The sequence below is a fragment of the Enterobacter cloacae complex sp. P42RS genome (assembly GCF_014930595.1).
Classification (GTDB): domain Bacteria; phylum Pseudomonadota; class Gammaproteobacteria; order Enterobacterales; family Enterobacteriaceae; genus Enterobacter; species Enterobacter bugandensis.
Map to the genome: position 1 here is coordinate 57,672 of NZ_JADBRK010000014.1, position 56,450 is coordinate 114,121.

Sequence of the window (56,450 nt, forward strand, 5' to 3'; positions counted from 1 at the left end):
GTGGTCGCATCGCATCACTTCCCCGCGCCACCACTGCGAGAAAACCTATCTGGTCACGCTGGAGTCACCGGTTGCGGATGACACGGCAGAGCAATTCGCGAAAGGCGTTCAGCTGCATAATGAAAAGGATCTGACCAAACCCGCCGTGCTTGAGGTTATCACCCCGACGGAGGTCCGTTTGACCATCAGCGAAGGGCGCTACCATCAGGTGAAACGCATGTTTGCCGCCGTGGGTAACCACGTTGTGGGCCTGCACCGTGAACGCATCGGTGCGATTGCGCTCGATCCCGACCTGGCGCCCGGTGAATATCGTCCGCTGACGGAAGAAGAGATTGCCAGCGTCGGTCTGCCTTCGCACTAATTTCAGGAGAACCCTGTGACCACCAGGCCACACTCGTCGTTCAAAATTGTCTTCATTCTTGGCCTGCTGGCGATGCTGATGCCGCTGTCTATCGACATGTATCTGCCTGCGCTGCCGGTGATTTCCGCCCAGTTTGGCGTACCGGCAGGCAGCGCGCAGATGACGCTCAGCACCTATATTCTCGGTTTCGCGCTCGGACAGCTGCTGTATGGCCCAATGGCCGACAGCCTGGGGCGTAAGCCGGTTATTCTTGGCGGGACGCTGGTCTTTGCGGCCGCAGCGGTCGCCTGTGCGCTGGCGCAGAGTATCGATCAGCTGATTATCATGCGCTTCCTGCACGGGTTGGCCGCCGCTGCCGCGAGCGTGGTGATCAACGCCCTGATGCGTGATATCTACCCGAAAGAAGAGTTCTCCCGCATGATGTCGTTCGTCATGCTGGTGACGACGATTGCGCCGCTGGTGGCACCGATGGCCGGTGGTGCGGTGCTGGTGTGGTTTAGCTGGCACGCGATTTTCTGGATCCTGGCGCTGGCCGCGCTGCTGGCCTCGGCGATGATTTTCTTCTTTATTGATGAAACGCTGCCCGTCGAGCGCCGCCAGAAATTTCATATTCGAACCACGATAGGCAACTTTGCCTCGCTGTTTCGCCACAAGCGGGTGCTGAGCTACATGCTGGCGAGCGGGTTCAGCTTCGCCGGAATGTTCTCCTTCCTGAGTGCCGGGCCGTTTGTCTATATCGAGCTGAACCACGTTTCGCCGCAGCACTTTGGCTATTATTTTGCGCTCAATATCGTCTTCCTGTTTGTCCTGACCATCATTAACAGCCGCTTTGTCCGGCGGGTGGGCGCGCTGAACATGTTCCGCGCCGGGCTGTGGATCCAGTTTGTGATGGCGGTCTGGCTGGTGGTGAGCGCGTTTCTGGACGTGGGCTTCTGGGCGCTGGTGATCGGCGTGGCGGCCTTTGTCGGCTGCGTGTCGATGATCTCGTCCAATGCGATGGCGGTGATCCTCGACGAATTCCCGCACATGGCGGGAACCGCATCGTCACTGGCGGGAACCTTCCGCTTCGGGATTGGTGCCATCGTCGGGGCGTTACTCTCTATGGCGACCTTTACTACGGCCTGGCCTATGCTGTGGGCGATGGCTTTTTGCGCAACCAGCTCTGTGCTTTTCTGTCTTTACGCCAGCCGGCCGCGAAAAGCGGCGCACTAACGCGCAGATAAGGCCCGAAAGGGCCTTTTTTGTTGACGCATATCAACCAAACTCGCGTTCGTTTATTCCGTGTTTGTTTATTTTATGTAAAATCTATTTATGTAAAAAGTCACATCATTGTATTCAAAAAGGTTGAGTTAGATCGCAGAAACGGGTACATATAGCGCCGACGCGAGCCTCGATACCGATAAAAAAGCGCTGAATAGTGCAGGTTGGCGATGATGTGTTACTATAAATGTAAATAAATTGTGAAGTAAATTTTGCTTCCGGGGAACGAACGTGAATACATTACAACTCTCCATTGTCCATCGCTTGCCCCAGAGCTATCGCTGGTCGGCGGGTTTTGCAGGTTCGAAAGTTGAACCGATTCCGCAAAGCGTCGCGGGCTGTGAGAATTGCCTGGTGGCGCTCAAGCTGCTGAGCCCGAGCGACGAAAATGCGTGGCGGGTGATGGAGCGTCTCAGCCAGGCCCTGACGGATATCGAAGTGGACAGCTCCGTACTGGAGTGCGAAGGGGAGCCGTGCCTGTTTGTCAAAAGCCAGGACGAATTCGCCGCGACCTGCCGCCTGAAAAATTTTGGCGTTGCGATTGCTGAACCTTTCTCCGGCCAGTATCCGTTTTAAGCGCTAGTCTGCCGCGAGCAGCTGGCGCGTGTAGCTCTGCGTTGGCGCAGTAAATACGCGCTGGCAATCACCCTGTTCGACCACCTCACCCTGTCGTAGCACAATCACCTGATGGCATAGCGCCCGAACCACCTGTAGATCATGGCTGATAAAGATATAGGCCAGCCGGTGCTTTTCCTGTAGCCCTTTGAGCAGCGCCAGGATCTGCGCCTGTACGGTTCTGTCCAGAGACGAGGTCGGTTCATCCAGAATAATCAGCTCCGGTTTCAGGATCAGCGCGCGGGCGATGGCGATACGCTGGCGCTGTCCGCCGGAAAATTCCGCAGGGTAGCGGTGGCGAGTGTCGGGATCTAAGCCCACTTCCGCCATCACCCGCATGACCTCCTGTTCCCGCTGTTGCGCACTCAGGCCAGGCTGGTGAACGCGCAGGCCCTCTTCGATAATCTGCAACACGCTGAGGCGCGGATTAAGCGAGGAGTTGGGATCCTGAAATACCACCTGCATGCGGGGCCGCACGGGCAGCATCTGGCGGCGGTTCCAGCGGTGCAACGGCATATCGTCAAACAGGATCTCGCCCTGAGAGGCAATTAAGCGCAGCAGCGCCAGACCGGTAGTGCTTTTCCCCGAACCGGATTCGCCCACCAGCCCCAGGGATTCACCCGGTCGCAGCGAGAAGCGGATATTTTTCAGCACCGGGTTCTGGTCAACGATGCGCCGCAGAACGCCTTTGCGGATCGGGAACGAGACGGATAAATCATCGACGCGCAGCAGCGGTGTGCTGTCTGCCGTGAGAGGCACCGGGTCGCCGGAAGGTTCGCTGTCGAGCAGGCGCTGCGTATAGGGATGCTGCGGCGCGTTCAGCAGCGTGGACGCGGTATTCTGTTCAACGCAGCGCCCGTTTTGCATGACCGCGACGCTGTCGGCCAGCTTTTTCACGATGCTCAGGTTGTGCGTGATAAACAGCAGGCTCATGTCCAGCTCGTCACGCAGCTCCCTCAAGAGCGTCAGAATTTGCGCCTGCACCGTGACGTCCAGCGCCGTCGTCGGCTCGTCGGCAATCAACAGTTCGGGGCGCGTGAGCAGGGCCATGGCAATCATTACCCGCTGGCGTTCGCCGCCGGAGAGCTGATGCGGAAAATCATTCAGCCGTTTGGCCGCGTTGCGTATGCCTGTTCGTTCCAGACAATCCAGAATTTCGCCCCGCGCGGCCTCTTTGCGCATCCCCCGATGAAGTGACAGCACTTCATAGAGCTGTTTTTCCAGCGTATGCAGTGGGTTGAGCGACACCATCGGCTCCTGGAAGATCATGGCAATCTTATTGCCGCGAATACCGCGCAGGGTATGTTCATCAGCGTGCAGCAGCGAACTGCCGTGGAACAGAATATCCCCTTGCGGATAGCTCACGGGCGGGGAGGGCAGCAGACGCAGGATGGAGAGCGCCGAGACGCTCTTGCCCGAACCGGATTCACCCACCAGCGCCAGCGTTTCACCGCGCTGGATCTGCAGCGACAGGTCGGTGACCACGGTACGTGTCTCGCCCTGCTTCGAGAAGGCAATCGACAGGCGATCAATACTGAGAAGAGGCTGCGTCATCTTATACCGCCTTGTTGGGATCGAAGGCATCGCGCACGGCTTCGCCAATAAAAATCAGCAGCGAAAGCAGCACGGCCACGGAAAGAAAGGCGGTGATGCCCAGCCACGGCGCCTGCAGGTTGTTCTTGCCCTGCAGCAGCAGTTCGCCGAGCGACGGCGACCCCAGCGGCAGGCCGAAGCCCAGAAAGTCCAGCGAGGTGAGGGTGGTGATGGAGCTGCACAGAATAAAGGGCAGGAAGGTGAGGGTTGCCACCACGGCGTTAGGCAGCATATGGCGGAAGATAATTCCCCGGTCGCTCACCCCAAGCGCCTGCGCGGCGCGAATATAGTCGAAATTACGGGTGCGCAGAAACTCTGCCCGCACCACGCCCACCAGCGCCATCCAGCCGAACAGAACGGTGATGCCCAGCAGCCACCAGAAGCCCGGCTGTACCACGCTGGAAAGCAGAATGATCAGAAACAGCGTTGGCATACCGGACCAGACTTCGATGATACGCTGCCCCCACAGGTCAATTTTTCCGCCGTAGTAGCCCTGAACGGCGCCGGCCACTACGCCCATTACGCTGGAGAAGACGGTCAGCATCAGTCCAAAGAGAATAGAAATCCGCGTACCGTAGAGGATGCGCGCCAGCACGTCGCCGCCGTTGGCGTCTGTTCCCAGCCAGTTTTGCGCAGAGGGCGGAGAAGGGAAGGGGGTTGTGGTCGCGAAGTTAATGCTGTTGGCGCCAAAGCGCACCGGAGCCCAGAGGGCCCAGCCGTGCTGTTCGATCTGCTGGCGCAGCCACGGATCCTGGTACTCCGCCGGGGTGGCAAACGGGCCGCCGAAGTCGCTTTCACTGTAGTTAGCCAGTACCGGCACGTACCAGCGGTCGTTAAAGTGCACCAGCAACGGTTTGTCGTTGGCGATCAGCTCCGAACACATGCTCAGGACAAACAGGACAGCAAAAATCCACAGCGACCAGTAGCCGCGGCGGTTATGGCGAAAACGGGCCCAGCGGGCCTGGTTAACGGGGCTTAAACGCGGCATCAGCGGCCCTCAAAATCAATTCGGGGATCGACCAGCGTATAGCTGATATCGCTGATGATATTCAGCAGCAGGCCAATCAGGGTGAAAATATAGAGCGTGCCAAACATTACCGGATAATCGCGCGATACGGTGGCTTCGTAGCCCAGCAGGCCGAGACCGTTGAGCGAGAACATCACCTCAATCAGCAGCGAGCCGGTAAAAAACATGCTGATGAACGTGGCTGGAAATCCGGCAATCACCAGCAGCATGGCGTTGCGGAAGACATGTTTCCACATGATCTGTTTTTCGCTGACCCCTTTGGCGCGGGCGGTGACGACATACTGCTTGCGGATCTCATCGAGAAAGGCGTTTTTCGTTAACATGGTCAGGGCGGCAAACCCGCCGATCACCGTCGCCAGCACCGGCAGCGTGATATGCCAGAGATAGTCGGTGATTTTCTGGTACCACGGCAGCGTGCTGAAATCGGCGGAGACCAGCCCCCGCAGCGGGAAGATGTCGAAATAGCTGCCTCCGGCAAAGAAGACAATCAGCAGAACGGCAAACAGAAACGCCGGAATAGCATAGCCGATGATGATGAAGGTGCTGCTCCAGATATCGAAGCGGCTGCCATTATGCACTGCTTTGCGGATCCCGAGCGGAATAGAGACCAGATAGATGATCAGCGTTCCCCACAGCCCCAGCGTGACCGAAACCGGCAGGCTTTGCTTGATCAGCGTCAGCACTGACGCACTGCGGAACAGGCTATCGCCAAAATCAAAGCGGATATAATCCCAGAGCATCTTGAAATAGCGCTCGTGTATCGGCTTATCAAAGCCGTAGCGATGGGTGATCTCGGCGATCACTTCCGGATCCAGCCCGCGCCCGCCGCGGTAGTGGCTTTCACTGATATTCCCCACGCCGGTTCGCGCATGGCTGGCGCCCATGCCTTCTCCGCCGCCGCCGGGCATGCCGCCGCTGTTGCCAAACTCAATGGCGGCAATGGCCTGGTCGACCGGCCCGCCCGGGGCAATTTGCACGATAAAAAAGTTAATGGTGATAATGGCCCACAGCGTAGGAATGACCAGCAGAAGTCGGCGTATTAAATAGGCACCCATGATAATTCCTTATCGCCGCTCGGCGGGCAGTCTGGCGGCTTTATTCACATCATACCACCAGGTGTCAAAGCCCAGAGAATAGACAGGGCGCACGGCAGGCACGGAGAACTTGTCCCAGCGCGCAAGGCGGTCTTCGCCCATATACCACATGGGCAGCATGTAGTAGTTCCAGGTTAACACCCTGTCGAGGGCGCGACCAAGCGGCAAGAGCTTATCTTTATCGCCTTGCGCCGCCACAATTTTCGCAATCAGGGCATCAATCGCCGGGCTTTTTACGCCTGGCGCATTGTACGAGGAGTCGATGTAGCTGGAGGCCCAGGAGATTTGCAGATCCGAGCTGGGCCACGGCTGTGCGGGCCACAGGCGTTGCATCATGTCGTAATCGCGGCTGCGCATGCGGTTGGTGATCTGCGCGTTATCGACCTGGCGAATGTTCATGGTGATCCCCAGCCGTGCAAGGTTGTGCTTAAACGGCAGCACCCACTGATCGTTGCCACCGGAGGAGAGCAGCAGTTCAAAGCTTAAAGGCTTGCCGGTTTTCGCATTGACGCGTTTCTGGTTCTTCAGCTGCCAGCCTGCCTCATCCAGCAGCTTGCTGGCCTTCAGCAGGTTGTCGCGGTCGTAGCCGTCACCCTTTGAAGCGGGCGGCTGAAATACCGTGGTAAACACCTCCGGCGGCACTTCCGCTTTCAGCGGCGCCAGCAGGAGCAGTTCGTCGGCTTTAGGGTAGTCGCGCGCGGCATATTCGGTGTTCTGGAAATAGCTGTTCGCGCGGCTGTACGCCCCGTAAAACAGGGCTTTGTTCATCCATTCAAAATCGAAGGCCAGGGAAATGGCTTCCCGAACGCGGCGGTCGGTAAATACCGGGCGCTGAATATTAAACGCCAGCCAGCGCGTGTCCTGGGCGGATTCGTTTTTGTGCTCGTCTTTGACGATGTAGCCTTTCGTGAAGTTTTTGCCGATATAGCGGGTCGCCCAGTTTTTGGCGCTGTTCTCCACGCGTAAATCGAAGGCGCCGGCCTTGAACGCTTCAAACGCCACGTTATCGTCGAGATAGTAGTCATAGCGAAGGGTGTCGAAATTCCAGCGCCCGCGGTTTACCGGCAGGTTAGCCGCCCAGTAATCTTTCACGCGGGAATAGACCACGTACTGCCCCATGCGCCAGTCGGTAATGCGGTAAGGGCCACCGGCCAGCGGCGGCGTGGAGAGCGGGTCGCTTAACTTATGGTTTTTCCAGAACGATTCAGGCATCACCGGCAGCGAGAACAGGCTAAGCATATTCTCTTTGTTCGGTTCGCTCAGCTCAATGCGTACGGTGAGGGGCGCAATGGCGCGCACCGTTGCCCCTTTATACACAATGCGGAACTGAGGCACGCCTTCGGTCATAAATTTATGAAACGTAAAAGCGACGTCGCTGGCCTTGACCGGCGTGCCGTCGTGAAAGCGGGCCCGGGGGTTTAGGGTAATTTCGGCCCAGGCGAAGTTATCGGCATAGCGCACGTTATCGGCAATCAGCGGGTAATAGCTGCCGGGTTCATCATCCGACGTGACAAAAAGCGTGTCATAAAGCGATTCCGTTCGCGCCGCGGCTACGCCGCGCAGGGCGAAGCGGTTAAAGTTGTCGAACGTTCCCGTAGCCGAGAGCGTGACCTTTCCACCCTTAGGGGCGGCAGGATTGACGTAATCGAAGTGCGTAAAATTGACCGCGTATTTTGGCTCGCCAATCACGGCGAACGCGATGTTCTCTTTGATGGTTTGCGCCTGGCTGGACAGGCTCACGACTGCCAACCAAAGCAACATAAAGCGCATAAACATCTCGCGGCGGCTCCCTCTTTTACAGACCGGCTCAGTTAAGCTGAATAATAAGTGACGCCACGGGCAATGTGAAATTATTCCCCGTCAGGCGACACCGTATTTTGCCACGTGCGGAACTGCTCCAGCGGCATCGGGCGGCTAATCCAGTAACCCTGCAGGTAATTAACCCCATGCTCGCGCAGCCAGGCCGCCTGTTCCGGTGTTTCCACCCCTTCCGCAACGGTCGACATATTCAGTCGTCTTGCCAGCGTCAGTACGGCATCCAGCACTGGTGAGGTGACGGTTTCTGTGCCAATGGCGTTGACAAAACCACGGTCGATTTTCAGGTAGTCCATGGTGAAATGTTCAAGATAAATCAGCGCGCTGTGGCCGGTGCCGAAATCGTCGATGGCAATTTCAAACCCTTCGTTATGCAGCCATTCGAAGAGGCTGTTAGCTTCCCGATGGTTAAGCATATCGCGCTCGGTAATTTCCAGTACGATCTGGAAGTAATCAGGCGGCAGCAGGGCTTTGAAGGTGCGCATATCGTCTTTGAAACTTTCCGCATGCAGATGCCCCGGCGCAATGTTGATGCCCACCTTTGCGCCCGGAGGTAACAGCGTTTGTAATACAGGAGCGTCGTGAATGATAAGATCAAAGAGATGCAGCGTCAGCGGAACAATCAGCTTCTGCGCTTCGGCAAAATTGATAAAGGCGTCCGGCGGGATCTCACCCATGGTCGGGTGCTTCCAGCGCATCAGCACTTCAAGCCCGGTCATCCTGAGCGATTTGGCATCGACGACGGGCTGATAGACCACATAAAACTGACCACGCTTGATGGCGCTTAAAATTTCTTTACCCGGGTTGAGACGCAGGGTGAGGATATAGAAGTTAAGCGACCCAGCCGCAATGCCGCATAAAAGCCCGAAGAACAGGGCAAAAAGGATCTCCGCGCTTGTCCACCCCCTGGCGTACAGTTTGATGGTCAGAGGGACTTCTTTGAGCGTCGCGGTTCGCGCTGGCGTTTGATGTAAATCACTCGCCCTGACAATGTTGCTCGACGAGGTGGATAATGCCTTGTCGCCGATGATAATCGCGATGCCGGCAAACTCGTCCTGGCGTGCGGTATAAAGCAGGTACGGCGTCAGGTTGAGATTCACAGAGGTGAACACGCCGCCGTCTTTTACTAAAGGATTACGATACCAGATGGCAATGGCAGGTCTATGGGGCAACATGGGCGTGCCGGGCAGAAGTGCGATATCAAGCGGCTTGTTGATGTGCAGTTCGGGTATCAGCTCCTCCATCGGGGTATTCATTGGCCCTGTGGCTGACGAGCAGAAGGCCAGTTTGTTTCTGACCAGCAGGAAGGCGCGCACGTTGATGCTGAAGGCTGCACGCGAGGTCAACTCCGCGTTAACGTCCTGGCAATTATTTAGCGTGAGCGGCTGGAGCACATCGATAGAGGTTTTCAGCTCCTCGAAATAGTTCTCCATGTAGATGCGCACGTCCTTAATCAGCGTATCGAACCGGACTTCCCGCTTGTGGTAGCTCCAGAAAAACTGCAATGAACCCAGGAGCAGGGCGGCGATCAGGCCGGTAATGATACTGAGGAACAGTATCTTTCGATGACTGGAGAAGTAGCGGGTGAGCATAAACGTCGTGGTTCCTGAATTGCCGCTGATTGTATTCATTGTAACGGGCAAAAAAAAACACCGCCGAAGCAGTGCTTTTATTTATTGTATCGCCAGCCAAGGGATAACCAACGATACAATTATCATATTAACTGCGGGTCAGTACGCGGCGCGCTTCGTTGTAGCGCTTCTTCCAGTACGGTTCATTCATGCTGGAAATGGTCACACCGCTGCTGGTGGAGGCATGTACAAACTGGTCATTACCAATGTAGATGCCCACATGTCGACCGGTAGAACCTGCACGGAACAGCACTAAATCGCCGGTGCGCAGTTTGGTACGTGAAATCGACTTGCCCATCTCCTGCTGTTCGTAGGTCGAACGCGGAAGATCTAACCCAAATTGCTCGCGGAAGGTACGCTGTACAAAGCCGGAACAATCAATGCCTTTTTTAGTGCTGCCGCCAAGACGGTAACGTACGCCTTTCCAGTCAGCATACTGGTCCATAATGCGGGACTTCACGTCCAGATTACGTACCATATTTTCAAATTCATCCTGAGAGGCTTGCAGTGAAGAGGAATCTTCCATTCCCACAACACGCGTCTCAGGATGCATATTCTTTGCGGTGTTCGATGTACTACATGCAGATAACAGTACCGCGACTGCTATCGCCGGGATCCCCCGTAAGATATATCTCAGAAACGGTTGAGATTTGACCATTTTGTTTATTTTCCCTTGAAGTCCTTAACGACAAATATCGTTATAAAAATGCCAAACGTGACGAGACTAATTATCTGTTCACATTGAGACAATTGTTTCTGGTGACATTTGTGGTGCAGCGCACAAAATTATTCACCATCGAAATAATTATCTCCATGGGGCAAAACGAGTTCGAGATTAACCGATTGCCAGGGCTATTGCGAGTAAAAAGAGCCTTTTTTTTATAAGAAATTGTGATACAGAAAGTAAAAATTTGTCATTGCACAAAATAGCGGCAGATCCGCCGCGTAATCGTGCAATTGCTTCATTTTTATCACGAATGTGATGACAAGAATATGACAGCGCAGAAAGATCGCGGGAAGGGCGTTATCAGGGATCGTGATGATCCCCGATAGTTTACGTTAAAAAACGGTAATTATTTGTTCAATTTTTGTTGCTTTCTACGCGGAAGATAGCGATCGAAAAGGGTAATTAGGCGATCGCTCAAAGGCGTCATCAGAACCCACGGCAGACCAATCAGCACCGCGGAAAGGGAACCCACGACAATATCCGTCAGCCAGTGCGCGCCAATCATCACGCGCGGGAAGGCAAATATCACCACAATAAGCAGGGCGATTGCGAACGCCTTCTTACCGAAATAGCGCAGCATGAACCCAGAAAAAATAAGCAGCATCATGCCGTGATCGCCCGGGAAACTGTCCTTCGAGGCATCTTTTGTTGGAATATGCAGCAGTTCACTCACGCGATAAATATTCGGGAAAGAGAGCGAAGGACTTGCACGTTTTACCGGCATCAGATGTTGCGCCAGCTGATTAATGATCACCGCAGCCAGAAGCATCACCAGTCCGATAATCAGGATGCGGCGACGCCCCGTGTCATCCTCTTTGAGCCAGAAAGAGAGCATCAGGCAGCCCATGGCCAGCAGGGAAAAGCCGTCGAAGGCGCGGTTATTGGTAATTGCCACCAGCCACAGAAAGGCGTCACTCTTCACCAGCCCCTGGTTGAAGAAATGAAACAGGGATGAATCCAGCGGGAACCAGAAACCGTGATTCACCGGGATATACCAGGAGAAAAAGAGCGCCAGACCGGCGACATTAAGCAGTAGTATCTGGGGAATTCGAGTCGTCATAACGTTCTGCATTGAGTGAAAACTGGGGCAACGTTAGCCGCCCGAACTTAAACGAAGCTTCAACAGGCTGGACTGCAGGGCATTCCAGTCGGCGTTAACCGCACTAATTAACTCTATTCGGCTGTCAGGTGGCGCGACGTTTTGCGTTTCGATAAAGAAATCGTCGCCCTGGCGGTTGATCCGCACCAGCCCGTCTGGCGTGCGCATGATCCCTTTCACGCGGTCGACCGGCGCAAGCCTGGCCCACTCAAGGATGCCAATGGTGTCGAAAACGGTGTCGGCATCGAAAATCCATCCGCAGGCCTGATACCCCTGACCGCTGTTAAGGTTACGACGCCAGCGCTGGTGTTCCGGCAGGCTAAGCGCGGCCAGACCCTGCTTCGCAGAATGGTGATGCACATGCTCTGCGCTGACCGGGAGTTGCGCCAGGTTCAGGCGGGGAAGATCCAGCAGGGCGCTACCAATATTCCCCTGAGTGGCCTGCACCCGCGTCCGATTGCCGCCGAAATGCTGCCACCACGCGTCCAGCGCGGCCCGGCTTTCCGCCGTGGCGCGATCTTCTTTATTGGCGACAATAACGTCTGCTGCGGCGAGCTGATCGCGAAAGTTCTCATTGGCCACCGCTTTTTCATCCAGAAGCTGACGCGGATCGAGCAGGCACAGCGTGGCGCGAAGATCGATCCACGGCTCGTAAACCGGGGCGGTCAGTAAATCGAGGATCTGCTTCGGGTGGCCCAGACCGGTAGGTTCAATCAGCAGGCGGTCCGGTTTGCCCTGACGCAGCAGCGTATTGAGGCCTACCTGCACCGGTAAGCCGTTTACGCAGCACATGCATCCGCCGGGGATCTCTTTAATCATTGCGCCGCTGGATGATAGCAACGCGCCATCAATGCCCACTTCGCCGAATTCATTGACCAGCACGGCCCATTTCTCGGCGGGATCTTTATTCGCCAGCAGATGAAGAATAGAGGTGGTTTTACCGCTGCCGAGAAAACCGGTGATGAGGTTGGTTTTGGTCACGTGCGCTCCGCAAGAGAATTGTGATGCTATAACACTATGCTCTTATCCTGGCGAAAAACGGGCGCAATGAGAAGGGGGAGGGCGAACGGAGGCAATGTCCGTTCGCATTAAGCGCAATAATCGCTAAAGATTTAACGTTTCAATAACAGCCTGGCGTGCGCCACGGCGGGTGATGCGCTGGTAGGCCTGGCTAACAGCCTCAGCGAAAACGCTATTTTGCGCGAGATCGTGACCGAAGACCTCGCTCAGCCCCAGCAGCGCATTGACGCGGTCGGCGTCGCTGCTGGCCTCGACAATCGTGCGGATTTTATCGCTGAGGGGATCGCGAACGTCAATCGCGTTGCCGCGTTCGTCGAACCCGCTGACGTAGCGTATCCAGCCAGCGACGCCCAGCGCCAGCAGCGGCCATTCTGTTTTACGCTCAAGGTGGACGCGGATGCCATCCAGCATTCGCTGCGGCAGCTTCTGGCTACCGTCCATCGCGATTTGCCAGGTACGGTGCTGCAGCGCCGGGTTAGCAAAGCGATCAATCAGGCTGTCGGCATAGGCAGTCAGGTCGACATCCTTTATACGCAGCGTAGGCGCCTGTTCATCCAGCATTAGCCGCCGAGCGGCTTCGCGGAAGGTGGCGTCCTCCATGCATTCATTAATATGCGCGTACCCGGCGAGATACCCCAGATACGCCAGGAAAGAGTGGCTGCCGTTAAGCATGCGTAATTTCATCTGCTCCCAGGGCAGAACGTCCTGCACCATCTGAACGCCCGCCACTTCCCACTCCGGACGCCCGGCGACAAAATTATCTTCCACTACCCACTGAATAAACGGCTCGCAGCTTATGGCGCACGGATCGTCAACGCCGAGCGCGTCGGCGATCTCCGCAAGCGAGGCCTCCGTCGCGGCGGGAACAATTCTGTCGACCATCGTTCCCGGAAAACTCACGTGGCCCTCGATCCACTCCGCCAATGCCGGGGAGCGCTTATGCGCCATGCCAAGCACCGCATTTTTCACCACGTGGCCGTTGTCCGGAATGTTGTCGCAGGAAAGCACGGTAAACGCAGGCAAGCCGCGCTCGCGGCGGCGATTAAGGGCTTCGACCAGGATCCCCGGCGCGGAATGCGGCTCAGCGGGATTTTCCAGATCGTGGACGATCCGGGCGTTTTGTAAATCCAGCTTACCGGTCGCGGGATCGATGCAGTAGCCTTTTTCCGTAATGGTGAGCGACACAATCGCCACCTGCGGCTCGCAAAACTTCTCTATTATCGCGGGCAGAGAGTCCAGCTTTGCATTCAGGCATTCATGTACGGCCCCGACAATAATCGGCTGATTTCCTTCAGCACCTTTCTCCAGCACGGTAAACAGGTGATCCTGCGCGCGCAGCTGGCTCATCAGCACGTCGCCGCTGAACAGGCTAATCTCACAAATTCCCCAGTCGCCGCCTTTTTCATTCAGCACCCGGTTTGTTAACAATGCCTGATGCGCGCGGTGAAACGCACCGAAGCCGAAATGGACGATGCGGGAGCGCAGTTGATGACGATCGTAGCGCGGTTGTTGAACCTGGGCTGGAAGGGCGGTTGAGGCAATTGTCTTCATGAAATACACACCTGATTAACCATTAATTAACAATGCCAGTCTAAAGTTATATGACAGCAAATAAAATTGGTAAGCCGTAAATATCCCCGTTCTGTGAGTTTGATCAATCAATGTGTGGCGGTGTGTTGACCCTTCACAGTAAACATGTATGGTAGTCGTCATTGCAGTAACCCATATTGGTATAACAACTTGAGAGGATGAGGCAATGGAACAAACCTGGCGTTGGTACGGGCCGAACGATCCGGTTTCTCTTGATGATGTGCGTCAGGCTGGCGCAACGGGTGTCGTCACGGCGCTGCATCACATTCCTAACGGCCAGGTATGGCCAGTTGAGGAGATTCAACAGCGTCAGGCGCTGCTGGCGGAGAAGGGGTTAACCTGGTCTGTGGTAGAAAGCATTCCGGTTCACGAAGATATCAAAACCCATTCCGGGGAATACCGGACCTGGATTGCAAACTATCAGCAGAGCATTCGCAACCTGGCGGCCTGCGGCATTGATACGGTCTGCTATAACTTCATGCCGATTCTGGACTGGACGCGTACCGACCTGGAATATCAGATGCCGGACGGCTCGAAAGCGCTGCGTTTTGACCAGATTGCCTTTGCGGCGTTTGAGCTGCACATTCTGAAACGCCCGGGCGCCGAAGCGGATTACACCGCTGAAGAGCAGCAGCAGGCCCTTGAATGGTTCAATGCCGCCAGTGAAGCGGACGTCGAGAAGCTGACCCGCAATATCATTGCTGGCCTGCCGGGTGCGGAAGAGGGGTACACGCTGGATCAGTTCCGCGCGCGTCTGGCGGAATACGGCAATATTGATAAGCAGCAGCTGCGTGAAAACATGGCGTATTTCCTGCGCGCTATCGTTCCGGTTGCGGAAGAAGCCGGCGTGCGTCTGGCGGTACACCCGGACGATCCGCCGCGTCCTATCCTCGGCCTGCCGCGTATCGTGTCTACGATTGAAGATATGCAATGGCTGAAAGAGACGGTCGACAGCATCTATAACGGCTTTACCATGTGTACCGGCTCCTACGGCGTGCGCGCTGATAATGACCTCGTGCGGATGATAGAAACCTTTGGCGATCGCATTCACTTTACGCATCTGCGTGCGACCTGCCGTGAAGAGAACCCAAAAACCTTCCATGAGGCGGCGCACCTTGGCGGTGATGTGAATATGGTGGCGGTGGTGGACGCTATTCTGGCTGAAGAGGCGCGTCGCAAGCAGGCGGGCGATGTGCGTCCTATTCCGTTCCGTCCGGATCACGGACACCAGATGCTGGACGATCTGCGTAAGAAAACCAACCCGGGCTATTCGGCGATTGGCCGCCTGAAGGGGATGGCGGAAGTGCGAGGGGTCGAGCTGGCGCTGAAGATGACGAAGTATCCGGAGCTTCTGTAACCGGAATTGTCGGGTGGCGAAGCCGCCACCCGACAAATGCCATAATCAGTCAGCACGACCCATATAGCGTTTTTCTTCAATATGGATGCGGATCTTCTCGCCAGCGGAGAGATATTCCGGCACCTGCACAACCAGCCCGGTAGTCAGGGTCGCTGGTTTGTTGCGCGCACTTGCTGACGCGCCTTTGATGCCCGGCGCGGTTTCAACGATTTCCAGATCCACGGTCTGCGGCAGTTCAAGCGCCAGCAGCACGCCGTCCCAGGTCAGCACCTGCATGTCTGGCATACCGCCTTCAGGAATGAACAGCAGCTCTTCTTCGATCTGATCTTTGGTGAAGATGTACGGGGTGTAATCTTCTTTATCCATGAACACGTATTCGTTGCCGTCGATGTATGAGAAATCAACGTAGCGGCGGGTCAGAGTCACGGTATCAACGATATCGTCACCTTTAAAACGTTCTTCCACCTTCAGGCCGGTACGCACATCGGCGAAACGCATTTTGTACAGCGTCGCTGCACCACGGGCGCTTGGTGCCTGAATGTCGATGTCTTTCACAATCAGCAATTTGCCGTTGTAATTCAGTACCATACCTTTCTTAATTTCGTTCGCTCTTGGCATTGCAGTAATCCTGTCTACGGGAGGTAAAAAATATCGCGCCAAATTACTCGCGCGCGGCCTTTCAGGCAAGTGGAAATCGTGGCTTTTGCTATCAATACGCAAAAGGTGTTACTGTGCGCCCGATGCCCGACTGTACGGGTGTTCGCCACCGAGAGAGCATGTATGGATTGTCGTCCAGATTGCGGCGCGTGCTGTACCGCTCCGTCCATTTCAAGCCCCATTCCAGGCATGCCTGAAGGCAAGCCCGCCAATACCCGCTGCGTTCAGCTCTCTGAATCCAACCTGTGTATGATATTTGAGTCTCCCCTGCGCCCGAAGGTCTGTTCCGGGCTTCAGCCATCAGCTGAAATGTGCGGCAGCACGCGCGCGCAGGCAATGACATGGCTGCTGGAGCTGGAAGCGCTCACTGCGCCTTAAACGTCTTTGATCCTCGCCAGACAGCCAATCGTCAGCGTACACATCACCAGCGCAATCCAGAACACCGTGTGGTAGTTCCAGATCTCGGCAACGATACCGGCCATCGAGCCCGCAATAATCCAGCCCACGCGGGTGGTATTAGTATAAAGGGTGGTGGCGGCACCTGCCTGCCCCGGCATCAGATCCTGGAAGTAGAGCATGCCAATCCCCGCCAGGATGCCGATATACACGGCGTTCAGCAGCTGTAAAGCAAGAAGCAGGGCTGGCGTATGGACCGTCAGCATGCCAACGTAGAATAGCAGCCCGGCGACGGCCGCGATGCGCATTAAAAAACGCTTTCCAAAACGCTTCGCATAATAGCCTGCAATCAGCATGGTCGGGATCTCAAGACCCGCGGCGGTGCCCATCATAATGCCGGCCAGCTTCTCCGGCAGGTGTAGCTCATCAATAATAAACAGCGGCATGTTAATGATATACAGGCTGTTGGTGCCCCACATCAGCGTGCAGATAACAAACAGGAGCAGGGCATCGCGGCGGTTACGACGCGGCGCTTCCAGCACGCCCGTTGCCACTTTGGGCTCTTTGCGCATTGACGGCAGAAAAAACCATACCATTGCGCCGCACGCCACAAACGCGACCGCCGCGCTCAGGTACATCACCGTAAAGCCAAACCCCATCGCCAGCGCGTAGGCCAGCGGTGGGCCAATTACCCATGCCAGCGACACCTGAGCGCGCAATATCGAGCTGAACATCACCGCTTCCCGCCCGGTATGGTCGGCATGTTCGCGGGCAAGGGCAAACAGCTGCGGGTTGGCGGTTGAGCCAAAGCTGCTCAGAAAAACGCCGATGAACAGCAGAATGAAATAGTTACGGTTCCAGGCAAACAGGACGCAGGCCAGCACCCCCAGCAAACAGCAGAAAACGATCAGGCTTTTACGATCGCCTTTGCGGTCGGAACGACCGGCGAGAAACTGGCTGACGAGAATGCCGATGATGGCGCTTCCGGTAAAAAAGAAGCCAACCATCGCCGGACGGGCGTGAACTTCGTTGGTCAGGAACAGGCTCAGCGTCGGGGTTTGCAACGCACCGGCGATGCCCGTAAAGAAGGCAACAATCAGGAACGCCGTTGACGTCAAATCAAAGGGCTTCGGCGCGGTGGCCGCAGGGGTGTTATGCATGTTTTATAATTAGCGAGTAACAGAGAGGGGCGGAGTTTACGCCGTCAGTTAAAAAATAAACAGTGGGTGAAGTCAATTACCCCACGAAAAATCAAAATGGCATTTCAACTTACTCCCCACCTGGCTGAACTTAGCTGAAACTGGTTTGCTGAAGTTCAGCAAAATTTAGCTGAACGCAGAAGAAATGTGCAGTATCTCTAAATTCTGATATCGGAAATACGACATTTCTTGCAAGCCATTGCAGAAAGCGCAAGACTTTTTGAAACGTTTCAGCGCTATCTTGTTTTAACAAACAGAGCAGGCTAGCGCATTTTTTCTCATGTAAGCTGAAACGATTCACTTTCAGCAGGAGAGGAGAACCATGTTCCAGTTATCTGTTCAGGATATTCACCCGGGCGCTCAGGCCGGGGATAAAGAAGAGGCTATTCGTCAGGTTGCCGCTGCCCTTGTGCAGGCGGGTAACGTCGCGGACGGCTACGTAAACGGTATGCTGGCGCGCGAGCAGCAGACCTCCACCTTCCTCGGCAATGGCATTGCCATTCCGCACGGCACAACCGACACCCGCGACCAGGTGCTGAAAACCGGCGTTAAGGTCTATCAGTTCCCGCAGGGCGTGCTCTGGGGCGACGGCCAGGTGGCTTATGTTGCTATCGGTATCGCGGCGAGCAGCGACGAACACTTAGGCCTGCTGCGTCAGCTGACGCATGTCCTGAGCGATGACTCCGTGGCTGAACAGCTGAAGTCTGCAACAACCGCTGAAGAGCTGCGGGCGTTGCTGATGGGCGAAAAACAGAGTGAAGCGCTGAAACTGGATAACGACACGCTGACGCTGGATGTTGTGGCCTCCGATCTGGTCACGCTGCAGGCGCTGAACGCGGGTCGCCTGAAAGAAGCGGGTGCCGCTGATGCCACCTTTGTGACGCGCGTGATTAACGATAAACCGCTGAATCTCGGCCAGGGCATCTGGCTGAACGACAGCGCTGAAGGCAACCTGCGCAGCGCAATTGCAGTGAGCCGCGCCGCCACCGCGTTCGACGTTGAGGGCGAGACAGCAGCCATGCTGGTGACTGTGGCGATGAACGATGAGCAGCCGGTTTCGGTGCTGAAGCGTCTGGGCGATCTGCTGCTGAACAATAAAGCTGAAAAACTGCTGAACGCTGATGCGGCGACCGTGCTGGCGCTGCTGACCAGCGACGACGCGCTAACGGACGACGTGCTGAACGCCGAGTTCGTGGTGCGTAACGAACACGGCCTGCATGCCCGTCCGGGCACCATGCTGGTCAACACCATTAAACAATTTGAAAGCGAGATTACCGTGACCAACCTGGATGGTTCGGGCAAACCGGCCAACGGCCGTAGCCTGATGAAAGTCGTCGCGCTGGGCGTGAAGAAAGGCCATCGCCTGCGCTTCACCGCGCAGGGCGCAGATGCTGAACAGGCGCTGAAAGCAATTGGCGACGCCATCGCGGCAGGTCTGGGGGAGGGCGCATAATGAGCAGACGTGTTGCGACTATTACGCTGAACCCGGCTTATGATCTGGTGGGGTTTTGCCCGGAAATTGAGCGCGGCGAAGTTAACCTCGTGCGTACCACTGGCCTGCATGCTGCGGGCAAAGGGATTAACGTCGCGAAGGTGCTCAAGGATCTCGGAATCGACGTCACCGTGGGCGGATTCCTCGGTAAAGATAACCAGGATGGCTTCCAGCAGCTGTTCAGCGAGCTGGGCATTGCCAACCGTTTCCAGGTTGTGCAGGGCCGTACCCGCATCAACGTTAAGCTGACGGAAAAAGACGGCGAAGTGACCGATCTTAACTTCTCCGGTTTCGAAGTGACGCCAGCTGACTGGGAGCGCTTTGTGACCGACTCCCTGACCTGGCTGGGCCAGTTCGACATGGTTTGCGTCAGCGGCAGCCTGCCGTCCGGCGTCAGCCCGGAAGCGTTTACCGACTGGATGACGCGCCTGCGCAGCCAGTGCCCGTGCATTATCTTCGACAGCAGCCGCGATGCGCTGGTGGCGGGGCTGAAAGCGTCTCCATGGCTGGTGAAGCCAAACCGCCGCGAGCTGGAGATCTGGGCAGGCCGCAAGCTGCCGGAATCAAAAGATGTGATTGAGGCCGCCCATGCGCTGCGCGAGCAGGGTATTGCTCACGTGGTGATCTCGCTGGGTGCAGAAGGGGCGTTGTGGGTTAACGCTTCAGGTGAATGGATTGCCAAACCGCCGTCAATGGAAGTAGTGAGCACCGTTGGCGCAGGGGATTCTATGGTTGGCGGCCTGATTTACGGCCTGCTGATGCGTGAATCCAGTGAACATACGTTACGTCTTGCCACCGCCGTTGCAGCCCTGGCCGTGAGCCAAAGCAATGTCGGTATTACCGATCGTACCCAGTTAGCCGCGATGATGGCGCGCGTTGACTTAAAACCTTTTAACTAACAGCAGGAGAGGAATAATGAAAACGCTGCTGATCATTGACTCCGGTCTCGGACAGGCTCGCGCCTACATGGCGAAGACCCTGCTGGGCGCGGCGGCACAAAAAGCACACCTGGACATCATTGATAACCCAGGCGATGCCGAACTGGCGATTGTCCTGGGCGATAAAATTCCCGCTGACAGCGCGCTGAACGGCAAAAAAGTGTGGCTGGGCGATATTAATCGCGCGGTGGCACACCCGGAACTGTTCCTGAGCGAAGCGAAAGGTCACGCGACCGTCTACAGCGCGCCTGTCGCGGCGGCTCCTGCTGCGGCCTCGGGTCCGAAACGCGTTGTCGCGGTCACGGCCTGCCCGACGGGCGTGGCGCACACCTTTATGGCGGCTGAAGCCATTGAAACCGAAGCGAAAAAACGCGGCTGGTGGGTGAAGGTTGAAACCCGTGGCTCCGTGGGGGCGGGCAATGCCATTACGCCGGAAGAGGTCGCTGAGGCCGATCTGGTGATTGTGGCGGCAGATATCGAAGTGGATCTGGCGAAATTTGCCGGCAAACCGATGTACCGCACCTCTACCGGCCTGGCGCTGAAAAAGACCGCGCAGGAGTTTGATAAGGCCCTGGCAGAAGCCAAACCGTATCAGGCCACCGGCGCAGCAAAAACGCCGACCGAAGGCAAAAAAGAGTCTGCGGGCGCATACCGTCACCTGCTGACCGGCGTGTCCTACATGCTGCCGATGGTGGTTGCGGGCGGCCTGTGTATCGCACTGTCGTTCGCGTTTGGTATTACGGCATTTAAAGAAGAAGGGACGCTTGCGGCTGCGCTGATGCAGATCGGCGGCGGTTCAGCGTTCGCGCTGATGGTGCCGGTGCTGGCGGGCTTTATCGCCTTCTCCATTGCTGACCGTCCGGGTCTGACCCCGGGTCTTATCGGCGGTATGCTGGCGGTGAGCACCGGCTCCGGCTTTATTGGCGGTATCATCGCCGGTTTCCTCGCGGGTTACGTCGCGAAGCTGATTAGCTCGAAGCTGAAGCTGCCGCAGAGTATGGAGGCGCTGAAGCCAATCCTGATCATTCCGCTCATCTCCAGCCTGGTGGTCGGTCTGGCGATGATCTACCTGATTGGTAAGCCGGTTGCGGGTATCCTGGCGGGCCTGACCCACTGGCTGCAAACCATGGGCACGGCGAACGCGGTGCTGCTGGGCGCAATCCTCGGCGGCATGATGTGTACCGACATGGGTGGCCCGGTGAACAAAGCGGCATACGCCTTTGGCGTTGGCCTGCTGAGTACCCAGACTTACGCGCCGATGGCGGCGATCATGGCGGCCGGTATGGTGCCACCGCTGGCGCTTGGCCTGGCGACGATTATTGCCCGTCGTAAGTTCGACAAAGCGCAGCAGGAAGGCGGTAAAGCGGCGCTGGTGCTGGGCCTGTGCTTCATCACCGAAGGTGCGATTCCGTTCGCGGCGCGTGACCCAATGCGTGTTCTGCCGTGCTGTATCGTCGGCGGCGCGGTAACGGGCGCCATCTCCATGGCGATTGGCGCGAAGCTGATGGCGCCGCACGGCGGTCTGTTCGTCCTGCTGATCCCTGGCGCCATCACCCCGGTACTGGGTTATCTGCTGGCGATTGTTGCCGGTACGCTGGTGGCAGGCCTGTCTTACGCGGTGCTGAAACGTCCGGAAGCGGAAGTTGTGGCAAAAGCAGCGTAAGCAGTAAGCAATAAAAAAGCCGGGTGCTAATGCAACCCGGCTTTTTTTATGCCGCCTGTTCTGCGGTTTGCTGTGCCTTCAGCCAGGCAATCTCTTCCGCCCAGATATCCGGATTGATGGTTTCCAGCACCATCGGAATACCGTCGAAGCGGGCGTCCTGCATAATAAAGCGGAAGGCATCGTGACCGATATTGCCTTCTCCCAGGCTGTGGTGGCGGTCAACGCGGCTGCCGAACGCGCTTTTCGCATCGTTCAGGTGCATACCGCGAAGATATTTAAAGCCAACAACGCGCTCGAACTCCTCGAAAGTATTTTTCGTGGCCTCGGTTGTGCGCAGGTCATACCCGGCGGCAAACGCGTGGCAGGTATCAATGCACACGCCCACGCGAGACTTATCTTCCACGCCGTCAATGATTGCCGCCAGATGTTCAAACCTAAAGCCGAGGTTGCTGCCCTGACCAGCCGTGTTTTCAATCACTGCGGTGACGCCTTTGGTTTTATCCAGCGTCATGTTGATGGATTCGGCAATGCGCGCCAGACAAGCATCTTCATCAATCTGCATCAGATGACTACCCGGATGGAAGTTCAGCAGCGTCAGTCCGAGCTGTTCGCAGCGCTGCACTTCATCAAGGAACGCCTCGCGGGACTTATCCAGCGCTTCCTGCACCGGATGCCCGAGGTTAATCAGATAGCTGTCGTGGGGAAGGATCTGGCCCGGCCCGTAATGGTATTTTTCACAGGCGGCTTTGAAATCGTCAATGACCTCAGCGGTGAGCGGCGCGGCGCGCCACTGGCGCTGGTTTTTGGTGAACAGGGCGAAAGCGGTCGCCTCAATTTCGGCGGCGCGAATGGCGGCATTCGCCAGGCCACCTGCAGCGCTGACGTGCGCTCCAACGTATTTCATAAAAAAACTCCTGTTAACCCGAAACGCTTATGATAGCGGGTTAACAGGAGAAGGACGAGATGGTTTATGCCATCAGGCTGTGCACGGCGAGGTTAATCGCACCGCCGCCGACAATCAGCCAGATGAAGAGCACCAGCGCCATCAGCAGCGGCTTTGCACCGGCTTTTTTCAGCGCGCTGACGTGCGTGGTCACCCCCAGCGCCGCCATCGCCATCGCCAGCAGCACCGTATCCAGCGTCACCAGCATCTCCACTACCGCTTTTGGCAGCAGGTGGAAGGAGTTAAAGATAGCGACCACGATGAACAGGATCGCAAACCACGGAATGGTGATTTTGCTCTTCTCGCTGCCGCCAGCCGGTGCCAGCTGTTTAACACGGGCCGCGAGGAAAATCAGGAACGGGGCCAGCATCATCACGCGCAGCATTTTGGCAATGACCGCCGCGTTTTCCGCTTCCGGGTTAATGGCGTGACCTGCCGCCACCACCTGCGCCACTTCGTGCATGGTTGAGCCAATATAGATGCCGTAGGTTTCCGGGCTAAACCAGTGCGCCACCAGCGGGTACATGGCCGGATACAGGAAGATCGCCAGCGTACCGAAGATAACCACCGTCGCGACCGCCACCGTCACTTTACTGGCTTCGGCTTTAACGACCGGCTCCGTCGCCAGCACTGCCGCCGCGCCGCAGATGCTGCTGCCTGCGCCGATTAACCAGCTGGTTTGCTTATCCAGGCCAAACACTTTCTGACCGATAAAGCACGCCAGTAAAAAGGTGCTGGTCAGCGTCAGGACGTCAATGGCAATCCCGCTGACGCCCACGTCCGCAATCTGCGAAAAGGTGAGACGGAAGCCGTAAAGGATAATCCCGAGACGTAATAAATGCTGCTTGGCGAAAATCACGCCGCCGTCGCAGGATTTCCAGATATGGGGGTAAACGGTGTTCCCGACCACCATGCCGAGCAAAATGGCCAGCGTTAACGCGCTGAACCCTGCACCGGCCACTGCCGGAATACTGCCGCCCCATAAGGCCACGCCGGTGACGACGGCGCTGAGCGCAAGGCCGGGCACGAAGTGCCACACTGTACGATGATGTTGTAAGGTGATTTCTGACATAACCTTCTCCTTTGTCTGGCTAAAGGTTACGGCGCGCTGGCTTAAAAATAAAATTGATTATATATTTATAATCAATCTTTATAAGTGGTAAGCAACCATGCACATTACATTGCGTCAGCTGGAAGTGTTTGCCGAGGTGCTGAAAAGCGGCTCGACGACCCAGGCGTCACAAATGCTGGCGCTCTCGCAGTCTGCCGTCAGCGCGGCGTTGACCGATCTCGAAGGCCAGCTGGGCGTCCAGCTGTTTGACAGGGTAGGGAAGCGACTGGTGGTCAACGAACATGGCCGCCTGCTTTACCCGCGCGCGCTGGCGCTGCTGGAGCAGGCTATTGAAATCGAGCAGCTGTTCCGCGAGGACAACGGCGCGATCCGCGTTTTTGCCAGCAGCACCATCGGCAACTACATCCTGCCGGAAGTGATTGCCCGCTACCGCCGGGATTTCCCGACCCTGCCGCTGGAGATGAGCGTGGGTAACAGCCAGGACGTGATCCACGCGGTGATTGATTTCCGCGTGGATATCGGACTTATCGAAGGTCCTTGCCACAACGTCGATATCATTGCCGAGCCCTGGCTGGAGGATGAGCTGGTGGTGTTTGCGTCTCCGGCCTCGTCGTTATTGCAGGGCGAGGTGACGCTGGAGCGGCTGGCGCAGGCGCAGTGGATCCTCCGCGAGCAGGGTTCCGGCACGCGTGAGATTGTCGACTACCTGCTGCTGTCGCATCTGCCGCATTTCCAGCTGGGAATGGAGCTGGGAAACTCAGAGGCGATTAAGCACGCGGTGCGTCATGGCCTGGGCATCAGCTGTCTTTCCCGGCGGGTGATTGCCGAACAGCTGGAGACCGGATCGCTGGTGGAAATCCCTGTTCCGCTGCCAAAACTGGTGCGCACGCTGTGGTGCATCCACCATCGTCAGAAACACCTGTCCAGTTCGCTGCAGCGTTTTCTGCGCTACTGCGAGATGTAAAAGCGCCCCTCACCCCAAAGGGGAGAGGGAAAAATAATGCGTTACTTATAATCCTGGACGCGTCATGAAGCTCTCTTATAACAGGGTATTTCTGACGGAAGGAACGCAGATCGTCTGCTACAATCGCGCCTCATTTATTAAATGGACAGCATTTTCACATGGTTTCAGAAACTAAAACCACAGAAGCGCCCACGCTACGTCGTGAACTCAAGGCGCGTCACCTGACGATGATCGCCATTGGCGGCTCAATCGGTACAGGTCTTTTCGTTGCCTCTGGCGCAACGATTTCGGCAGCCGGCCCGGGTGGGGCATTATTCTCTTATATCCTGATTGGCCTGATGGTTTATTTCCTGATGACCAGCCTGGGCGAACTGGCGGCATACATGCCGGTGTCAGGTTCGTTTTCGACCTACGGACAAAAATACGTTGAGGAAGGCTTCGGCTTCGCGCTGGGCTGGAACTACTGGTACAACTGGGCTGTCACCATCGCCGTGGACCTCGTCGCCGCGCAGCTGGTGATGACCTGGTGGTTCCCGGACACGCCGGGCTGGATCTGGAGCGCCCTGTTCCTCGCCGTCATCTTCCTGCTGAACTACATCTCCGTGCGCGGCTTTGGCGAAGCGGAATACTGGTTCTCTTTGATCAAAGTGGCAACCGTCATCATCTTTATCGTCGTCGGCGTGGCGATGATCGTGGGTATTTTCAAAGGGGCTGAACCTGCAGGCTGGAGCAACTGGACGATAGGCGATGCGCCGTTTGCCGGGGGCTTCTCGGCGATGATTGGCGTGGCGATGATTGTCGGCTTCTCCTTCCAGGGCACGGAGCTGATTGGTATCGCGGCCGGTGAATCCGAAAACCCGGAGAAGAACATTCCGCGCGCGGTGCGTCAGGTGTTCTGGCGTATTCTGCTGTTCTACGTGTTCGCTATTTTGATTATCAGCCTGATCATTCCGTATACCGATCCAAGCCTGCTGCGTAACGACGTGAAAGACATCAGCGTCAGCCCGTTCACCCTGGTCTTCCAGCACGCGGGCCTGCTCTCAGCGGCGGCGGTAATGAATGCGGTGATCCTGACGGCGGTGCTGTCGGCGGGTAACTCCGGCATGTACGCCTCCACCCGTATGCTTTATACCCTGGCCTGCGACGGCAAAGCGCCGCGCATTTTCTCGAAACTGTCCCGCGGCGGTGTACCGCGCAACGCGCTGTATGCCACCACGGTGATTGCCGGCCTGTGCTTCCTGACCTCCATGTTCGGCAACCAGACGGTGTACCTGTGGCTGCTTAACACCTCCGGGATGACGGGCTTTATCGCCTGGCTGGGCATTGCCATCAGCCACTACCGTTTCCGTCGCGGCTACGTCATGCAGGGTCATGACCTGAATAACCTGCCGTACCGTTCAGGGTTCTTCCCGCTGGGGCCGATTTTCGCCTTCGTTCTGTGCCTGATCATTACTCTGGGTCAGAACTATGAGGCCTTCCTTGCGGACACCATTGACTGGGGTGCCGTCACGGCGACCTACATTGGTATTCCGCTGTTCCTGATCATCTGGTTTGGCTACAAACTGACGAAAGGAACCCGCTTCGTTCGCTACAGTGAGATGGATTTCCCGGAACGATTTAAACAATAACCGCGCTTCCTCTCTTTCAGCCCGCTCAACCGAGCGGGCTTTTTTATGGGCAGATCAGAAGCTGTAGGTCATGCCAACCGTATAGCGACGCCCGTCCAGCACGGTGTCATACGTATCGTAGTCAATCTGCTTATCCAGCACGTTATACACACCGGCGGTAACCAGCAGGTTTTTGTTCGCGTTGTAGCGCAGACCGACATCAACCTGAGTGTAGGACGGTGTGCCCTGAGACATTGACGTGCGGCTCAGGTACTCAGACGTTTTACCGCGAAGGTTCAGACGGCTCCAGAAACCTACGTCGGGTGTCGCCTGCCAGTCCAGGGTGGTGTTGAACATGTGCTTCGGCATCTTGTTCAGCGGCTTGCCTGAGAACTGACCGCTCTTCTGCTCAGATTCGGTATAGGTATAGTTTGCGGTCCAGTTTACATCGCGCGAGATTTTCCAGCCGAAGGAGGACTCCACGCCGCGCATGTTGGCTTTGTCCACGTTAACGCGGTCGCTCACAAAATCATAGCTGTGATCGCCAATCGTACAGGCGGGATCGGCGCTGCTGTTACAGCGGCGAACTTCCGTAATTTTGTCCTTGAAGTCGGTATTAAACAGCGTCACGCCGGCATTCAGGTTATCGTTGTTATCCCAGAGCAGGGCGAGCTCTTCGCTCAGGCTCTTCTCTGGTTTCAAATCCGGGTTGCCAACGATGATACCGTCAAGACGGCCGCCACCCGTTACCTGGCCCCAGCTGGCAGACGACTGCCGCAGATCCGGCGCACGATAGCCAGCCGAAACCCCGCCTTTCAACGTCCAGTGATCGGCCAGGTGCCATACGCCGTAACCGCGCGGCGTCCAGTTCGTCCCGTAGTTTTGATCTTTGTCCATGCGCAGGCCGCCGGTTAACGTAAAGCTTTCCGTCATTGACCATTCGTCTTCGGCAAACAGGGCCCAGCTCCAGCGCGTCAGTTTGTTCAGGCCGTCCGCAGCTTCCAGCTGATTGCCCTCGTCGCGCAGTTTCTCATACCGATACTGCCCGCCGAGGGTCAACGTATGATCGCCGAGGAAAATCTGGTTCTGGTTGTTGAAGGTGGTGTTATACGAGCGCATTTCGCGACCTGGATTATTGGTCTCTTCCTGCTGGATATAGCTGGTGGTATTGAAGTCGTCGTAATACCCGCTGTGCGTTAAGGAGTAGGTCGTGTGCTCATAGCGCGAGTCGCTTTTGGTATTTGGTGTGCAGGTTGTTCCCCGGCAGGTTTCAGCCGCTTTCGACATCCCTGGCGTGCTGTTTCTGTCCTGAAGCTCGCGTGCAAAGTCGAGGTCGAAATCGTTCTTCTCATCCGGGGTGAAGTTCAGGGTAATGCCACCGTTACGCATTTTCTGCTCATTATACCCGTTCACGATTTTATCTTCGGCGCGGCGTGACAGCAGCCCCGTCACTTTTGCGCCAAGCAGACCGTCAATCAGGGGACCAGAAGCGTAGGCGTTGGTCTGGAAGATATCGCCGGAATCATGGTTTTCCTGGAAGGTTACATCGCCGTGCAACGAACCGGTCCAGGCTTTAGTGTTTGAGACTTTTTTGGTAATGACGTTGATGACGCCACCCATCGCATCAGAGCCGTAAAGTGAGGACATCGGGCCGCGGATAACCTCAATGCGCTCAATGGACTCCAGCGGCGGCAGCCAGCCTTGTTCAATACCCGAGTTGTCGCTGTTTGGGCGGGTGCTTCGCGTACTGACGCGTTTGCCGTTCACGAGGAACAAGGTGTACTGAGATGCCATGCCGCGAATGCTGATATCACTGCTACTCCCGCCGCCGGTGACGACCACGCCCGGGACGTCTCTCAGGGCATCGGTAACATCACGGTAGGCTTTATCTTCAATCTGCTGTTTCGAAATAACTGAGATGGAGGCGGGGGCATTCTGGATCTTTTGTTCAAAACCCGTCGCGGTGACGACAACGGTGTCCTGATCGGCTGCGTGAACGAGAGGGGTGAATGTGGCAGCGCCAACGGCGACGGCCAAGAGCTTAATGCGGGGTATTGTCATTTGTACATTCCGTATAAAAATGAATAAAACTCCATCGGGATAACCCTGAGAACTGTATGTTTTTGTCTTTAAAGAACTCTTTAAGATGGAGAAGAGCTTGGAATTGTACAAAAGAATGTAGAATTGTAAACACAAATGATAATTGAAATCATTTGTGTTTGAAGGAGGTGAAAGGAAACCAGCCTGGATTCAAGCGGATAGAACTATGTAAATGAGGGGGAGGGGAAAGGCCCGGTATGCAGGAGGCTACCGGGCAAAAAGGCTGAACTTACCTGAACAGATGCTCCGCATGGAAGCGAAGATGATCCTCGATAAAGGACGCCATAAAGTAATAGCTGTGGTCATACCCGGGCTGAATGCGCAGCGTCAGCGGCCAGTCCTTCTGGCGCGCCGCTTCAGCCAGAACCGCAGGCTGTAACTGTCCGGCGAGGAACTGATCCGCATCACCCTGGTCGATAAGCATCGGAATCGCATCTTCCGGCCGGCTTGCCAGCATAAGCGCGCAGCTATCCCATTCCTGCCATTTTTGACTGTCGTCACCCAGATAGTTCGTGAAAGCTTTTTTCCCCCACGGCACCTGCGTTGGGTTCACAATCGGTGCGAATGCCGACACGCTGGCGTACTTGCCTGGATTTTTCAGCGCCATGATCAGCGCGCCGTGGCCGCCCATCGAATGCCCGCTTATCGCGCAGCGCTCGCTGACCGCAAACTGAGACTGTACCAGCGCAGGCAGCTCGTCGCGAATGTAGTCATACATGCGGTAATGGCTCGCCCACGGCTGCTCGGTGGCGTTGAGATAAAATCCGGCACCTTTGCCCAGGTCGTACCCGGCATCGTCCGCCACATCATCGCCGCGCGGGCTGGTGTCGGGCATCACCAGCGCAATGCCCAGCTCGGCCGCAATACGCTGCGCGCCCGCTTTGGTAGTGAAGTTTTCGTCATTACACGTCAGGCCTGAAAGCCAGAACAGAACCGGCGGGTTTTCCGTCGGCGGCAGGAAAATGCTAAACGTCATGGCGCAGTTCAGCGTGGTGGAGTCGTGCCGCCAGCGCTGCTGTCGACCTTCAAAACAACGGTGCTCTTCGAGCAGTTCCATGCAGGGCTCCTTAATGAGAATAGCTATTCATTAGAGCCATAATACAGCGTTTTCATTTACCTGTGAGCAACTTTCACTTTCGCGGAGCGGCGAGATGCTGCATCATAAATTTACTTTTCTTTAACAATTGGAGCAGTCATGGCGCTGCGTATTGCGCTTAGTGGGTTTGTCGTTCTGGTGGTGGCGATGGGGATAGGGCGCTTCGCCTTTACGCCTCAGGTGCCGCTGATGATTGCCGCCGGGCAACTCACGCTCACCAGCGCAGGTCTGGTGGCGGCGATGAATTATCTGGGCTATCTGGTGGGCGCATGGGATGCCATGCGGGCGCACCGCTTTGTTGAAACGCGACTCTGGCTTGGCATCACCGGTGCGGTTGCGTTGACCCTGCTCTCCGCTGCCGCGGATAACGCCGTTGTGCACGGCCTGCTGCGCTTTGTGATTGGCTGCATGAGCGGCTGGTCAATGGTGCTGATTGCCGCCTGGAGCAACGAGCGGCTGGGGCAGTTGGGTAAACCGGGGCTCAGCGCCGCCGTGTTTGCCGGTCCTGGCGCGGGCATCGCCCTGAGCGGCCTGCTCGCGGTCTATATTCAGGCGAAATCCCTTTCGGCCGGTGCGGCGTGGCAAATCTACGGCGTGCTGGCGCTGGTATTGGTCGCGCTGGTGGCGCGCTATCTGCCGCGTTCCGGACAGCTTCATCGACCCGGCAGCGCGCCAGAGCCGCTGGTACTGACGACGGATCTCAAGCGCCTGGTCTGGAGCTACAGCCTGGCGGGATTTGGCTATATCCTTCCGGCGACCTTTCTTTCGCAAATGGCGGCGGTGCGTTTTCCCGGCAGCCTGTTTGCCCAGTTTGTCTGGCCGATTTTTGGTGCCGCGGCCGTGGTGGGGATTGCGCTCAGCATTCTTTTGCGCCACACCTCAACGGCTAACCGCAGGCTGGCTATCGTGCTGTGGTTACAGGGCGCGGGCGTGCTGGCGGCCTGGCTGCTGCCGGGCATTGGCGGCTTGCTGACGGGCGGGCTGCTGGTGGGAGGCGGGTTCCTCTGCGCGGTGCAGCTCTCTCTTTTATACGGCCGCGAGCTGGCGCCACACCACACGCGCTATATGGCGGGGCTGCTCACCACCGGGTATGCCATCGGGCAATTGGTGGGGCCGGTGACCTCGGCGTTATCAACCTGGCTAACCCACCGGCTGGAGCCTGCGCTGGGGCTGGCTGGCGTTGCGCTGTTTGTCGCAGGTGCCCTGGTCTGGAATCGCCACGCTGAAAGGCAACAGCAATTGCAATAATTATCGTCGTGAATACTGGATTATGTGCGTCGCCTCACGCACAATGAGCGCATACTTTTGCCACAACGAGGGCGAAAGACGCCACACCTGCAGGAGAACAAAATGTCATCACTCAGTAAAGAAGCTGCCCTGGTCCACGAAGCCCTGCTCGCGCGCGGTCTTGAAACGCCACTGCGTCCGCCCGTTCAGGATATGGACAATGAAACCCGTAAAAGTCTGATTTCCGGGCATATGACCGAGATCATGCAACTGCTGAATCTCGATCTGAGCGATGACAGCCTGATGGAGACGCCCAAGCGTATCGCGAAAATGTACGTTGACGAAATTTTCTCCGGACTGGATTACGCCAACTTCCCGAAAATTACCGTCATCGAAAACAAGATGAAGGTGGATGAGATGGTGACGGTACGAGATATCACCCTGACCAGCACCTGCGAGCACCATTTCGTGACCATCGACGGTAAAGCGACCGTGGCGTATATCCCGAAAGACACGGTGATTGGCCTGTCGAAGATCAACCGTATTGTGCAATTCTTCGCGCAGCGCCCTCAGGTGCAGGAGCGTCTGACGCAGCAGATCCTGATCGCGCTGCAAACGCTGCTGGGTACCAATAACGTGGCGGTCTCTATTGATGCGGTGCACTACTGCGTGAAAGCGCGCGGCGTGCGTGATGCGACCAGTGCGACCACCACCACCTCGCTGGGCGGCCTGTTTAAATCGAGCCAGAACACCCGCCAGGAGTTCCTGCGCGCCGTGCGTCACCACAACTAATCAGACAGGGCAGGGACCATGGAGCGAAACGTCACGCTCGATTTTGTTCGCGGCGTCGCCATTCTGGGTATCCTGCTGCTGAATATCAGCGCCTTCGGTCTGCCGAAGGCCGCTTACCTCAATCCCGCCTGGTACGGCGACATCACCCGAAGCGATGCCTGGACGTGGGCGATCCTCGACCTGTTTGCTCAGGTTAAATTCCTCACGCTGTTTGCGCTGCTGTTTGGCGCGGGCCTGCAGCTTCTGCTCAAACGCGGCACGCGCTGGATCCAGTCGCGCTTAACGCTGCTGGCAATTCTCGGCTTTATCCACGGCCTGTTCTTCTGGGATGGTGATATTCTTCTCGCTTATGGGTTAGTCGGGCTGATCTGCTGGCGGCTGATTCGCGACGCGCACAGCGTGAAAAGCCTGTTTAACACCGGCGTGATGCTCTATCTCATGGGACTCGGCGTCCTGCTTTTGCTGGGGCTGATCTCCGGTGACGCGACAAACCGTTCCTGGATCCCGGACGCCGCTAACCTCCAGTACGAGCAGTACTGGAAGCTGAAGGGCGGTACGGAAGCGATAAGCAACCGTGCGGATATGCTGGGCGACAATCTGCTTGCCCTGGGGGCGCAATACGGCTGGCAGCTGGCGGGCATGATGCTGATGGGCGCGTCACTGATGCGCACCGGCTGGCTGAAAGGGGAATTCAGCCTGCGGCACTACCGCCGCACCGGCGCGGGACTGGTCCTGCTGGGCGTGCTGATTAACCTTCCGGCGGTAATGGCGCAGTGGCACCTTCACTGGGATTACCGCTGGTGCGCGTTCCTGCTGCAGGCGCCGCGTGAATTGAGCGCGCCGTTCCAGACCATCGGCTATGCGGCGCTGATCTATGGTTTCTGGCCGCAGCTTTCTCGCCTGTGGATCGTCAGCGCCGTAGCCTGCGTTGGGCGGATGGCGTTAAGTAATTACCTCCTGCAGACGCTGATCTGCACCACGATTTTCTATCGCTTTGGCCTGTTTATGAAATTCGACCGCCTCGGACTGCTGGCGTTTGTTATTCCGGTCTGGATAGTAAACCTGGCGTTTTCTGTCATCTGGCTGCGTTATTTCCGCCAGGGACCGCTGGAGTGGGTGTGGCGTCAGTTAACCGCACATGCTTCAGGGGTATCATTGAGTAATACATCCAGATAACGATCTGGATCACAATCATTAACAAAACGGATGTAAGCGTTTTCATGAGTGTGACCTTCTTCACGTAGTCCCCTTTCTCTCGCTGCCAAAATAGCCACCTTGCTAAACACAGGGGGTGTCTGTGAGTTGCTGCAATTCTTTGAAGGATGGTGAATATGATCACCATTCGTGACGTCGCCCGTCTGGCGGGCGTTTCTGTGGCTACCGTCTCCCGCGTGCTGAACAACAGCGCGCTGGTCAGCCCTGAAACCCGTGAAACCGTAATGAAAGCCGTGACCCAGCTCGGGTACCGGCCAAATGCCAACGCGCAGGCGCTGGCAACACAGGTCAGCGATACCATCGGTGTGGTGGTAATGGATGTCTCGGACGCCTTTTTCGGTGCGCTGGTCAAAGCGGTCGATGTGGTCGCCCAGCAGCATCAGAAATACGTGCTGATTGGCAACAGCTATCACGAGGCGGAAAAGGAGCGTTATGCCATTGAAGTGCTGATCCGCCAGCGCTGCAACGCCCTGATTGTTCACTCAAAGGCCTTAAGCGATGAAGAGCTGGCCGGGTTTATGGAGCAGATCCCGGGCATGGTGTTAATCAACCGCATCGTCCCGGGCTATGCCCACCGCTGTGTCGGGCTGGATAACGTCAGCGGCGCCATGATGGCCACTAAAATGCTCATCAATAATGGCCATCAGCGGATCGGCTATCTGGCCTCCAGCCATCACATTGAAGATGACGAGCTGCGGCGTGAGGGGTGGCAAAACGCCCTGAAAGAGCACGGTATTACGCCATCAGAAAGCTGGATTGGCACCGGCACGCCGGATATGCAGGGCGGTGAGGCGGCAATGGTGGAACTGCTGGGCCGCAATCTGCAGCTTTCTGCGGTGTTTGCCTATAACGATAGCATGGCGGCAGGCGCGCTGACTGCGCTGAAGGATAACGGCATTGCGGTGCCACAGCATTTGTCATTGATTGGTTTCGATGATATTCCGATTGCCCGTTACACCGACCCGCAGCTGACTACGGTGCGCTATCCCATTGCTTCTATGGCAAAACTGGCGACCGAGCTGGCGCTGCAGGGAGCGGCTGGGCTGCTGGATCCGGGGGCAACTCACTGCTTCATGCCGACGCTGGTGCGTCGTCATTCCGTCGCCGCCCGGCAAATTGTGGTTCCGATCACTAACTGATTACACCAGGTGATGTAACCGTTTTCAATCTGTGAGTAAATTCACAGTATCTTAACAAGGCGCTGACTATGATGTCAGCGTTTTAGGGGCTGAAACGCTATGTAACGGTGATTATTCGCTTTCACCATAGCCTATGTGCCGCAAACAACGAATAAAACGCATTTCTGGAGCGTTACCGACCACGGAAGATAGAAATTTTATAAGTGAACGTCGGCTGTCAGTAACGTTTTATTAACACCTGCCTGCCGATCGTTATTCACAAGAACTACCCTGCATAAAAAAACCGGAGATACCATGAATAAGAAGGTGTTGACCCTGTCTGCTGTAATGGCAAGCATGCTTTTTGGTGCAGCAGCGCACGCTGCGGATACCCGTATTGGTGTGACCATCTATAAATACGACGACAACTTCATGTCTGTTGTGCGTAAAGCAATTGAGAAAGATGCGAAAGCAGCGCCAGACGTACAGCTGCTGATGAATGACTCCCAGAACGACCAGTCCAAACAGAACGATCAGATCGACGTTCTGCTGGCTAAAGGCGTTAAGGCCCTGGCGATCAACCTGGTTGACCCGGCTGCAGCAGGCACGGTTATTGAGAAAGCGCGCGGCCAGAACGTGCCAATCGTCTTCTTCAACAAAGAACCTTCCCGTAAAGCGCTGGACAGCTATGACAAAGCGTATTACGTCGGTACTGACTCTAAAGAGTCCGGCATTATTCAGGGCGATCTGATCGCGAAGCACTGGGCGGCGAACCCGAACTGGGACCTGAACAAAGACGGTCAGATCCAGTTCGTGCTGCTGAAAGGCGAACCTGGCCACCCGGATGCTGAAGCGCGTACCACCTATGTTATCAAAGAGCTGAACGACAAGGGCCTGAAAACCCAGCAGCTGGCGTTAGATACCGCGATGTGGGACACCGCTCAGGCGAAAGATAAGATGGACGCGTGGCTGTCTGGCCCGAACGCGAACAAAATCGAAGTGGTCATTGCCAACAACGATGCGATGGCAATGGGTGCGGTTGAAGCGCTGAAAGCCCACAATAAATCGTCCATCCCGGTATTTGGCGTGGATGCCCTGCCGGAAGCGCTGGCGCTGGTTAAATCTGGCGCGATGGCCGGTACCGTTCTGAACGATGCCAATAACCAGGCGAAAGCGACCTTCGATCTGGCGAAAAACCTCGCCGACGGTAAAGGCGCGGCGGATGGCACCAACTGGAAAATTGACAACAAAATCGTTCGCGTGCCTTACGTGGGCGTAGACCAGTCCAACCTGGCTGAGTTTATCGGTAAATAAGATCTTCGTTTTGTCTTCACTGGGCGCAATTCGTTGCGCCCTTTTATAACGCGATATGCGAGGCCAACAAGGTATAATTATGGTCAGCACAACTACTCAGTCGTCCGGTGAATACTTGTTGGAAATGACAGGCGTCAACAAGTCCTTCCCCGGTGTTAAGGCACTCGATAATGTTAATTTAAAAGTCCGTCCTCACTCTATTCATGCATTAATGGGGGAGAACGGTGCGGGTAAATCAACGTTATTAAAATGTCTTTTTGGGATCTATCAAAAAGATTCTGGCAGCATTCTTTTTCAGGGGAAAGAGATCGATTTCCATTCAGCGAAAGAAGCGCTGGAAAACGGTATCTCGATGGTTCACCAGGAATTAAACCTGGTACTGCAACGCTCGGTAATGGATAACATGTGGTTGGGACGTTACCCAACCAAAGGTGTGTTTGTCGATCAGGACAAAATGTATCGCGACACCAAAGCGATTTTCGATGAGCTGGATATTGATATCGATCCGCGCGCCCGCGTGGGGACATTATCCGTTTCCCAGATGCAGATGATCGAAATTGCCAAAGCGTTCTCCTATGATGCGAAAATCGTCATTATGGATGAACCCACCTCGTCATTAACGGAAAAAGAGGTTAATCACCTTTTTACCATTATTCGTAAGCTGAAAGAACGCGGCTGCGGCATTGTGTACATCTCGCACAAAATGGAAGAGATCTTCCAACTGTGCGATGAAATTACCATCCTGCGCGACGGCCAGTGGATTGCCACGCAGCCGCTTGAAGGGCTGGACATGGACAAGATCATCGCCATGATGGTCGGCCGTTCCCTGAACCAGCGCTTCCCGGACAAAGAGAACAAGCCAGGTGAAGTAATCCTGGAAGTGCGCAATCTGACCTCGCTGCGCCAGCCGTCCATCCGCGATGTTTCTTTCGACCTTCACAAAGGCGAAATTCTTGGCATTGCTGGCCTGGTAGGGGCAAAGCGTACCGACATCGTGGAAACCCTGTTTGGCATCCGCGAGAAGGCCGACGGCACCATCACGCTGCACGGGAAGAAAATTAACAACCATAATGCCAACGAAGCCATTAATAACGGTTTTGCGCTGGTGACGGAAGAACGTCGTTCGACCGGTATTTATGCTTATCTGGATATTAACTTTAACTCGTTAATCTCTAATATTCGCAATTACAAAAATAAAGTCGGGCTGCTGGATAACTCCCGCATGAAGAGCGATACCCAGTGGGTAATTGACTCCATGCGCGTGAAAACGCCTGGCCACCGTACCCAAATCGGTTCGCTTTCCGGTGGTAACCAGCAAAAAGTTATTATTGGCCGTTGGTTATTAACCCAGCCAGAAATTCTGATGCTGGATGAACCGACCCGCGGTATTGACGTCGGCGCGAAGTTTGAAATTTATCAGCTGATTGCCGAGCTGGCGAAAAAGAATAAAGGGATCATTATTATTTCTTCCGAAATGCCGGAACTGTTAGGGATCACGGACCGTATTCTGGTTATGAGCAATGGTCTCGTTGCCGGTATTGTTGACACCAAAACGACAACGCAAAACGAAATTTTGCGTCTTGCGTCTTTGCACCTTTAAGATCAGGGGCTCCTCATGAGTGCGTTAAATAAAAAAAGTTTTCTCACTTACCTGAAAGAAGGCGGTATTTACGTTGTTCTTTTAGTCCTGCTGGCCATTATTATTTTCCAGGACCCTACGTTCTTAAGCCTGCTGAACCTGAGTAATATTCTGACCCAATCCTCCGTGCGTATCATCATTGCGCTGGGCGTGGCGGGCCTTATCGTCACCCAGGGGACGGACCTGTCTGCCGGTCGTCAGGTCGGCCTGGCGGCGGTTATTGCGGCAACCCTGCTGCAGTCGATGGAAAACGCCAACAAGGTGTTCCCGGAGATGGCGACCATGCCGATTTTCGTGGTGATCCTGATTGTCTGCGCCATCGGGGCGGTGATTGGTCTGATCAACGGTATTATCATCGCTTACCTGAACGTGACGCCATTTATCACCACGCTGGGTACGATGATCATCGTTTACGGTATCAACTCCCTGTACTACGACTTTGTGGGCGCGTCGCCGATTTCGGGCTTTGACAGCGGCTTCTCCACCTTCACGCAGGGGTTTATCGCGCTGGGCAGCTTCCGCCTGTCGTACATTACCTTCTATGCGCTGATTGCGGTGGCGTTCGTCTGGATCCTGTGGAACAAAACGCGCTTCGGTAAAAACATCTTCGCTATCGGTGGTAACCCGGAAGCGGCGAAAGTGTCCGGGGTAAACGTTGCCCTGAACCTGCTGATGATTTACGCGCTGTCCGGTGTGTTCTACGCCTTCGGCGGGATGCTGGAAGCAGGCCGTATCGGCTCCGCAACGAACAACCTTGGCTTCATGTACGAGCTGGATGCGATTGCGGCCTGCGTGGTCGGCGGCGTCTCCTTCAGCGGCGGGGTGGGTACCGTGCTCGGCGTGGTCACCGGTGTGATCATCTTTACCGTCATCAACTACGGTTTGACCTACATCGGCGTGAACCCGTACTGGCAGTACATCATCAAGGGCGCCATCATCATCTTCGCGGTGGCGCTGGATTCATTGAAGTACGCCCGTAAGAAGTAATCGTCACTCGCCATACCCGGCCCGCTCACCGAGCGGGCTTTTTTATGGCCTATGCCAGATGGGACTCTTCTTGCGTCACAATGCGCTCAAACCACTCGAGTTCAGAAAGCTTGCAGGCGACCCACTGTTCGGAAAAGGCGTCGCCCAGGCTGTCGGTGAGATACTGACAGCGGGCGAAGGCCTCAATTGCCTCCTGCTGGAACAGCGGGAGTTCCGGTTGGTCCTGCTGCGGTTCCGGGAGTTCCCCCTCGTCGATATGTTCCAGCCCGTACAGCATGCCGGTCAGGATTGTGGCCGCCACCAGATAGGGATTCGCATCGGCTCCGGCCAGTCGGTACTCGATACGACGGTTGCTCTCTTCCGAGCAGGGAATGCGCAGGGCAGCGGAGCGGGTGTTATAGCCCCACGAGTTAAAGACGGGTTCCGTCAGGTTTTTTCGCAGGCGACGAAACGCGTTGACCCCCGGCGCTAGAATGGCGACGGAGGCGGGCATCAGCGCCAGCTGGCCCGCGATGCACAAGCGCATCATGCTGCTCAGCGCGTTCACCGGCGAGGCAAAAACGTTCTCGCCACGGCTGTTGTTCAGGCTGAAATGGATGTGCAAACCGCTGCCGGAGAGCTGGCTGAAGGGCTTAGCCATAAAGTTAGCCTGAAGACCGTGCTTTTCAGCGACATAGCGGGTCAGGCGGCGCAGGGCCAGCACGTTATCACAGACCTCTACGACGCGCTGGCTGTGCTTCAGGTTTAATTCGTACTGTCCGGACTCGGCTTCCGCTACCACCCCTGACAGCGGGATGCGCTGAAGGTGCGCCAGCTGTTCCAGCTCGTCAAAAAGCGCCGCGTGCGCCGACGAGGTGTCCATGTGAAAACAGCCCTGATTTTGCGGATCGCGATCGCCCTGTCCCGTCAGGTAAAACTCTATTTCCGGGGCAATGACCGGGAAAAGGCCGTGCTGGTGGAAGCGGGCCACGACGTTCTGCAGTATCGCGCGTGGCTCAAGCGGGCAGGGGTTACCGTCGCTATCCTTCATCGTCAGCAGGATCTGCGCGGTATGCTCCGGATCCTGCGGACAGGGACGCAGAGAACCGGCGACCGGGACGCACAGCCGGTCGGGTTCATCATAAAGCGGGGCGGCGATTTTTCCCTTCTGATCCATGGAGTAGACGGAAAGCGGAAAATAACAGCCTTTTTCCAGACTCAGCATGCTCTCCACCGTGAGGCGCTTGCCGCGCATCGTGCCGTTGATATCGTTCAGGTAAACGTCAACGTGTTTCGTCTGCGGGTAGCGTTCCAGATAGTCGGCCACTTCCACGGCAATATTGTGCTGCAGGGCGTCAATTTTTTCATCCAGCCAGAGACCAGAATTAAGTGCGCCGGGGAGTGATAATCCGGGGAAGTTAAAATACGGGCGAAGACTTTTGAGGAAAAACGCATTCATTATCGAGTTCATAGTCATTCTTCAATGAAGCCGTAGCGGCAGTGAACTCAGGTTAAAAGAGCTGGCGTAAAGGGCGGATAAAAAGCGTCAGTACCGGCGTAAAGAAAGTATAAAGGCAGGCCTATTTTTTCTCTTTTTTCTGCATATCCAGCAGCTGCTCCGGCGTCACCGCCGGGTAACCCTGCGCGTCTTCCGGCACTTCATGCATTGCCGGAATCGGCACCAGAGGGCCTAAAAAGCGCGGTTCGCGTTTGAAGATATACAGATCGGCCAGGGCGCCAAAGCGGGCGCCAAACTCGCGGACGCGCACGCTCAGCATATCTTTTGGCGACGGCACCGCATAGCACTGCGCCTGAATGCCCATATGCAGGGCGATAAACAGCGCGCGCTCGCAGTGGAAGCGCTGGGTGATGATGATAAAGTCGTTGGTATCGAAGACTTTGCGCGTGCGCACGATGGAGTCCAGGGTGCGGAACCCGGCGTAGTCGAGCACGATATCGGCCGGATCGACGCCTGCGGCAATCAAATCCTTCCGCATCGTCACCGGCTCGTTATAGCTTTGCAGCGCGTTATCACCGCTCAGCAGCAGGTAGTTCACCTTGCCGCTGTTGTAGGCGTTCAGCGCGCCCTGAATGCGGTAGCGGTAATACTGGTTGATCACCCCTGTGCGGTAATACTTGGCGGTGCCGAGCACCACGCCCACCTGACGATAGGGCAGGTCCTGCAGGTCATCAAAGATGTAGGGAGCCGTTTTCCAGCTCATCCAGCGGTCGAGACCCAGCACGATAAACAGCAGTATGCCGACCAGGACAAACAGGCTGTAAAAAACGCGCTTTAACATGAAGATGGCTCGTTCGTGGATGAAATTTAACTCAGGCTACTTTACCCGCCTGGTTAGCGCAAGAAACAGCGACTCAACTGAGGGGTTTTTCAGCAACGTGGCGGACATTTCTGTCCGCCGGAAGGTTTACGCCAGCAGGACGCGGTCGATTGTCGTGCAGCCTAACGCCTTGAGCGTTGCGGCGGTGGCATCCCACTGAATCAGCGGCGCATCGGCCTTTTCGGCCAGAACGGCACGCTGAATGTCCGGATAATCGTAGCCGTTCAGGCTCAGCAGGTTGAGTGCGCCCTGCAGCGGCGGCAGCGTTGGGTTAAACGCGGCGTTTTCCGCATAGCTGCCGGTGAAGATACGGCCATCGCGGCACTGCAGTGCCACGCCGCTCGGGGACTTGCTGTACGGGGTGTGGCTCTTGTTCGCCGCGCGTATGGCCGCCTGGTTCAGGTCATCGCCGGACAGGGCGAAACCGTGATCCTGCTCGTCCATCAGCAGCGTTTTAATCTCAAGATCTTTCGGGCCGAAGGCGTCAGGCAGGTAGTCCCCCAGCGTGTGCGGCGCGCGGCCCGGCAGGTTAATGCGCAGCTGCAGCCCGCTGTTCAGCTCGTTCATAAACTGGCGGCAGTGGCCGCACGGAGTGTAGTTTACGGTGATGGCGCTCAGGGCTTTCTCACCGCGCAGCCAGGCGTGGCTGATGGCGCTCTGCTCGGCGTGAACGGTCTGCTGCATGGTTGCGCCGAGGAACTCCATGTTCCCGCCGAAGTACCAGGTTCCGCTGACGCCGCGCGCGATGGCGCCGACGTTGAAGTGGGAAAGATCGGCCCGGGCGCAGGCGGCAGCCAGGGGCAGCAGTGCGAAAGCCAGCGCGTCTTCATCCAGCCCGGTTGCCTGTTTAAGCACCGTGACCTGCTCCGCCGTCAGCAGGGCGGGGAAATGTGCATCTGCCAGAACGGGAGCCAGGGCTGACTGCAAATTCTCTGCAAGCTGAGCGAAGGCAGCTTGAAAACGTGGGTGCATGGCGTTTGCCTCATAAAGGTTAATGGATCGGTAGTTTACGGAGCCGCAAGGCCTTTATATGTGATCCAAATCTCATTATGTATGCAACTTATGAAATCAAACTGAAATTTGCGCGACGCATCGCAAATTTTAGCCCATCGCCGCCAGAATCAGCGGGAAAATGAACGGGGCGAGCAGGGAGGTGATAATCCCGCAGATCACCAGCGCAAGCGAGCTAAACGCCCCTTCCTGATAGTCCAGCTCCGCGCAGCGAGCGGTACCCAGCGCGTGCGAGGCGGTGCCCATCGACAGCCCGCGCGCCGCTTTGGTGTGAATACGCATCCCGTTCAGCAGGGTGTGGCCAAACACCGCGCCGAGAATACCGACGAAAATCACGCACATCGCGCTGATGGCCGGAATACCGCCGAGGCTGCCGCCTACCGCCATCGCGATAGGCGTGGTCACTGATTTAGGCAGGATAGAGGCGGCAATTTGCGGGGAGGCCCCCATCAACAGCGCCACCGACGTGCCAGTGATCATCGCCACCAGGCTTCCCACAAAACAGATAGTAATGATGGACTTCCACCGTGCGCGGATCTGGTGCAGCTGCTCATATAAAGGAAAGGCAAGCGCGACAACGGCGGGCTGCAGAAGGTCGTTTAAGATTTTGCTGCCGGCAAAGTAGCGTTCGTAAGGAATGCCGGTGAGCAGCAGGAACGGAATAATCACCACCATCGCCACCAGCAGGGGGTTCAGCAAGGGCATTTTAAATCGTGCGGCAAGCTTGCGCGCGGCGAAGAATACCAGCAGGGTTAACGGCAGTGACCACCAGATATTAGCCATCATTTTTTTGTTTTCTCCCCAATCACGTTACGTTCGCCATGCACCAGATGTGAACTCCAGCTCACCACCAGGAAAACCACCAGCGTACTCACCGCGCAGGAGACAACAATCGGGCCGAACTGGGCCTTGAGCAAATCAAAATACTGCATGACGCCCACGCCGATAGGCACGAATAGCAGTGCCATATAGCGAATTAGGACGAAGCAGCCGGGATTGACCCACTTTGCAGGCAGAATTTGCAGCGCCAGTAAAACGAAGAGGATCAGCATACCGATAATGCTGCCGGGAATGGTGATAGGCAGCAGCGACGCGATGAAAATGCCGGCATACAGGCAGGCGTAAATCAGGACGAATGCGCGCAGATATTGCCAGATAATGTTCAATGATTTGCTCATGGTGAAAGTCCTTGATGAAACGCATTCATCATACAATTAAACCCGAAAATGTGCCACGGATCACATCATGAATTTTGAGCATACCAGACATTCCGAATCGGAACGTCGGGCTTTCCACACACAAACAGAGCAGATACTATAGCGCGTCTTTTTTCACAGGTACTGTTATGCGTGTTTTACTGGCCCCAATGGAAGGCGTGCTCGACTCTCTGGTGCGCGAGCTGCTTACCGAGGTGAACGACTACGATCTCTGCGTGACGGAGTTCCTGCGCGTGGTCGATATGTTGCTGCCAGAAAAGTCATTCTATCGTCTCTGCCCTGAACTGCATCGCCAGAGCCGGACCCCTTCCGGCACGCTGGTGCGTATTCAGCTGCTCGGTCAGTATCCTGAATGGCTGGCGGAAAATGCCGCCCGCGCGGTAGCGCTTGGTTCTTACGGGGTGGATCTCAACTGCGGCTGCCCGTCGAAGCTGGTGAACGGTAGCGGCGGCGGGGCGACGTTGCTGAAAGATCCTGAGCTGATTTACCGCGGCGCGAAGGCGATGCGTGAGGCCGTGCCCTCGCATTTGCCGGTGACGGTTAAGGTGCGCCTGGGGTGGGACAGCGACGCCCGACAGTTTGAAATTGCCGATGCGGTGCAGCAGGCCGGGGCCACCGAGCTGGTGGTGCACGGACGTACTAAAGAAGATGGCTATAAAGCGGACCGCATTAACTGGCAGGCGATTGGCGAGATCCGCAAACGCCTCAGCATTCCGGTTATCGCCAACGGTGAAATCTGGGACTACGAGAGCGCGCAGGCGTGCATGAAAGAGACGGGCTGCGACGCGGTGATGATAGGCCGCGGCGCGCTGAACGTGCCAAACCTCAGCCGGGTGGTGAAATATAACGAGCCGCGGATGCCGTGGGCAGACGTGGTGACGCTGCTGCAAAAATACAGCCGTCTGGAGAAGCAGGGCGACACCGGTTTGTATCATGTCGCGCGAATTAAACAATGGCTGAGTTATTTACGCAAAGAGTACAGCGAAGCGCTGGGATTATTTCAAGAGATCCGCACGCTGCAAACGTCGGCTGATATTGCGCGGGTTATACAGTCAAAATAATCGGCAGTTATATTTAAAAATAAATAATTCACTCGGTGAATATTTTGCCGAGTATGTAAGTGTATGACAATTTGCGGATTGCCACGCGTTACTAAAAAATAGCGCGTCATCAAGCGTAAGTTGCGCCTTTATTTTTTTGAGTGCATGGCGTAATGAAACGTTTTCTTATTTTATCTCTGAGTGCTCCCCTTGTTTTTATGCTGGCTGCCTGCGCACCGGAACATTCCACGGTGTCGCCAATTCAAACGCAAACGACAGCCGCGTCCGTTAATACCCAACTTCGTCATGCGGACTGGCCGAAAAACGAATGGTGGAAAGACTATAACGATCCGCAGCTTAATTCTCTGATCGCGAAGGCGCTAAATGATGCGCCTGATATGCAAATCGCCCGACAGCGTATTACGCTCGCGGAAGCGCAGGCGAAAGCCACCCTGGCGGCAGACGGCCCTCAGATGGATTTTTCCGCCGATGCGGAGCGGCAGAAGATGTCTGCGGAAGGGCTGATGGGGCCCTTCGCCATTACCGATCCGGCCGCGGGCACCACCGGGCCGTGGTATACCAACGGTACCTTTGGCCTGACAGCGGGCTGGGATCTCGATTTGTGGGGAAAAAACCGCGCGCAGGTTGAAGCCCGTATCGGCAAGGTCAACGCCCAGAAAGCTGAGATGGAGCAGACGCGTCAGCTGTTGGCCAGCAGCGTCGCGCGGCTTTACTGGGAGTAGCAGACCCAGGCCGCGGTGGGGGACGTTCTCGCACAGATTAAACACGAGCAGGAAAATATCATCGGTGCCGACCGCGAGCTGAATCAGCACGGGATCACATCTTCGGTAGAAGGTGTCGAAACCGATATCAATGCCAGTAAAACCGAAGAGCAGCTTGCCGGGGTAAAAGGCAAAATGAAAGCCGTTGAGGCACGTCTGCAGGCCCTGACTAATACCTCCTCAATGAAACTGACTCGCCATGCTTTACCGGCAGCAGAAGCGGCGTTGCCTACCACGCTGGGATACGAGCTGCTGGCTCGCCGCCCGGATCTGCAGGAGGCGCACTGGTACATTGAAGCTTCCCTGAGCGAAGTGGATGCCGCCAAAGCCGCCTTCTATCCCGACGTGAATCTGATGGCATTCTTGCAGCAGGATGCCCTGCATCTGAGCGATCTGTTCCGTTCCTCCGCCCAGCAAATGGGCGTCACCGCCGGGCTGACGCTGCCGATCTTCGACAGCGGCAGGCTGAATGCGAATCTGGATATTGCCCAGGCGCAGAACAATCTGTCGGTGGCGAACTACAACAAAGCGGTGGTCGATGCCGTTAATCAGGTGGCGCGCACGGCCAGCGAAGTTGAAACCCTGACCGCAAAAAATCAGCAACAGCAGCAGGTCGAGAAAGATGCCGCGCGCGTGGTGGCACTGGCACAGGCGCGCTTTAGCGTCGGGATTATTGCCGGTTCCCGCGTCAGCGAGGCCAAAATTCCGGCACTCAAGGAACATATCGCTGCACTGACCCTGAAAGGGCAGTACGTGGATGCCACGCTACAGCTGACGTCCGCGCTGGGCGGTGGCTATCATCACGGCTAAAAAGGGTGATTATCTATACTTACCTCTTTGCACATTTTCAGGAGGTGAGTATGAACAGAGTAGCGATTGTAACCGCATCGGATTCCGGGATCGGTAAAACCACGGCGCTGATGCTGGCAGAGCGCGGGTTTGATATTGGCGTCACCTGGCATTCGGATGAAAAAGGGGCGATGGAAACCTGCCGTGAAGTTGAAGCGCGTGGGCAGCGCGCAGAGGCTATCCATCTTGATTTAAGCACGCTCCCGGACGGCGCTGAAGCCATTGAAACGCTGATTGCGCGTTTCGGCCGGCTGGACGTGCTGGTTAACAATGCCGGAGCGATGACCAAAGCGCCATTTCTTGAGATGGCGTTTGACGACTGGCGGAACATTTTTACCGTCGACGTGGACGGCGCGTTTCTCTGCTCGCAGATTGCGGCACGGCAGATGGTGAAGCAGGGGGAAGGGGGGCGGATTGTGAACATCACCTCGGTGCATGAGCACACGCCGCTGCCTGATGCCAGCGCTTACACGGCTGCGAAACATGCGCTCGGCGGCTTAACCAAATCGATGGCGATGGAGCTGGTGAAGCACAAGATTCTGGTGAACGCCGTCGCGCCGGGGGCCATTGCCACGCCGATGAACGATATGGACGACAGCGAAGTGAAGGAAGGGTCAATGCCGGAAATTCCGCTGGCAAGGCCGGGCCGCACCAAAGAAATCGCCAGCCTGGTGGCGTGGCTGTGTGACAGCGACGCCAGCTATACCACAGGGCAATCGTTTATCGTCGACGGGGGCTTTATGCTGGCGAACCCGCAGTTTAAGCCGGAAGGGTAACAGGTTTCCCCTCTCCCCAAAGGGGTGAGGGGCACCAGGCTGACTCACTCCTCGTCCCGCTTCTTCTCTCTGTGCCGCATCCACAGCCTGACCCCAATCACCGCCACAACCACCAGAATCAACCACGCCCAGTGCTTCAGGTGCTGGTCAAGGTTATGCAGCCACGGGCCAATCACCTCGCCACCCACGTAACCAAGCGTCGTGAAGATCAGCGCCCAGGCTATCGCGCCAACAATATTCAGCGGCAGGAAAATTTTTGGCGGCAGGCGGCTGGCACCAATCAGTATCGGCCCGATGATCCTGAAGCCGTACATAAAGCGGGTGCCTATGACGAACAGATAAGGGTGACGCTGGATCAGGCGCTGCGCGCGGTTGATTTTCTTTTTGTGTTTAACGAAACGCTTGAGCAGCGTCGGCCCAAAGCGCAGCCCCAGGAAGTAGAGCAGCTGATCGCCAATCATGCCGCCCAGCGCGACCGCAGCGACGACCAGCGGAAACTTCAGTAAGCCCTGATGCGCGGCGACGCCGCCCAGCAGCGTGATGGTTTCACCTTCCGCCACGCTGCCGATGACCAGCGCGGCATATCCATATTGTTCAATGAGTGCGTTAATTTCCATTACGTAACGGTTATCTCCCTCTGCGTACCTCGTTTAATCATATACCTCATGAATCAACCGCGCGGCAATCAACGGAAATTTCCCACTGTACATAAAATAATCTAAAGCCTGCATTATACTTAAGGTATCGCTGACGGGCCGACAACAAGGGGGCGCTATGAACCATGTCTGGGGACTTTTCTCCCATCCCGATCGTGAAATGCATGTCATCAAAAGTGAGAACGAAACGGTCTCGCATCATTACACCCACCATGTGCTGCTGATGGCCGCGGTGCCGGTAATATGCGCGTTTATTGGCACAACACAAATCGGCTGGAACTTCGGTGACGGTACCGTGGTTCAGCTCTCCTGGTTTACCGGGCTTTATCTGGCCATTCTCTTTTATGGCCTGATGCTGGCAGGGGTGGCGGTCATGGGGCGCGTCATTCACTGGATGGCGCGTAACTACCCACAGCGTCCATCGCTGGCACACTGTATGGTCTTCGCCGGATACGTCGCGACCCCGCTGTTCTTAAGCGGTATTGTTGCGCTCTATCCACTGGTCTGGCTGTGCGCGCTGATCGGTACTGTTGCGCTCTTTTACACCGGTTATCTGCTGTATCTGGGCGTTCCAACCTTCCTGAATATCAATAAAGAAGAGGGCCTGAGCTTCTCCGGCTCCACGCTTGCCATCGGGGTGCTGGTACTGGAGGTGTTACTGGCACTGACGGTTATTCTTTGGGGTTATGGATACCGTCTCTTCTAAGCTCACTGCATTGCTGGCGTAAATGCCAGCAATGCAGCATCTGTTCACGATTATCCGCTGGCGACAAAGCACGGTGACCGCTATGATGCCGAAGCCAGCCTGTGTTTATTCGTCGACGCAGGCGGTGTACGTCATTACGTGCGTGAATAATTATCAGAAGTCTCACCATGCTGAAATTTCGTGTCTCCTTACTTAGCCTGGCGCTGCTGCTGGGCGCGTCCGCTGCCGTGCCAGCCGTCGCCAAAACGCCCGCGGTGACCACCGCTGCTGCTCAGCCGCAAATTGCGTCCGGCAGCGCGATGATTGTTGATCTCAACACCAATAAGGTGATTTACGCCAGCCACCCGGACCTGGTGCGCCCGATCGCCTCAATAACCAAATTAATGACCGCGATGGTGGTGCTTGATGCTCGCCTGCCGCTGGACGAAAAGCTGAAAGTGGATATCAGCCACACGCCGGAGATGAAAGGGATCTACTCTCGCGTGCGCCTGAACAGTGAAATCAGCCGTAAAAATATGCTGCTGCTGGCGCTGATGTCGTCCGAAAACCGTGCGGCGGCAAGTCTGGCGCACCACTATCCTGGCGGTTACGATGCCTTTATCCGCGCGATGAACGCCAAAGCCAAAGCGCTGGGGATGAGCAATACTCATTTTGTTGAACCGACGGGTCTGTCGATTAACAACGTCTCCACGGCCCGCGATCTGACGAAACTGCTGATTGCCAGCAAGCAGTACCCGCTGCTCGGCCAGCTCAGCACCACGCGTGAGGACATGGCGACATTCTCGAATCCGTCTTACACGCTGCCGTTTCGCAACACGAACCATCTGGTGTACCGCGAGAACTGGAATATTCAGTTAACCAAAACCGGGTTTACCAATGCGGCAGGCCACTGCCTGGTGATGCGCACCGTGTTTAACGGTAAGCCGGTGGCGCTGGTGGTGATGGATGCCTTCGGGAAATATACCCACTTCGCGGATGCGAGCCGCCTGCGGACCTGGATTGAGACCGGGAAAGTGCAGCCCGTTCCGGCTGCGGCATTGACCTATAAAAAGCAGAAAGCGGAGCAGATGGCGACGGCGCAAAACGATTAATTCCCCTCTGCGCGTTGATGCCCTCACCCCGACCCTCTCCCACGGGAGAGGGAGAAAACACTAAAAACGGTAACCCAGGTTACCGTTTTACGTTTATTCCGGCAGCGTCCAGTCCCCATCGTTGAGCGGGCGCTGCATTATCACCGTATCCCGCCAGTCGCCTTTCTTATACCCCACGCTGCGAAGCTGACCGACAATCTCAAAGCCGTGTTTTTTATGCAGCCGTAACGAGCCGGAATTATTATTGCCATCTCCCACAACGGCAATCATCTGCCGCCACGGGCCCTGCTCGCAGCGCGCGATCAGCGCGTTCATTAATGCGGTGCCAAAACCGCGTCCGGTGATGCTGGCATCCACGTAAATCGACTCTTCCAGAGTATAGCGATAGGCCTGACGCGGTCGGTAAGGGGTGGCGTAACAATAGCCCACCACGATGCCGCGATAGAGCGCGATGAGCCACGGTAAACCGTTCTCGGCCACGCTTTTCATGCGCTGACGCATTTCGTCGATGGTGGGGGGGACTTCTTCGAATGATGCGCGTCCGTGAAGCACATGCCAGGCATAGATGGCGGCGATGGCATGCACATCATCGGGAAGGGCGTCGCGCACTTCCAGTTCGGTTTCGGATAAAACATCAACAGCCGACATGATGCGCCTGCTCCTCATTATAGAATGCCGGAGAAACATTTCTCCGGCGACAGACCGCTACTCTATTACGATTAAGGCGCGCGAAACAATCTCTCAAATTTGGCTGTAGGGTTTAATCAGACGCTTGCGTTATGCGCTGCTCCGCGTCTGCACTCTCTTTCCAGTATTTCTTCCGCGTTGTTTTCCCTATGCCGGGATTCATGCTGTTTGTAGGGTCATTCTCGCGATAAAACTGCTTAAGGGCGTCAGGGGCTTTATAAAGATGCCCGACGTTGTGTTCCGCAGGATATTGTGCGCCACGCTCGCGCAGCAGGGCGAGCATCTGCTCCTTCAGTTCATGAGCATCTACCCCTTTTTTGACGATGTAGTCCTGATGGAAGACGTAGCACATAAAGTGGCCGTAATAGAGTTTATGCACCAGCTTGCTGTCGATTTCCGGCGGCAGATGCTCAAACCATTCGGTGTCGTTGCGTCGCAGGGCGATATCCAGCGCCAGAATATCTTCCACTTCTTCGGAATGCACCGCCTGGTAACGGATAGCGGCACCCGCCGCGGCGAAGCGGTGCAGGAAGGCTTTGCTGCCTTCTTCCGGCGTGCAGGCAAAGAAATCACCCTCAGCCGTCCTGAAGAACTCGGTCAGCCAGCTCTGCGCTTCGGCGATCCCGTCCCCGGCCATTTTCAGCAGCAGGTGATGTTCGTACTTATCACGCCAGGTTTTCATTCGCTCCGGCAGATGCGCAGGGAAAACGTTGCCCAGCTTCTGCATAAAGCGGTCGGTAAAGTGGGGCTTGAACAGCGGCACTTTCTCCAGCATCGCGTCGGTGCGGCCCTTCATGGTGAAGAAGAACGGCATTTTGTCGGTGCCAAGCTTATCGATCATCAGGAAGGTGTCTTTCCCGTAGCGCTCCGCGATGTCGTAAATATCCCGATGCATGTACTCGCCCGCCACCGGCAGATGGGTGAATTCGCCCAGAATATGACGGCGTATCTCTGTCAGCACCTCAGGCTGATTAGTGCCGATGTAAAACACCTGCTGCTTTTTCTCTGCCGGGAAAGTGTCGAGGCGCACTGCAAAAACGGCCAGCTTGCCCGCGCAGCCGGAGGATTCAAACAGGCGGTCCGGGTCAGCGTTATAGCGCGCCGGGGTATCGGCCTCGATATCGCGCACGCGGGTGATGTAATCGTGGTCGTGCGCGTGGCGACCGTCGTGCTGCACGTCTTCGTCCCTCACGCGGTCGTCGTCGAGCTTGCTGAGGATCTGTTCCGGCGTCACGCCCAGATCGATGCCCAGGTGGTTCACCAGCGTCAGCTTGCCGTTTTCATCGATGCGGGCAAAAAGTGACATTTCGGTGTAGGCCGGGCCGCGCTGGACCAGCGAACCGCCGGAGTTATTGCAAATCCCACCGACCACCGAGGCGCCAATGCAGGAGGAGCCGATCACCGAGTGCGGCTCGCGGCCCAGCGGCTTAAGCGCTTTTTCCAGCGAGTAGAGCGTGGTCCCCGGGAACGCGAGCACCTGCTCGCCTTTGTCCAGCAGGTGCAGCTTGTCGAGGCGCAGGGTGCTGATAATCACGATATCGCGATCGTAATCGTTGCCGTTCGGCGTGGAACCTTCGGTCAGGCCGGTGTTGGCCGCCTGCATTAAAATAATCTTGTCCGCCGCAACGCAGGCGCTCAGCACGCGCCACAGCTCCAGCAGCGTGCCGGGGAAGACCACCGCCAGCGCGTCGCCCTGGCCGGAGCGGAAACCCTTACGGTAGCGGGCGGTTTTGGCCGGGTCGGTAAGCAGGTGAGAGGAGCCAACCAGGCGCGACAGTTCGTTAATAAATGTTTTGTTATCGTCAGTTCGAACAGAAGTCATCTTCCACTCCTTGTGGTGGGGCAAATTTCTCGCTGTAAAGCATAGCGCGATTAACTGTTCAGCGGTCGAGTATTCACGAGAAAAATCAGAGAATAACCCTGCAACGTTCAGAGGGTTTATGGCACACTGCGCTTTTCGCACGGTCTGGCCGGGTGCTTCCCACGGTTATTGATGAGAGAGAATAACAACATGAAATGGCTATGTTCTGTAGGTGTCGCCGTCAGCCTGGCGCTGCAACCTGCGCTGGCAGAGGATTTGTTTGGTAATCACCCGCTCACGCCTGAAGCCCGCGACGCGTTTGTCACGGAGTTGCTTAAGAAGATGACGGTCGATGAAAAAATCGGCCAGCTGCGTCTGATCAGCGTTGGCCCGGATAACCCGAAAGAGGCCATCCGCGAGATGATCAAAGAGAACCAGGTGGGCGCGATTTTTAACACCGTCACCCGCCAGGATATCCGCGCCATGCAGGATCAGGTGATGCAGCTCAGCCGCCTGAAAATCCCTCTGTTCTTCGCCTATGACGTGGTGCACGGCCAGCGCACCGTCTTCCCAATCAGCCTCGGCTTAGCCTCCTCATTTAACCTCGACGCGGTGAAAACCGTCGGGCGCGTGTCGGCCTATGAAGCGGCGGACGACGGCCTGAACATGACCTGGGCACCGATGGTGGACGTCTCGCGCGATCCGCGCTGGGGCCGCGCCTCGGAAGGCTTCGGTGAAGACACCTATTTAACGGCCACGATGGGCAAAACCATGGTGGAAGCGATGCAGGGCAAGAGCCCGGCGGACCGTTACTCGGTGATGACCAGCGTTAAACACTTTGCGGCCTACGGCGCCGTGGAAGGCGGTAAAGAGTACAACACCGTCGACATGAGCCCACAGCGCCTGTTTAACGACTACATGCCGCCGTACAAGGCAGGGCTGGATGCGGGCAGCGGCGCGGTGATGGTGGCGCTGAACTCGCTGAACGGCACGCCTGCGACCTCCGATTCCTGGCTGCTGAAAGACGTCCTGCGTGACCAGTGGGGCTTTAAGGGCATCACTGTTTCCGACCACGGCGCGATTAAAGAGCTGATCAAGCACGGCACGGCGTCCGATCCGGAAGACGCGGTGCGCGTGGCGCTCAAGTCCGGCATCAACATGAGCATGAGCGACGAGTACTACAGCAAATACCTGCCGGGGCTGGTGAAGAGCGGCAAGGTAACGATGGCGGAGCTGGACGATGCCGCGCGCCACGTGCTGAACGTGAAATATGACATGGGGCTGTTTAACGATCCGTACAGCCACCTGGGGCCGAAAGATTCTGACCCGGCGGATACTAACGCCGAAAGCCGCCTGCATCGCAAAGAAGCGCGTGAAGTGGCGCGCGAAAGCCTGGTGCTGCTGAAGAACCGCCTCGACACGCTGCCGCTGAAAAAATCCGGCACTATTGCTGTGGTCGGCCCGCTGGCTGACAGCAAGCGCGACGTGATGGGGAGCTGGTCTGCTGCGGGCGTGGCCGATCAGTCCGTTACCGTCCTGACCGGCATCAAGAGCGCCGTCGGTGAAAACGCCAAAGTGGTGTACGCCAAAGGGGCGAACGTCACCGACGATAAAGACATCGTCACCTTCCTCAACCAGTACGAGGAAGCGGTGAAGGTCGATCCGCGCACGCCGAAGGAGATGATCGACGAAGCGGTCAACGCGGCGAAGCAGTCTGACGTCGTTGTCGCGGTCGTGGGGGAAGCGCAGGGTATGGCGCACGAAGCTTCCAGCCGTACCGACATTACCATCCCGCAGAGCCAGCGCGATCTGATCGCCGCCCTGAAAGCGACCGGCAAGCCGCTGGTGCTGGTGCTGATGAACGGTCGTCCGCTGGCGCTGGTGAAAGAGGACCAGCAGGCTGACGCCATTCTGGAAACCTGGTTCGCCGGCACCGAAGGCGGTAACGCCATCGCCGACGTATTGTTTGGCGATTACAACCCGTCGGGCAAGCTGCCGATGTCCTTCCCGCGCTCCGTCGGGCAGATCCCGGTTTACTACAGCCACCTGAACACCGGCCGCCCGTACAACGCCGACAAGCCGAACAAATACACGTCTCGTTACTTTGACGAAGCTAACGGCCCGCTCTACCCGTTTGGTTATGGCCTGAGCTACACCACCTTCAAGGTCTCTGAGGTGAAAATGTCGGCGCCGAGCCTGAAGCGTGACGGCAAGGTCACCGCCAGCGTCGAGGTGACCAACACCGGCAAGCGTGAAGGGGCAACGGTGATTCAGATGTACGTGCAGGATGTCACCGCCTCGATGAGCCGTCCTGTGAAGCAGCTGCGCGGCTTTGAGAAGGTCAATCTCAAGCCTGGCGAAACCAAAACCATCAGCTTCCCGATTGACGTGGATGCGCTCAAGTTCTGGAACCAGCAGATGAAATATGATGCGGAACCGGGCAAGTTTAACGTCTTTATCGGGGTGGATTCCGCCCGCGTAAATAAAGGCGAGTTCGAGCTGCTGTAACCTTTCCCTCCTTTGCATCCCCCGTCCATCGGGGGATGCGTCTTACCTTATGCTAAAAAGGCATTTTGCCGGGTAAATCCGCCGTTTTAAGCTACGCTTTTCTCTCAAGCCTCTGAAAAAGGCAGCAAAAAAAATGAGGATAGTGGAATGACGATTAAATCGGGGATGGTAGTTTCTGCGGCGCTACTCGCGGCGCTAAGCCTGCCGTTACAGGCGGCGGAGCCGGTAAAAGTGGGCTCAAAGATCGATACCGAGGGCGCGCTGCTCGGGAATATTATTCTCCAGGTGCTGGAAAGCCACGGCGTGAAAACCGTCAATAAAGTTCAACTGGGCACCACGCCCGTCGTGCGCGGCGCGATTACCTCCGGCGAGCTGGATATCTATCCTGAATATACCGGCAACGGCGCGTTCTTCTTTAAAGAAGAGAACGATCCAGCATGGAAAAACGCCAAAGCTGGCTATGAAAAAGTCAAAAAACTCGACGCGGAACAGAACAAGCTGGTCTGGCTGACCCCGGCCCCGGCCAACAATACCTGGACTATCGCCGTGCGTAAGGACGTGGCGGAGAAAGGGAAGCTCACCTCGCTTGCGGATCTCAGCCGCTACCTGAAAGAGAAGGGCGACTTCAAGCTCGCGGCGTCCGCGGAGTTTATCGAGCGTCCTGACGCGCTGCCGGCGTTTGAAAAAGCCTACGACTTCAAGCTCGACCAGGCACAACTGCTCTCGCTGGCGGGCGGAGATACGGCGGTAACCATTAAGGCGGCGGCGCAGCAAACCTCCGGCGTTAACGCGGCGATGGCCTACGGCACCGACGGCCCGGTCGCGGCGCTGGGCCTGCAAACCCTGACCGATCCAAAAGGCGTTCAGCCGATCTACGCTCCAACCCCGGTTGTGCGTGAGGCGGTACTGAAAGCCTACCCGGATATTGCTGAATGGCTCAAACCGGTCTTCGAAAAGCTGGATGAAAAAACGCTGCAACAGCTGAATGCCAGCATTGCCGTCGAGGGACTGGATGCCAAAAAAGTGGCCGCCGACTTCCTGAAACAACAAGGGCTTGTGAAGTAACGGGAAAGGGCTGTGCCAATAAAATGTCATAACCGCGTACTGCTGCTGTTGGCCTGCGTGGCCATCGCGGCGGTCGCGTTACCGTTTGTGAACGTCGCGCCTAACCGCCTGATGTCGGGGGAAGGGCGTGCTCTCTGGGACGTATGGTCGTTCACGCCGTGGTGGCTGGCGGCTGCGCTGGCCGCGTGGGTTGGACTGTCGCTCTGGCAAGGGCGAACGGCGCAGTGGCTAACGCTGCTGCTCTCGGAAGGTCTCTTTATCGCGCTGTTCTGGAGCGCGGGGCTGGCGGCAACGCATATGGCCTCGGCGGAAAGTCCGCTGGCGAGAACTACGCCAGGTAGCGGCCTGTGGCTCTGGGTGGCTTTGTGTTTACTGGCCAGCAGCGATGCGATTCGTCGTCTCATCGCCAGTTCTGTCTGGCGCTGGGTGCTTAATGCGCAGATATGGTCTATTCCGCTGCTGTTATTGTTCAGTGGTGAACTGAACGACCTCTCGCTGTTAAAAGAGTACGCCAACCGTCAGGAGGTATTTGATGATGCCCTGGCGCAACATTTGACGATCCTTTTCGGCACGCTGATCCCGGCGCTGCTGATCGGGATACCGCTCGGCATGTGGTGTTACCGTCATCCCTCACGTCAGGGTAGCATCTTTGCCGTGCTCAACGTCATCCAGACCATTCCCTCCGTTGCGCTGTTTGGCCTGCTGATTGCCCCCCTGGCCGGGCTGGTGAAGTCGTTTCCCGCGCTGGGCGCGGTGGGTATCGCCGGAACGGGGTTAACACCCGCGCTGATTGCGCTGGTGCTGTACGCGCTGCTCCCGCTGGTGCGCGGCGTAGTCGCCGGCTTAAGCCAGGTTGCGCCGGATGTGCTGGAAAGCGCCCATGCGATGGGGATGAGCGCGCGACAGTGTTTCTGGAAGATACAGCTCCCGCTGGCGCTGCCCCTGCTGCTGCGCAGCCTGCGGGTGGTAGCGGTTCAGACCGTTGGCATGGCGGTGATTGCCGCGCTGATTGGAGCGGGCGGCTTTGGCGCGCTGGTGTTCCAGGGGCTGCTGAGCAGCGCCCTCGATCTGGTGTTGTTAGGCGTAGTCCCTACCATTGCGCTGGCGGTTGTCGTCGACGCCCTGTTTGCCTTATGGCTCGCGCTGCTCAGGAGAAGAGCCAATGATTGAATTTCATGATGTGAGTAAAACCTTTGCCGGCCGCCCGGCGGCAAGCCATCTGAACCTGAACTTTGCCGAGGGGGCATTTTCCGTGCTGATTGGCACTTCGGGCTCGGGAAAATCCACCACGCTGAAGATGATCAACCGGCTGGTGGAGCATGACAGCGGGTTAATTCGCTTTGCCGGGGAAGAGATCCGCAGCCTGCCGGTGCTGGAGCTGCGCCGCCGAATGGGCTATGCCATTCAGTCTATCGGCCTGTTTCCGCACTGGACGGTGGCACAGAACATCGCCACCGTGCTGCAGCTGGAGAAATGGTCGCGGGCTAAAATCGCTGACCGCGTTGATGAACTGATGTCTCTGCTGGGGCTGGAGCCCGCGTTGCGCAACCGCTATCCTCACCAGCTCTCCGGTGGACAACAGCAGCGCGTGGGCGTGGCGCGCGCGCTGGCGGCTAACCCGCAGGTGCTGCTGATGGATGAACCCTTTGGCGCGCTGGATCCCGTTACGCGCGGGGCGCTGCAAACGGAGATGACCCGCATTCACCGCATTCTTGGTCGAACCATCGTCCTCGTGACGCACGATATAGATGAAGCCCTGCGCCTGGCCGACCATCTGGTGCTGATGGACCACGGCGAGGTGGTGCAGCAGGGCGTGCCGCTTGCGCTGCTGACCAGCCCAAAGAATGACTTTGTGCGCGAGTTTTTTGGCCGCAGCGAGCTGGGCGTCAGGCTGCTCTCCCTGCGGACGGTCGGAGACTATATGCGCCGGGAGAATGCACCGCCCGGCGGGGAACCGCTACAGGAGCAGATGAGCCTGCGGGATGCCCTCTCCGCGTTTGTCGCGCGTCGGTGCGAAGTCCTGCCCGTGGCGGATGTCAGGGGTGCGCCGTGCGGCAGCCTGCATTTTCGCGATCTGCTGGCCGGGGGGGTGACGCGTGAAGGCACTGCGTGATCCGCTCCTCTGGCTGGTAGCGCTCTTTGTCGCCTTACTGTTTCTGATGCCTCACAGCGCGGCGCTGTTTAACACTCTTTTTCCGGGGCTACCACGGCCGGTGTATCAGCAGGAGAGCTTCATTAATCTCGCCCTGGCGCATCTCTGGCTGGTGGCGCTCTCAAGCGCCATCGCGGTTGTGCTGGGCGTGGGGGCGGGCATCGCGGTCACGCGGCCTGCGGG

At 56.7% G+C, this 56,450-nt stretch carries 48 protein-coding genes and 2 pseudogenes (1 of these 50 only partly in view); 27 read left to right on the plus strand and 23 right to left on the minus strand.

Annotated features, from left to right (window positions below; genetic code table 11):
- The 3 genes from rsuA to IM314_RS16235 form a co-directional block, all read left to right on the plus strand.
- On the plus strand, positions 1–361 hold the 3' portion of the coding sequence (gene rsuA / locus IM314_RS16225) for a 16S rRNA pseudouridine(516) synthase RsuA (protein ID WP_028013885.1). The gene continues 347 nt to the left of window position 1, outside the view; only the last 361 of its 708 coding nucleotides appear in the window; its start codon lies beyond the left edge, outside the window; its stop codon occupies positions 359–361.
- Positions 362–376: 15 nt separating this feature from the next.
- Entirely contained in the window at positions 377–1,573 is a 1,197-nt protein-coding gene (locus tag IM314_RS16230; RefSeq protein ID WP_041908984.1) for a Bcr/CflA family multidrug efflux MFS transporter, read from the plus strand.
- Positions 1,574–1,852: 279 nt separating this feature from the next.
- Complete coding sequence (locus IM314_RS16235) at positions 1,853–2,197, plus strand: YejG family protein (protein WP_028013883.1); 345 nt, start codon at positions 1,853–1,855, stop codon at positions 2,195–2,197.
- A gap of 3 nt (positions 2,198–2,200) precedes the next feature.
- Here the strand turns inward: IM314_RS16235 and yejF are convergent, their stop codons facing one another.
- From yejF to IM314_RS16280, 9 genes are all read right to left on the minus strand, one after another.
- On the minus strand, positions 2,201–3,790 hold the full coding sequence (gene yejF / locus IM314_RS16240; RefSeq protein ID WP_028013882.1) for a microcin C ABC transporter ATP-binding protein YejF: 1,590 nt from the start codon (positions 3,788–3,790) through the stop codon (positions 2,201–2,203).
- A gap of 1 nt (position 3,791) precedes the next feature.
- Positions 3,792–4,817 carry an ABC transporter permease gene (locus IM314_RS16245; RefSeq protein WP_041908986.1) on the minus strand — a complete coding sequence of 342 codons (1,026 nt, stop codon included), beginning with the start codon at positions 4,815–4,817 and terminating at the stop codon, positions 3,792–3,794.
- The gene (locus IM314_RS16250; protein ID WP_028013880.1) at positions 4,817–5,911 is read right to left on the minus strand and encodes a microcin C ABC transporter permease YejB; all 1,095 of its coding nucleotides are present in this window, start codon (positions 5,909–5,911) and stop codon (positions 4,817–4,819) included. The genes IM314_RS16245 and IM314_RS16250 overlap by 1 nt, the downstream gene beginning before the upstream one ends.
- Positions 5,912–5,920: 9 nt before the next feature.
- The gene (locus IM314_RS16255; RefSeq protein WP_028013879.1) at positions 5,921–7,726 is read right to left on the minus strand and encodes an extracellular solute-binding protein; all 1,806 of its coding nucleotides are present in this window, start codon (positions 7,724–7,726) and stop codon (positions 5,921–5,923) included.
- Between the two features lie 74 nt (positions 7,727–7,800).
- The gene (locus IM314_RS16260; RefSeq protein WP_193358816.1) at positions 7,801–9,357 is read right to left on the minus strand and encodes a cyclic di-GMP phosphodiesterase; all 1,557 of its coding nucleotides are present in this window, start codon (positions 9,355–9,357) and stop codon (positions 7,801–7,803) included.
- 127 nt (positions 9,358–9,484) lie between these two features.
- Positions 9,485–10,054 carry a bifunctional murein DD-endopeptidase/murein LD-carboxypeptidase gene (gene mepS, locus IM314_RS16265; RefSeq protein WP_028013877.1) on the minus strand — a complete coding sequence of 190 codons (570 nt, stop codon included), beginning with the start codon at positions 10,052–10,054 and terminating at the stop codon, positions 9,485–9,487.
- Positions 10,055–10,469: 415 nt separating this feature from the next.
- Positions 10,470–11,183: a phosphatase PAP2 family protein gene (locus IM314_RS16270; RefSeq protein ID WP_028013876.1), complete on the minus strand. Its 714-nt coding sequence runs from the start codon at positions 11,181–11,183 to the stop codon at positions 10,470–10,472.
- Between the two features lie 33 nt (positions 11,184–11,216).
- Positions 11,217–12,203: a GTP-binding protein gene (locus tag IM314_RS16275; RefSeq protein ID WP_193358815.1), complete on the minus strand. Its 987-nt coding sequence runs from the start codon at positions 12,201–12,203 to the stop codon at positions 11,217–11,219.
- A gap of 123 nt (positions 12,204–12,326) precedes the next feature.
- Complete coding sequence (locus IM314_RS16280; protein WP_049137299.1) at positions 12,327–13,793, minus strand: mannitol dehydrogenase family protein; 1,467 nt, start codon at positions 13,791–13,793, stop codon at positions 12,327–12,329.
- A gap of 205 nt (positions 13,794–13,998) precedes the next feature.
- Here IM314_RS16280 and uxuA point away from each other — a divergent pair, with 205 nt between their 5' ends.
- Positions 13,999–15,189, plus strand: a complete 1,191-nt coding sequence (uxuA, locus tag IM314_RS16285; protein WP_041908997.1) for a mannonate dehydratase — start codon at positions 13,999–14,001, stop codon at positions 15,187–15,189.
- 45 nt (positions 15,190–15,234) lie between these two features.
- Here the strand turns inward: uxuA and yeiP are convergent, their stop codons facing one another.
- Complete coding sequence (gene yeiP, locus IM314_RS16290) at positions 15,235–15,807, minus strand: elongation factor P-like protein YeiP (protein WP_008500940.1); 573 nt, start codon at positions 15,805–15,807, stop codon at positions 15,235–15,237.
- A gap of 162 nt (positions 15,808–15,969) precedes the next feature.
- On the opposite strand from yeiP, the gene IM314_RS16295 reads away from it, so the two are divergent.
- The gene (locus tag IM314_RS16295) at positions 15,970–16,224 is read left to right on the plus strand and encodes a YkgJ family cysteine cluster protein (RefSeq protein ID WP_028013872.1); all 255 of its coding nucleotides are present in this window, start codon (positions 15,970–15,972) and stop codon (positions 16,222–16,224) included.
- Here IM314_RS16295 and setB read toward each other — a convergent pair.
- Positions 16,221–17,402, minus strand: a complete 1,182-nt coding sequence (setB, locus tag IM314_RS16300) for a sugar efflux transporter SetB (protein WP_045259727.1) — start codon at positions 17,400–17,402, stop codon at positions 16,221–16,223. The two genes, IM314_RS16295 and setB, sit on opposite strands and share 4 nt — an antisense overlap.
- 361 nt (positions 17,403–17,763) lie before the next feature.
- On the opposite strand from setB, the gene fruB reads away from it, so the two are divergent.
- From fruB to fruA, 3 genes are read left to right on the plus strand one after another with little or no spacing between them, the layout of a single operon-like run.
- Positions 17,764–18,894, plus strand: coding sequence for a fused PTS fructose transporter subunit IIA/HPr protein (fruB, locus tag IM314_RS16305; protein WP_028013870.1), 1,131 nt, complete (start codon positions 17,764–17,766; stop codon positions 18,892–18,894).
- Positions 18,894–19,832: a 1-phosphofructokinase gene (fruK, locus tag IM314_RS16310; protein WP_193358814.1), complete on the plus strand. Its 939-nt coding sequence runs from the start codon at positions 18,894–18,896 to the stop codon at positions 19,830–19,832. Before fruB ends, fruK begins: the two co-directional genes overlap by 1 nt.
- Before the next feature lie 16 nt (positions 19,833–19,848).
- Positions 19,849–21,534: a PTS fructose transporter subunit IIBC gene (gene fruA / locus IM314_RS16315; protein WP_028013869.1), complete on the plus strand. Its 1,686-nt coding sequence runs from the start codon at positions 19,849–19,851 to the stop codon at positions 21,532–21,534.
- Between the two features lie 46 nt (positions 21,535–21,580).
- On the opposite strand, the gene nfo is transcribed toward fruA, so the two are convergent.
- Positions 21,581–22,438 (minus strand): deoxyribonuclease IV, encoded by an 858-nt coding sequence (nfo, locus tag IM314_RS16320; protein ID WP_041909003.1) that lies wholly within the window; start codon positions 22,436–22,438, stop codon positions 21,581–21,583.
- A gap of 64 nt (positions 22,439–22,502) precedes the next feature.
- Entirely contained in the window at positions 22,503–23,549 is a 1,047-nt protein-coding gene (locus tag IM314_RS16325) for a YeiH family protein (RefSeq protein WP_028013867.1), read from the minus strand.
- Positions 23,550–23,646: 97 nt separating this feature from the next.
- On the opposite strand from IM314_RS16325, the gene yieE reads away from it, so the two are divergent.
- Together yieE and IM314_RS16335 are read left to right on the plus strand one after the other, a co-directional pair.
- Positions 23,647–24,513, plus strand: a complete 867-nt coding sequence (gene yieE, locus IM314_RS16330) for a DNA-binding transcriptional regulator YeiE (protein ID WP_193358813.1) — start codon at positions 23,647–23,649, stop codon at positions 24,511–24,513.
- A 158-nt stretch (positions 24,514–24,671) separates the two neighbouring features.
- Positions 24,672–26,141 (plus strand): amino acid permease, encoded by a 1,470-nt coding sequence (locus IM314_RS16335; protein WP_028013865.1) that lies wholly within the window; start codon positions 24,672–24,674, stop codon positions 26,139–26,141.
- A 54-nt stretch (positions 26,142–26,195) separates the two neighbouring features.
- Here the strand turns inward: IM314_RS16335 and IM314_RS16340 are convergent, their stop codons facing one another.
- Together IM314_RS16340 and fghA are read right to left on the minus strand one after the other, a co-directional pair.
- Positions 26,196–28,181, minus strand: a complete 1,986-nt coding sequence (locus IM314_RS16340; protein ID WP_193358812.1) for a ligand-gated channel protein — start codon at positions 28,179–28,181, stop codon at positions 26,196–26,198.
- A gap of 268 nt (positions 28,182–28,449) precedes the next feature.
- A complete protein-coding gene (gene fghA / locus IM314_RS16345; RefSeq protein ID WP_153656590.1) occupies positions 28,450–29,277 on the minus strand; it encodes an S-formylglutathione hydrolase in 828 nt (275 codons plus the stop codon).
- 138 nt (positions 29,278–29,415) lie between these two features.
- Here fghA and IM314_RS16350 point away from each other — a divergent pair, with 138 nt between their 5' ends.
- The 7 genes from IM314_RS16350 (at position 29,416) to mglC (ending at position 37,608) form a co-directional block, all read left to right on the plus strand.
- The gene (locus IM314_RS16350) at positions 29,416–30,564 is read left to right on the plus strand and encodes a YbfB/YjiJ family MFS transporter (protein ID WP_193358811.1); all 1,149 of its coding nucleotides are present in this window, start codon (positions 29,416–29,418) and stop codon (positions 30,562–30,564) included.
- A 102-nt stretch (positions 30,565–30,666) separates the two neighbouring features.
- Complete coding sequence (gene folE / locus IM314_RS16355) at positions 30,667–31,335, plus strand: GTP cyclohydrolase I FolE (protein WP_023330924.1); 669 nt, start codon at positions 30,667–30,669, stop codon at positions 31,333–31,335.
- A gap of 18 nt (positions 31,336–31,353) precedes the next feature.
- The gene (gene yeiB, locus IM314_RS16360) at positions 31,354–32,511 is read left to right on the plus strand and encodes a DUF418 domain-containing protein YeiB (RefSeq protein ID WP_045259731.1); all 1,158 of its coding nucleotides are present in this window, start codon (positions 31,354–31,356) and stop codon (positions 32,509–32,511) included.
- Between the two features lie 155 nt (positions 32,512–32,666).
- Entirely contained in the window at positions 32,667–33,689 is a 1,023-nt protein-coding gene (gene galS / locus IM314_RS16365) for an HTH-type transcriptional regulator GalS (protein WP_041909015.1), read from the plus strand.
- Positions 33,690–33,983: 294 nt separating this feature from the next.
- Positions 33,984–34,982: a galactose/glucose ABC transporter substrate-binding protein MglB gene (gene mglB / locus IM314_RS16370; RefSeq protein WP_008500923.1), complete on the plus strand. Its 999-nt coding sequence runs from the start codon at positions 33,984–33,986 to the stop codon at positions 34,980–34,982.
- Between the two features lie 79 nt (positions 34,983–35,061).
- The gene (gene mglA / locus IM314_RS16375) at positions 35,062–36,582 is read left to right on the plus strand and encodes a galactose/methyl galactoside ABC transporter ATP-binding protein MglA (RefSeq protein ID WP_028013859.1); all 1,521 of its coding nucleotides are present in this window, start codon (positions 35,062–35,064) and stop codon (positions 36,580–36,582) included.
- Between the two features lie 15 nt (positions 36,583–36,597).
- On the plus strand, positions 36,598–37,608 hold the full coding sequence (mglC, locus tag IM314_RS16380; protein WP_013097952.1) for a galactose/methyl galactoside ABC transporter permease MglC: 1,011 nt from the start codon (positions 36,598–36,600) through the stop codon (positions 37,606–37,608).
- A 49-nt stretch (positions 37,609–37,657) separates the two neighbouring features.
- Here the strand turns inward: mglC and IM314_RS16385 are convergent, their stop codons facing one another.
- From IM314_RS16385 to IM314_RS16405, 5 genes are all read right to left on the minus strand, one after another.
- Positions 37,658–39,046: a glutamine synthetase family protein gene (locus tag IM314_RS16385; RefSeq protein ID WP_048958071.1), complete on the minus strand. Its 1,389-nt coding sequence runs from the start codon at positions 39,044–39,046 to the stop codon at positions 37,658–37,660.
- Positions 39,047–39,167: 121 nt separating this feature from the next.
- A complete protein-coding gene (gene sanA, locus IM314_RS16390) occupies positions 39,168–39,887 on the minus strand; it encodes an outer membrane permeability protein SanA (RefSeq protein ID WP_045629865.1) in 720 nt (239 codons plus the stop codon).
- Positions 39,888–40,013: 126 nt separating this feature from the next.
- Positions 40,014–40,898 carry a cytidine deaminase gene (gene cdd / locus IM314_RS16395; RefSeq protein WP_048958063.1) on the minus strand — a complete coding sequence of 295 codons (885 nt, stop codon included), beginning with the start codon at positions 40,896–40,898 and terminating at the stop codon, positions 40,014–40,016.
- Between the two features lie 129 nt (positions 40,899–41,027).
- A complete protein-coding gene (locus tag IM314_RS16400) occupies positions 41,028–41,723 on the minus strand; it encodes a CidB/LrgB family autolysis modulator (protein ID WP_188245683.1) in 696 nt (231 codons plus the stop codon).
- Positions 41,720–42,115, minus strand: coding sequence for a CidA/LrgA family protein (locus tag IM314_RS16405; RefSeq protein WP_014884558.1), 396 nt, complete (start codon positions 42,113–42,115; stop codon positions 41,720–41,722). The genes IM314_RS16400 and IM314_RS16405 overlap by 4 nt, the downstream gene beginning before the upstream one ends.
- A 167-nt stretch (positions 42,116–42,282) precedes the next feature.
- On the opposite strand from IM314_RS16405, the gene dusC reads away from it, so the two are divergent.
- The 3 genes and pseudogenes from dusC (at position 42,283) to IM314_RS16420 (ending at position 45,601) form a co-directional block, all read left to right on the plus strand.
- Positions 42,283–43,215, plus strand: a complete 933-nt coding sequence (dusC, locus tag IM314_RS16410) for a tRNA dihydrouridine(16) synthase DusC (RefSeq protein WP_193358810.1) — start codon at positions 42,283–42,285, stop codon at positions 43,213–43,215.
- 152 nt (positions 43,216–43,367) lie between these two features.
- Positions 43,368–44,786: pseudogene (mdtQ, locus tag IM314_RS16415) on the plus strand (multidrug resistance outer membrane protein MdtQ).
- Positions 44,787–44,836: 50 nt separating this feature from the next.
- Positions 44,837–45,601 (plus strand): SDR family oxidoreductase, encoded by a 765-nt coding sequence (locus IM314_RS16420; protein ID WP_193358809.1) that lies wholly within the window; start codon positions 44,837–44,839, stop codon positions 45,599–45,601.
- 44 nt (positions 45,602–45,645) lie between these two features.
- On the opposite strand, the gene IM314_RS16425 is transcribed toward IM314_RS16420, so the two are convergent.
- Positions 45,646–46,218 (minus strand): DedA family protein, encoded by a 573-nt coding sequence (locus IM314_RS16425; protein ID WP_193358808.1) that lies wholly within the window; start codon positions 46,216–46,218, stop codon positions 45,646–45,648.
- A gap of 157 nt (positions 46,219–46,375) precedes the next feature.
- Here IM314_RS16425 and IM314_RS16430 point away from each other — a divergent pair, with 157 nt between their 5' ends.
- Together IM314_RS16430 and pbpG are read left to right on the plus strand one after the other, a co-directional pair.
- Positions 46,376–46,963 (plus strand): Yip1 family protein, encoded by a 588-nt coding sequence (locus IM314_RS16430; RefSeq protein ID WP_028013847.1) that lies wholly within the window; start codon positions 46,376–46,378, stop codon positions 46,961–46,963.
- Between the two features lie 167 nt (positions 46,964–47,130).
- Positions 47,131–48,054 carry a D-alanyl-D-alanine endopeptidase gene (gene pbpG, locus IM314_RS16435; protein WP_028013846.1) on the plus strand — a complete coding sequence of 308 codons (924 nt, stop codon included), beginning with the start codon at positions 47,131–47,133 and terminating at the stop codon, positions 48,052–48,054.
- A gap of 93 nt (positions 48,055–48,147) precedes the next feature.
- Here the strand turns inward: pbpG and IM314_RS16440 are convergent, their stop codons facing one another.
- On the minus strand, positions 48,148–48,702 hold the full coding sequence (locus IM314_RS16440) for a GNAT family N-acetyltransferase (RefSeq protein WP_028013845.1): 555 nt from the start codon (positions 48,700–48,702) through the stop codon (positions 48,148–48,150).
- A 112-nt stretch (positions 48,703–48,814) separates the two neighbouring features.
- A complete protein-coding gene (gene dld, locus IM314_RS16445; protein ID WP_045259739.1) occupies positions 48,815–50,563 on the minus strand; it encodes a D-lactate dehydrogenase in 1,749 nt (582 codons plus the stop codon).
- A 189-nt stretch (positions 50,564–50,752) separates the two neighbouring features.
- On the opposite strand from dld, the gene bglX reads away from it, so the two are divergent.
- From bglX to IM314_RS16470, 5 genes and pseudogenes are all read left to right on the plus strand, one after another.
- Positions 50,753–53,050 carry a beta-glucosidase BglX gene (gene bglX, locus IM314_RS16450; protein ID WP_041909044.1) on the plus strand — a complete coding sequence of 766 codons (2,298 nt, stop codon included), beginning with the start codon at positions 50,753–50,755 and terminating at the stop codon, positions 53,048–53,050.
- 147 nt (positions 53,051–53,197) lie between these two features.
- A complete protein-coding gene (locus IM314_RS16455) occupies positions 53,198–54,115 on the plus strand; it encodes an ABC transporter substrate-binding protein (protein ID WP_041909045.1) in 918 nt (305 codons plus the stop codon).
- Positions 54,116–54,127: 12 nt separating this feature from the next.
- On the plus strand, positions 54,128–55,285 hold the full coding sequence (locus IM314_RS16460; RefSeq protein ID WP_193358807.1) for an ABC transporter permease: 1,158 nt from the start codon (positions 54,128–54,130) through the stop codon (positions 55,283–55,285).
- The gene (locus IM314_RS16465; RefSeq protein ID WP_193358806.1) at positions 55,278–56,228 is read left to right on the plus strand and encodes an ABC transporter ATP-binding protein; all 951 of its coding nucleotides are present in this window, start codon (positions 55,278–55,280) and stop codon (positions 56,226–56,228) included. The genes IM314_RS16460 and IM314_RS16465 overlap by 8 nt, the downstream gene beginning before the upstream one ends.
- Positions 56,212–56,450 (plus strand): annotated as a pseudogene (locus IM314_RS16470) (ABC transporter permease); the annotation flags it as partial. The gene IM314_RS16465 and the pseudogene IM314_RS16470, both read left to right, overlap by 17 nt.

Coding starts and splice junctions, on each gene's coding strand:
- yejF (WP_028013882.1), bottom strand. CDS start 3,790: ATGACGCAGCCTCTTCTCAGTATTGATCGCCTGTCGATTGCCTTCTCG.
- IM314_RS16245 (WP_041908986.1), bottom strand. CDS start 4,817: ATGCCGCGTTTAAGCCCCGTTAACCAGGCCCGCTGGGCCCGTTTTCGC.
- IM314_RS16250 (WP_028013880.1), bottom strand. CDS start 5,911: ATGGGTGCCTATTTAATACGCCGACTTCTGCTGGTCATTCCTACGCTG.
- IM314_RS16255 (WP_028013879.1), bottom strand. CDS start 7,726: ATGTTTATGCGCTTTATGTTGCTTTGGTTGGCAGTCGTGAGCCTGTCC.
- IM314_RS16260 (WP_193358816.1), bottom strand. CDS start 9,357: ATGCTCACCCGCTACTTCTCCAGTCATCGAAAGATACTGTTCCTCAGT.
- mepS (WP_028013877.1), bottom strand. CDS start 10,054: ATGGTCAAATCTCAACCGTTTCTGAGATATATCTTACGGGGGATCCCG.
- IM314_RS16270 (WP_028013876.1), bottom strand. CDS start 11,183: ATGACGACTCGAATTCCCCAGATACTACTGCTTAATGTCGCCGGTCTG.
- IM314_RS16280 (WP_049137299.1), bottom strand. CDS start 13,793: ATGAAGACAATTGCCTCAACCGCCCTTCCAGCCCAGGTTCAACAACCG.
- uxuA (WP_041908997.1), top strand. CDS start 13,999: ATGGAACAAACCTGGCGTTGGTACGGGCCGAACGATCCGGTTTCTCTT.
- yeiP (WP_008500940.1), bottom strand. CDS start 15,807: ATGCCAAGAGCGAACGAAATTAAGAAAGGTATGGTACTGAATTACAAC.
- IM314_RS16295 (WP_028013872.1), top strand. CDS start 15,970: ATGGATTGTCGTCCAGATTGCGGCGCGTGCTGTACCGCTCCGTCCATT.
- setB (WP_045259727.1), bottom strand. CDS start 17,402: ATGCATAACACCCCTGCGGCCACCGCGCCGAAGCCCTTTGATTTGACG.
- fruB (WP_028013870.1), top strand. CDS start 17,764: ATGTTCCAGTTATCTGTTCAGGATATTCACCCGGGCGCTCAGGCCGGG.
- fruK (WP_193358814.1), top strand. CDS start 18,894: ATGAGCAGACGTGTTGCGACTATTACGCTGAACCCGGCTTATGATCTG.
- fruA (WP_028013869.1), top strand. CDS start 19,849: ATGAAAACGCTGCTGATCATTGACTCCGGTCTCGGACAGGCTCGCGCC.
- nfo (WP_041909003.1), bottom strand. CDS start 22,438: ATGAAATACGTTGGAGCGCACGTCAGCGCTGCAGGTGGCCTGGCGAAT.
- IM314_RS16325 (WP_028013867.1), bottom strand. CDS start 23,549: ATGTCAGAAATCACCTTACAACATCATCGTACAGTGTGGCACTTCGTG.
- yieE (WP_193358813.1), top strand. CDS start 23,647: ATGCACATTACATTGCGTCAGCTGGAAGTGTTTGCCGAGGTGCTGAAA.
- IM314_RS16335 (WP_028013865.1), top strand. CDS start 24,672: ATGGTTTCAGAAACTAAAACCACAGAAGCGCCCACGCTACGTCGTGAA.
- IM314_RS16340 (WP_193358812.1), bottom strand. CDS start 28,181: ATGACAATACCCCGCATTAAGCTCTTGGCCGTCGCCGTTGGCGCTGCC.
- fghA (WP_153656590.1), bottom strand. CDS start 29,277: ATGGAACTGCTCGAAGAGCACCGTTGTTTTGAAGGTCGACAGCAGCGC.
- IM314_RS16350 (WP_193358811.1), top strand. CDS start 29,416: ATGGCGCTGCGTATTGCGCTTAGTGGGTTTGTCGTTCTGGTGGTGGCG.
- folE (WP_023330924.1), top strand. CDS start 30,667: ATGTCATCACTCAGTAAAGAAGCTGCCCTGGTCCACGAAGCCCTGCTC.
- yeiB (WP_045259731.1), top strand. CDS start 31,354: ATGGAGCGAAACGTCACGCTCGATTTTGTTCGCGGCGTCGCCATTCTG.
- galS (WP_041909015.1), top strand. CDS start 32,667: ATGATCACCATTCGTGACGTCGCCCGTCTGGCGGGCGTTTCTGTGGCT.
- mglB (WP_008500923.1), top strand. CDS start 33,984: ATGAATAAGAAGGTGTTGACCCTGTCTGCTGTAATGGCAAGCATGCTT.
- mglA (WP_028013859.1), top strand. CDS start 35,062: ATGGTCAGCACAACTACTCAGTCGTCCGGTGAATACTTGTTGGAAATG.
- mglC (WP_013097952.1), top strand. CDS start 36,598: ATGAGTGCGTTAAATAAAAAAAGTTTTCTCACTTACCTGAAAGAAGGC.
- IM314_RS16385 (WP_048958071.1), bottom strand. CDS start 39,046: ATGAATGCGTTTTTCCTCAAAAGTCTTCGCCCGTATTTTAACTTCCCC.
- sanA (WP_045629865.1), bottom strand. CDS start 39,887: ATGTTAAAGCGCGTTTTTTACAGCCTGTTTGTCCTGGTCGGCATACTG.
- cdd (WP_048958063.1), bottom strand. CDS start 40,898: ATGCACCCACGTTTTCAAGCTGCCTTCGCTCAGCTTGCAGAGAATTTG.
- IM314_RS16400 (WP_188245683.1), bottom strand. CDS start 41,723: ATGATGGCTAATATCTGGTGGTCACTGCCGTTAACCCTGCTGGTATTC.
- IM314_RS16405 (WP_014884558.1), bottom strand. CDS start 42,115: ATGAGCAAATCATTGAACATTATCTGGCAATATCTGCGCGCATTCGTC.
- dusC (WP_193358810.1), top strand. CDS start 42,283: ATGCGTGTTTTACTGGCCCCAATGGAAGGCGTGCTCGACTCTCTGGTG.
- IM314_RS16420 (WP_193358809.1), top strand. CDS start 44,837: ATGAACAGAGTAGCGATTGTAACCGCATCGGATTCCGGGATCGGTAAA.
- IM314_RS16425 (WP_193358808.1), bottom strand. CDS start 46,218: ATGGAAATTAACGCACTCATTGAACAATATGGATATGCCGCGCTGGTC.
- IM314_RS16430 (WP_028013847.1), top strand. CDS start 46,376: ATGAACCATGTCTGGGGACTTTTCTCCCATCCCGATCGTGAAATGCAT.
- pbpG (WP_028013846.1), top strand. CDS start 47,131: ATGCTGAAATTTCGTGTCTCCTTACTTAGCCTGGCGCTGCTGCTGGGC.
- IM314_RS16440 (WP_028013845.1), bottom strand. CDS start 48,702: ATGTCGGCTGTTGATGTTTTATCCGAAACCGAACTGGAAGTGCGCGAC.
- dld (WP_045259739.1), bottom strand. CDS start 50,563: ATGACTTCTGTTCGAACTGACGATAACAAAACATTTATTAACGAACTG.
- bglX (WP_041909044.1), top strand. CDS start 50,753: ATGAAATGGCTATGTTCTGTAGGTGTCGCCGTCAGCCTGGCGCTGCAA.
- IM314_RS16455 (WP_041909045.1), top strand. CDS start 53,198: ATGACGATTAAATCGGGGATGGTAGTTTCTGCGGCGCTACTCGCGGCG.
- IM314_RS16465 (WP_193358806.1), top strand. CDS start 55,278: ATGATTGAATTTCATGATGTGAGTAAAACCTTTGCCGGCCGCCCGGCG.